The 56,008-nt window shown below is 62.6% G+C and carries 57 protein-coding genes (2 of these 57 running past the window's edge); 28 read left to right on the forward strand and 29 right to left on the reverse strand.

Going from position 1 to position 56,008, the window contains the following annotated elements; all coding sequences use genetic code 11:
- The 3 genes from GQA94_RS20170 to GQA94_RS20180 all read right to left on the reverse strand — a co-directional run.
- Nucleotides 1-538: the 5' portion of an amino acid ABC transporter permease gene (locus GQA94_RS20170; RefSeq protein WP_158189679.1), read on the reverse strand. It extends 560 nt beyond the left edge of the window; the window shows 538 of its 1,098 coding nt (coding positions 1-538); its start codon is at nt 536-538; the stop codon falls past the left edge of the window.
- Nucleotides 539-548: 10 nt separating this feature from the next.
- Complete coding sequence (locus tag GQA94_RS20175; RefSeq protein ID WP_158189680.1) at nt 549-1,733, reverse strand: amino acid ABC transporter permease; 1,185 nt, start codon at nt 1,731-1,733, stop codon at nt 549-551.
- 88 nt (nt 1,734-1,821) lie between these two features.
- Nucleotides 1,822-2,850: an amino acid ABC transporter substrate-binding protein gene (locus tag GQA94_RS20180; RefSeq protein WP_158189681.1), complete on the reverse strand. Its 1,029-nt coding sequence runs from the start codon at nt 2,848-2,850 to the stop codon at nt 1,822-1,824.
- Between the two features lie 345 nt (nt 2,851-3,195).
- Here GQA94_RS20180 and GQA94_RS20185 point away from each other — a divergent pair, with 345 nt between their 5' ends.
- The 4 genes from GQA94_RS20185 to GQA94_RS23300 all read left to right on the forward strand — a co-directional run bounded on the left by GQA94_RS20185 (nt 3,196) and on the right by GQA94_RS23300 (nt 6,843).
- Nucleotides 3,196-3,852 carry an alpha/beta hydrolase gene (locus GQA94_RS20185; RefSeq protein ID WP_158189682.1) on the forward strand — a complete coding sequence of 219 codons (657 nt, stop codon included), beginning with the start codon at nt 3,196-3,198 and terminating at the stop codon, nt 3,850-3,852.
- Between the two features lie 205 nt (nt 3,853-4,057).
- Nucleotides 4,058-4,993 (forward strand): GGDEF domain-containing protein, encoded by a 936-nt coding sequence (locus GQA94_RS20190; protein WP_158189683.1) that lies wholly within the window; start codon nt 4,058-4,060, stop codon nt 4,991-4,993.
- Between the two features lie 106 nt (nt 4,994-5,099).
- Nucleotides 5,100-6,518, forward strand: coding sequence for an ATP-dependent RNA helicase RhlB (rhlB, locus tag GQA94_RS20195; protein ID WP_158189684.1), 1,419 nt, complete (start codon nt 5,100-5,102; stop codon nt 6,516-6,518).
- Nucleotides 6,519-6,678: 160 nt separating this feature from the next.
- Nucleotides 6,679-6,843, forward strand: coding sequence for a hypothetical protein (locus GQA94_RS23300; protein ID WP_199270075.1), 165 nt, complete (start codon nt 6,679-6,681; stop codon nt 6,841-6,843).
- A gap of 5 nt (nt 6,844-6,848) precedes the next feature.
- Here the strand turns inward: GQA94_RS23300 and moaE are convergent, their stop codons facing one another.
- The 5 genes from moaE to dmeF form a co-directional block, all read right to left on the reverse strand.
- A complete protein-coding gene (gene moaE / locus GQA94_RS20200; protein WP_158189685.1) occupies nt 6,849-7,304 on the reverse strand; it encodes a molybdopterin synthase catalytic subunit MoaE in 456 nt (151 codons plus the stop codon).
- A gap of 1 nt (nt 7,305) precedes the next feature.
- Nucleotides 7,306-7,554, reverse strand: a complete 249-nt coding sequence (locus GQA94_RS20205) for a MoaD/ThiS family protein (RefSeq protein WP_158189686.1) — start codon at nt 7,552-7,554, stop codon at nt 7,306-7,308.
- Nucleotides 7,551-8,021 (reverse strand): cyclic pyranopterin monophosphate synthase MoaC, encoded by a 471-nt coding sequence (gene moaC / locus GQA94_RS20210; protein ID WP_158189687.1) that lies wholly within the window; start codon nt 8,019-8,021, stop codon nt 7,551-7,553. Before moaC ends, GQA94_RS20205 begins: the two co-directional genes overlap by 4 nt.
- Nucleotides 8,022-8,143: 122 nt before the next feature.
- On the reverse strand, nt 8,144-9,532 hold the full coding sequence (locus GQA94_RS20215; protein WP_158189688.1) for a PhoH family protein: 1,389 nt from the start codon (nt 9,530-9,532) through the stop codon (nt 8,144-8,146).
- A 263-nt stretch (nt 9,533-9,795) separates the two neighbouring features.
- On the reverse strand, nt 9,796-10,746 hold the full coding sequence (dmeF, locus tag GQA94_RS20220; protein ID WP_158189689.1) for a CDF family Co(II)/Ni(II) efflux transporter DmeF: 951 nt from the start codon (nt 10,744-10,746) through the stop codon (nt 9,796-9,798).
- A 137-nt stretch (nt 10,747-10,883) separates the two neighbouring features.
- Between dmeF and yaaA the strand changes: the two genes are divergently transcribed.
- The 3 genes from yaaA (at nt 10,884) to GQA94_RS20235 (ending at nt 14,419) form a co-directional block, all read left to right on the forward strand.
- The gene (gene yaaA, locus GQA94_RS20225; RefSeq protein WP_158189690.1) at nt 10,884-11,660 is read left to right on the forward strand and encodes a peroxide stress protein YaaA; all 777 of its coding nucleotides are present in this window, start codon (nt 10,884-10,886) and stop codon (nt 11,658-11,660) included.
- A gap of 720 nt (nt 11,661-12,380) precedes the next feature.
- Complete coding sequence (locus GQA94_RS20230; protein WP_158189691.1) at nt 12,381-13,826, forward strand: mannose-1-phosphate guanylyltransferase/mannose-6-phosphate isomerase; 1,446 nt, start codon at nt 12,381-12,383, stop codon at nt 13,824-13,826.
- A gap of 371 nt (nt 13,827-14,197) precedes the next feature.
- Nucleotides 14,198-14,419 (forward strand): hypothetical protein, encoded by a 222-nt coding sequence (locus tag GQA94_RS20235; RefSeq protein ID WP_158189692.1) that lies wholly within the window; start codon nt 14,198-14,200, stop codon nt 14,417-14,419.
- A gap of 51 nt (nt 14,420-14,470) precedes the next feature.
- On the opposite strand, the gene GQA94_RS20240 is transcribed toward GQA94_RS20235, so the two are convergent.
- The 3 genes from GQA94_RS20240 to purU all read right to left on the reverse strand — a co-directional run bounded on the left by GQA94_RS20240 (nt 14,471) and on the right by purU (nt 17,086).
- Nucleotides 14,471-15,937, reverse strand: coding sequence for a helicase HerA-like domain-containing protein (locus tag GQA94_RS20240; protein ID WP_158189693.1), 1,467 nt, complete (start codon nt 15,935-15,937; stop codon nt 14,471-14,473).
- A gap of 67 nt (nt 15,938-16,004) precedes the next feature.
- Nucleotides 16,005-16,205 (reverse strand): hypothetical protein, encoded by a 201-nt coding sequence (locus tag GQA94_RS20245; protein WP_158189694.1) that lies wholly within the window; start codon nt 16,203-16,205, stop codon nt 16,005-16,007.
- 29 nt (nt 16,206-16,234) lie between these two features.
- Entirely contained in the window at nt 16,235-17,086 is an 852-nt protein-coding gene (purU, locus tag GQA94_RS20250; RefSeq protein WP_158189695.1) for a formyltetrahydrofolate deformylase, read from the reverse strand.
- A gap of 449 nt (nt 17,087-17,535) precedes the next feature.
- Here purU and mvaT point away from each other — a divergent pair, with 449 nt between their 5' ends.
- Complete coding sequence (mvaT, locus tag GQA94_RS20255; protein WP_158189696.1) at nt 17,536-17,913, forward strand: histone-like nucleoid-structuring protein MvaT; 378 nt, start codon at nt 17,536-17,538, stop codon at nt 17,911-17,913.
- Nucleotides 17,914-17,999: 86 nt separating this feature from the next.
- Here mvaT and sbcB read toward each other — a convergent pair whose 3' ends face one another.
- On the reverse strand, nt 18,000-19,427 hold the full coding sequence (gene sbcB / locus GQA94_RS20260) for an exodeoxyribonuclease I (protein WP_158189697.1): 1,428 nt from the start codon (nt 19,425-19,427) through the stop codon (nt 18,000-18,002).
- A gap of 258 nt (nt 19,428-19,685) precedes the next feature.
- Between sbcB and GQA94_RS20265 the strand changes: the two genes are divergently transcribed.
- The 6 genes from GQA94_RS20265 to GQA94_RS20290 are packed head-to-tail and all read left to right on the forward strand — an operon-like array spanning nt 19,686 to nt 26,458.
- A complete protein-coding gene (locus GQA94_RS20265; RefSeq protein WP_233270193.1) occupies nt 19,686-20,387 on the forward strand; it encodes an RDD family protein in 702 nt (233 codons plus the stop codon).
- Nucleotides 20,384-21,367: a stage II sporulation protein M gene (locus tag GQA94_RS20270; RefSeq protein ID WP_158189698.1), complete on the forward strand. Its 984-nt coding sequence runs from the start codon at nt 20,384-20,386 to the stop codon at nt 21,365-21,367. The genes GQA94_RS20265 and GQA94_RS20270 overlap by 4 nt, the downstream gene beginning before the upstream one ends.
- On the forward strand, nt 21,354-22,925 hold the full coding sequence (locus GQA94_RS20275) for a DUF4129 domain-containing protein (protein WP_158189699.1): 1,572 nt from the start codon (nt 21,354-21,356) through the stop codon (nt 22,923-22,925). Before GQA94_RS20270 ends, GQA94_RS20275 begins: the two co-directional genes overlap by 14 nt.
- Nucleotides 22,922-24,091, forward strand: coding sequence for a DUF4350 domain-containing protein (locus tag GQA94_RS20280; protein WP_158189700.1), 1,170 nt, complete (start codon nt 22,922-22,924; stop codon nt 24,089-24,091). Before GQA94_RS20275 ends, GQA94_RS20280 begins: the two co-directional genes overlap by 4 nt.
- Complete coding sequence (locus GQA94_RS20285) at nt 24,088-25,101, forward strand: AAA family ATPase (RefSeq protein ID WP_158189701.1); 1,014 nt, start codon at nt 24,088-24,090, stop codon at nt 25,099-25,101. Before GQA94_RS20280 ends, GQA94_RS20285 begins: the two co-directional genes overlap by 4 nt.
- 25 nt (nt 25,102-25,126) lie before the next feature.
- Complete coding sequence (locus GQA94_RS20290; RefSeq protein WP_158189702.1) at nt 25,127-26,458, forward strand: DUF58 domain-containing protein; 1,332 nt, start codon at nt 25,127-25,129, stop codon at nt 26,456-26,458.
- A gap of 50 nt (nt 26,459-26,508) precedes the next feature.
- On the opposite strand, the gene GQA94_RS20295 is transcribed toward GQA94_RS20290, so the two are convergent.
- The 3 genes from GQA94_RS20295 to GQA94_RS20305 are packed head-to-tail and all read right to left on the reverse strand — an operon-like array spanning nt 26,509 to nt 27,838.
- Nucleotides 26,509-26,943: a PilZ domain-containing protein gene (locus GQA94_RS20295; RefSeq protein WP_158189703.1), complete on the reverse strand. Its 435-nt coding sequence runs from the start codon at nt 26,941-26,943 to the stop codon at nt 26,509-26,511.
- A gap of 50 nt (nt 26,944-26,993) precedes the next feature.
- On the reverse strand, nt 26,994-27,422 hold the full coding sequence (locus tag GQA94_RS20300; protein WP_158189704.1) for a DUF4124 domain-containing protein: 429 nt from the start codon (nt 27,420-27,422) through the stop codon (nt 26,994-26,996).
- A gap of 38 nt (nt 27,423-27,460) precedes the next feature.
- Nucleotides 27,461-27,838, reverse strand: a complete 378-nt coding sequence (locus tag GQA94_RS20305; protein WP_158189705.1) for a tetratricopeptide repeat protein — start codon at nt 27,836-27,838, stop codon at nt 27,461-27,463.
- A gap of 175 nt (nt 27,839-28,013) precedes the next feature.
- Between GQA94_RS20305 and pyk the strand changes: the two genes are divergently transcribed.
- Complete coding sequence (gene pyk, locus GQA94_RS20310) at nt 28,014-29,465, forward strand: pyruvate kinase (protein ID WP_158189706.1); 1,452 nt, start codon at nt 28,014-28,016, stop codon at nt 29,463-29,465.
- 98 nt (nt 29,466-29,563) lie between these two features.
- Here pyk and GQA94_RS20315 read toward each other — a convergent pair whose 3' ends face one another.
- Nucleotides 29,564-30,502, reverse strand: coding sequence for an iron-sulfur-binding ferredoxin reductase (locus tag GQA94_RS20315; RefSeq protein ID WP_158189707.1), 939 nt, complete (start codon nt 30,500-30,502; stop codon nt 29,564-29,566).
- Nucleotides 30,495-31,625 carry a GGDEF domain-containing protein gene (locus GQA94_RS20320; RefSeq protein ID WP_158189708.1) on the reverse strand — a complete coding sequence of 377 codons (1,131 nt, stop codon included), beginning with the start codon at nt 31,623-31,625 and terminating at the stop codon, nt 30,495-30,497. Before GQA94_RS20320 ends, GQA94_RS20315 begins: the two co-directional genes overlap by 8 nt.
- A 354-nt stretch (nt 31,626-31,979) precedes the next feature.
- Here GQA94_RS20320 and GQA94_RS20325 point away from each other — a divergent pair, with 354 nt between their 5' ends.
- Nucleotides 31,980-33,503 (forward strand): fumarate hydratase, encoded by a 1,524-nt coding sequence (locus GQA94_RS20325; protein ID WP_158189709.1) that lies wholly within the window; start codon nt 31,980-31,982, stop codon nt 33,501-33,503.
- Nucleotides 33,504-33,555: 52 nt separating this feature from the next.
- Here the strand turns inward: GQA94_RS20325 and GQA94_RS20330 are convergent, their stop codons facing one another.
- From GQA94_RS20330 to GQA94_RS20345, 4 genes are all read right to left on the reverse strand, one after another.
- Nucleotides 33,556-33,753, reverse strand: coding sequence for a VF530 family DNA-binding protein (locus GQA94_RS20330; RefSeq protein ID WP_233270276.1), 198 nt, complete (start codon nt 33,751-33,753; stop codon nt 33,556-33,558).
- 124 nt (nt 33,754-33,877) lie between these two features.
- On the reverse strand, nt 33,878-34,459 hold the full coding sequence (locus GQA94_RS20335) for a DJ-1/PfpI family protein (RefSeq protein ID WP_158189711.1): 582 nt from the start codon (nt 34,457-34,459) through the stop codon (nt 33,878-33,880).
- Nucleotides 34,460-34,510: 51 nt separating this feature from the next.
- Entirely contained in the window at nt 34,511-35,671 is a 1,161-nt protein-coding gene (locus GQA94_RS20340) for a phospholipase D-like domain-containing protein (RefSeq protein WP_199270173.1), read from the reverse strand.
- Between the two features lie 203 nt (nt 35,672-35,874).
- Nucleotides 35,875-36,777 carry an acyl-CoA dehydrogenase gene (locus GQA94_RS20345; RefSeq protein ID WP_158189713.1) on the reverse strand — a complete coding sequence of 301 codons (903 nt, stop codon included), beginning with the start codon at nt 36,775-36,777 and terminating at the stop codon, nt 35,875-35,877.
- A gap of 191 nt (nt 36,778-36,968) precedes the next feature.
- Here GQA94_RS20345 and olsB point away from each other — a divergent pair, with 191 nt between their 5' ends.
- From olsB to GQA94_RS20360, 3 genes are read left to right on the forward strand one after another with little or no spacing between them, the layout of a single operon-like run.
- Nucleotides 36,969-37,715 carry an L-ornithine N(alpha)-acyltransferase gene (olsB, locus tag GQA94_RS20350; RefSeq protein ID WP_158189714.1) on the forward strand — a complete coding sequence of 249 codons (747 nt, stop codon included), beginning with the start codon at nt 36,969-36,971 and terminating at the stop codon, nt 37,713-37,715.
- On the forward strand, nt 37,715-38,485 hold the full coding sequence (locus GQA94_RS20355; protein ID WP_158189715.1) for a lysophospholipid acyltransferase family protein: 771 nt from the start codon (nt 37,715-37,717) through the stop codon (nt 38,483-38,485). The genes olsB and GQA94_RS20355 overlap by 1 nt, the downstream gene beginning before the upstream one ends.
- Before the next feature lie 39 nt (nt 38,486-38,524).
- Entirely contained in the window at nt 38,525-39,124 is a 600-nt protein-coding gene (locus GQA94_RS20360) for an ACP phosphodiesterase (protein WP_158189716.1), read from the forward strand.
- 22 nt (nt 39,125-39,146) lie between these two features.
- Here GQA94_RS20360 and GQA94_RS20365 read toward each other — a convergent pair whose 3' ends face one another.
- Entirely contained in the window at nt 39,147-39,599 is a 453-nt protein-coding gene (locus tag GQA94_RS20365; protein ID WP_158189717.1) for a flavodoxin, read from the reverse strand.
- Nucleotides 39,600-39,838: 239 nt separating this feature from the next.
- Here GQA94_RS20365 and GQA94_RS20370 point away from each other — a divergent pair, with 239 nt between their 5' ends.
- The 3 genes from GQA94_RS20370 to folX all read left to right on the forward strand — a co-directional run bounded on the left by GQA94_RS20370 (nt 39,839) and on the right by folX (nt 41,733).
- Nucleotides 39,839-40,486: a PilZ domain-containing protein gene (locus GQA94_RS20370; RefSeq protein WP_158189718.1), complete on the forward strand. Its 648-nt coding sequence runs from the start codon at nt 39,839-39,841 to the stop codon at nt 40,484-40,486.
- Between the two features lie 146 nt (nt 40,487-40,632).
- Nucleotides 40,633-41,343, forward strand: coding sequence for a dihydromonapterin reductase (folM, locus tag GQA94_RS20375; protein WP_158190185.1), 711 nt, complete (start codon nt 40,633-40,635; stop codon nt 41,341-41,343).
- Nucleotides 41,344-41,358: 15 nt separating this feature from the next.
- The gene (folX, locus tag GQA94_RS20380; protein ID WP_158189719.1) at nt 41,359-41,733 is read left to right on the forward strand and encodes a dihydroneopterin triphosphate 2'-epimerase; all 375 of its coding nucleotides are present in this window, start codon (nt 41,359-41,361) and stop codon (nt 41,731-41,733) included.
- A 9-nt stretch (nt 41,734-41,742) separates the two neighbouring features.
- Here folX and GQA94_RS20385 read toward each other — a convergent pair whose 3' ends face one another.
- On the reverse strand, nt 41,743-42,114 hold the full coding sequence (locus GQA94_RS20385) for a sensory rhodopsin transducer (RefSeq protein WP_199270076.1): 372 nt from the start codon (nt 42,112-42,114) through the stop codon (nt 41,743-41,745).
- A gap of 150 nt (nt 42,115-42,264) precedes the next feature.
- Here GQA94_RS20385 and GQA94_RS20390 point away from each other — a divergent pair, with 150 nt between their 5' ends.
- The 3 genes from GQA94_RS20390 (at nt 42,265) to cysZ (ending at nt 43,894) form a co-directional block, all read left to right on the forward strand.
- A complete protein-coding gene (locus GQA94_RS20390; RefSeq protein ID WP_158189721.1) occupies nt 42,265-42,558 on the forward strand; it encodes a DUF1244 domain-containing protein in 294 nt (97 codons plus the stop codon).
- The gene (locus GQA94_RS20395; protein ID WP_158189722.1) at nt 42,555-42,914 is read left to right on the forward strand and encodes a HopJ type III effector protein; all 360 of its coding nucleotides are present in this window, start codon (nt 42,555-42,557) and stop codon (nt 42,912-42,914) included. The genes GQA94_RS20390 and GQA94_RS20395 overlap by 4 nt, the downstream gene beginning before the upstream one ends.
- Nucleotides 42,915-43,138: 224 nt before the next feature.
- A complete protein-coding gene (gene cysZ / locus GQA94_RS20400) occupies nt 43,139-43,894 on the forward strand; it encodes a sulfate transporter CysZ (protein WP_158189723.1) in 756 nt (251 codons plus the stop codon).
- A gap of 251 nt (nt 43,895-44,145) precedes the next feature.
- On the opposite strand, the gene GQA94_RS20405 is transcribed toward cysZ, so the two are convergent.
- From GQA94_RS20405 to GQA94_RS20420, 4 genes are all read right to left on the reverse strand, one after another.
- The gene (locus GQA94_RS20405) at nt 44,146-45,255 is read right to left on the reverse strand and encodes an NADH:flavin oxidoreductase (RefSeq protein WP_158189724.1); all 1,110 of its coding nucleotides are present in this window, start codon (nt 45,253-45,255) and stop codon (nt 44,146-44,148) included.
- 70 nt (nt 45,256-45,325) lie between these two features.
- Complete coding sequence (locus GQA94_RS20410; protein WP_158189725.1) at nt 45,326-45,922, reverse strand: TetR/AcrR family transcriptional regulator; 597 nt, start codon at nt 45,920-45,922, stop codon at nt 45,326-45,328.
- A gap of 158 nt (nt 45,923-46,080) precedes the next feature.
- On the reverse strand, nt 46,081-46,563 hold the full coding sequence (locus GQA94_RS20415; RefSeq protein WP_158189726.1) for a glutathione peroxidase: 483 nt from the start codon (nt 46,561-46,563) through the stop codon (nt 46,081-46,083).
- A gap of 103 nt (nt 46,564-46,666) precedes the next feature.
- Nucleotides 46,667-47,152 (reverse strand): FKBP-type peptidyl-prolyl cis-trans isomerase, encoded by a 486-nt coding sequence (locus GQA94_RS20420; RefSeq protein WP_158189727.1) that lies wholly within the window; start codon nt 47,150-47,152, stop codon nt 46,667-46,669.
- A 238-nt stretch (nt 47,153-47,390) separates the two neighbouring features.
- Here GQA94_RS20420 and GQA94_RS20425 point away from each other — a divergent pair, with 238 nt between their 5' ends.
- From GQA94_RS20425 to GQA94_RS20435, 3 genes are all read left to right on the forward strand, one after another.
- Nucleotides 47,391-48,578 carry an acetate kinase gene (locus GQA94_RS20425; RefSeq protein WP_158189728.1) on the forward strand — a complete coding sequence of 396 codons (1,188 nt, stop codon included), beginning with the start codon at nt 47,391-47,393 and terminating at the stop codon, nt 48,576-48,578.
- Between the two features lie 102 nt (nt 48,579-48,680).
- Complete coding sequence (gene pta, locus GQA94_RS20430; RefSeq protein ID WP_158189729.1) at nt 48,681-50,777, forward strand: phosphate acetyltransferase; 2,097 nt, start codon at nt 48,681-48,683, stop codon at nt 50,775-50,777.
- A 135-nt stretch (nt 50,778-50,912) separates the two neighbouring features.
- Complete coding sequence (locus GQA94_RS20435) at nt 50,913-51,821, forward strand: acyltransferase (protein WP_158189730.1); 909 nt, start codon at nt 50,913-50,915, stop codon at nt 51,819-51,821.
- Nucleotides 51,822-51,847: 26 nt separating this feature from the next.
- Here the strand turns inward: GQA94_RS20435 and GQA94_RS20440 are convergent, their stop codons facing one another.
- On the reverse strand, nt 51,848-53,989 hold the full coding sequence (locus GQA94_RS20440; RefSeq protein ID WP_158189731.1) for a putative bifunctional diguanylate cyclase/phosphodiesterase: 2,142 nt from the start codon (nt 53,987-53,989) through the stop codon (nt 51,848-51,850).
- A 96-nt stretch (nt 53,990-54,085) separates the two neighbouring features.
- On the reverse strand, nt 54,086-56,008 hold the 3' portion of the coding sequence (locus GQA94_RS20445; RefSeq protein ID WP_158189732.1) for a CHASE domain-containing protein. 1,788 nt of this gene lie beyond the right edge of the window; the window shows 1,923 of its 3,711 coding nt (coding positions 1,789-3,711); its start codon lies beyond the right edge, outside the window — the gene reads right to left on this strand; it ends in the stop codon at nt 54,086-54,088.

The following is a 56,008-nucleotide window of genomic DNA, read 5'->3' on the forward strand; positions in this document are numbered from 1 at the left end:
CCAGCAGGATACCGAGCGGCAGAGCGCCCGCGATGCCCACGGCCGCGATGACGATGGTCAGCATCAGGCCGCCCCAGCGGCTGGTCGGCACCGTTTCGAGACCGAAGAAACCACCGTGCAACAGCCAGTAGGCCAGCAGCGGATAAACCACCAGATAGACGATGCCGTAGCGCGCCTTGTGAGGCATCTGGCGAAGGAACAGCGGGGCGGCGCCGATGATCGCGAGCCAGGCCGTCAGGTCCACGCGCCAACGCAATTCTGCCGGATAGAAGCCGTACATGAACTGGCTGAAGCGCGTCTGGACGAACACCCAGCAGGCGCCCTCGCGCGTGCAATCGGCACGTGTCTCGCCGGTCCAGTCGGCCTTGATGATCGCCCACTCGATCACGGGCGGGACGATCAGCCAGATCAGGTACAACCCGACCAGCGTCAACAGGGTATTGATCCAGCTGGAGAACAGATTGGCCCGCATCCAGCCCAGCACACCGATGTTGGTGGAAGGCGCAGGCAGGTCCGGTTTGAAAGTATGGGTCGTCATGCGCTCGTCCTCACCGCTCGATCAGCGCAATGCGCTTGTTGTACAGATTCATCAACAGCGAAATGCTGATGCTGATGGCGAGGTACACGCTCATGGTGATGGCCATGGTCTCGATGGCCTGTCCGGTCTGGTTGAGCACCGTGCCGGCGAACAGCGACACCATGTCCGGATAGCCGATCGCGGCGGCCAGCGAGGAGTTTTTCGCCAGGTTCAGGTACTGGCTCGTCAGCGGCGGGATGATCACCCGTAGCGCCTGTGGAATGATGACCAGACGCAGTACCCGCCCCGGACGAAGTCCAAGCGAGGCCGCCGCTTCGGTCTGGCCGTGGCTGACCGACTGAATTCCCGCGCGAACGGTTTCGCCAATGAACGCCGCGGTATAGATCGACAGCGCCAGCACGATCGACACCAGCTCGGGAATAACGACCCAACCCCCGCGGATATTGAAGCGCTGGAGCTGTGGAACCTCCCAGATGAAAGGCGCACCGAGCAGCAGCGCGCACAGGGTCGGTATGGCAATGAACAACCCGAGACTGCCCCAGAACACCGGAAAGGTCTGCCCGGTGGCATCGCGCCGGGCCCGCGCCCAACGGTTGAGCATGACGATTGCTACCAGCGTCAGACCCATCGCGATCCAGAACGGCCAGAAGCCCTCTCCCGCACTCGGCGACGGCATCTGGACGCCGCGGTTGTTGATGAAGATGATGTCCCACAGGCTCAGGCTGTCTCGCGGCCCAGGCAGCGGGCTGAGCACGGCGAAGTAGACGAAGAAGATTTGCAGCAGCGGCGGAATGTTGCGGAAAACCTCTATGTAAACCGTTGCGATCTGGCGGATCAGCCAGTTCGGCGATAACCGCGCCACCCCCAGAATGAATCCGAGGATGGTCGCCAGAATGATGCCTATGACGCTGACCAGAAGGGTGTTGAGCAAGCCGACCCAGAACACTCGCCCGTAGGAGTCGCTTTCGCTGTAATCGATCAGGTGCTGGGGGATGCCGAAACCGGCGGCGTTATCGAGGAAACCGAAGCCTGACGTGATGCCCCGGTGAGCGAGATTGGTCTGGGTGTTGTGGAACAGAAACCAGCCGAACGCGACGACTGCGATGACGGCGATGACCTGAAACAACCAGGCACGCGCCTGCGGATCCGTGAGCAGCGAGCCGCGCGCTGCTCCCGTATTGGCGATGGTTCGCATCAAGAAACCTCATACGGCGCCGCCGGTGCAGACGCACCGGCGGCGCTCATCCTTGAAACAAGGCCAGCGTCCCGCTGGCCCGGCTCGGTCAACGCACCGGTGGTGCGTATTGCAGACCTCCATTGGTCCAGAGCGCATTCAGACCGCGTTCGATCTTCAACTCGCTGCCGGAGCCAATGTTGCGCTCGAACACCTCACCATAATTGCCGACCTGCTTGACGATCTGCACCGCCCAATCCTTCGGCAGTTTCAGGTCCTTGCCGTATTCGCCTTCCGCCCCGAGCAGACGCGCCACGTCAGGGTTCTTGGTGGTCCTGGCGGTTTCTTCGACATTGGAAGTCGTGACACCCAGCTCCTCGGCGTTGACCATCGCCAGCAGCGACCAGCGCACGATATCGAACCATTCTTCGTCACCCTGGCGCACGGCCGGGCCGAGCGGCTCCTTGGAGATGACTTCAGGTAATACGATGTAGTCGTCGGGATTGGCCAGCTTGATGCGCTGAGCGTAGAGCTGGGACTGGTCGGAAGTCAGCACGTCGCAACGACCGGATTCCAGCGACTTGGCGCTTTCGTCGGACGTGTCGTAGGTGATGGGGGTGTACTTGAGGTTGTTGGCGCGGAAATAATCGGAGAGGTTCAGTTCAGTGGTGGTCCCCGCCTGGATACAGACGGTGGCGCCGTCGAGTTCCTTGGCGCTGGAAACGCCGACCTCCTTGTTCACCAGGAATCCCTGGCCGTCATAATAGGTCACCCCCGTGAAGTTGAGCCCCATCGCCGCGTCCCGCGAGCTGGTCCATGTCGTGTTCCGCGAAAGCACATCGACCTCGCCCGATTGCAGGGCAGTGAAGCGCTCCTTGGCGGTCAACGGGCTGAACTTAACTTTGCTCGCGTCGCCAAATACCGCAGCCGCCACGGCGCGACAGACATCCACATCGATTCCCTTGTACTCGCCCTTGGCGTCGGTGTAGGAAAAGCCTGGCAGCCCGTCGCTGACGCCGCACTGCACAAAGCCCTTGCTCTTTACCGCATCCAGGGTCGCCCCTGCCTGCGCCAAGCCGCTGGTGCCCAAAAGTGTCGCGGCACCAAGCACGGCCAGTGTGGATTTAACCCTTATCATCGAAACCTCCAGTTTGCTTTTATTCTGTGGGGTCGGGGCCTTCGGCTGCGTCGCAGCCTGCCAGTCGGCACGCGTCGACCGTACGGCAGAAGAACCTGACCTGAGTCTAGCCGCCGATTGATTATCGGCAACTCCTCCCGATGCGCTCGTCTGCCGGGATGCAGAGGGCACCGGCACATGGGACGCGAGATACAAAGCAAGCGGCATACCAGATTCACCAATACGCGCGCCGAGCGCCTCCGGACCTTCATCGACGGCGTCAGTAGAGGTAACCTCGCCGCATATTGCCGCACCCACCCCCGCGTTCGCCCCATCATGAAGCGAGCGCCACTGACGGAGCCCGAGATGAGCGCCCCCCTGATCATCGAACCCGCGACAACCGCCGATTCATGCGTCATCTGGCTGCATGGCCTCGGCGCCGATCGCTACGACTTTCTGCCGGTGGCCGAGGCCCTGCAGCAGCGCCTGCTGCGCACACGCTTCGTTCTTCCCCAGGCACCGACCCAGGCGGTCACCATCAATGGCGGCTGGGCGATGCCAAGCTGGTACGACATCCTGGCCATGAGTCCGGCCCGGGCAATCGACCAGGCGCAGCTCGAACAGTCGACGCAGGCCGTGATATCGCTCATCGAAACGCAGCGCGACGGCGGCATCGATCCTCGACGCATTTTTCTCGCGGGCTTTTCACAGGGCGGCGCCGTGGTCTATCACACCGCCTTCATGCGATGGGCGGGGCCGCTCGGCGGGGTGATCGCCCTGTCCACTTATGCCCCTACCTTCGGCACCACCCTCGACCTGTCGCCAGAGCAGCAGACGCTTCCGGTCCTCTGCCTGCATGGCCGGGAGGACAATGTTGTCCTGCCCTCGATGGGACGTGCGGCTCATCAATGCCTGACGCAAAGCGGCGTTGCAGCCGAATGGAAGGAGTACCCGATGGCGCATGAAGTCATGCCGGAGGAAATCAGAGACATCGGCGACTGGCTCGCCGCGCGTCTCGATTGACCGACACGGCGCGGGCGTCTTCGAAAATGTGACGCCGCGCGCCTGCCCCACCTACCGATTAAGGCTACGCTTCACTTGGGTGGAAATAACTCGATGCACCTGCTGCTGTAGCGCGCATCGCGGCCAAGAGAAGCCGACCCAGCCAGCAATGACGGGGCCTAGCGAATGTCATGACGAAGAAGTCATCCGACTGGATGTTGCAGTCATGAAGCGTGCCGAGTGGCGAGTCGGGATGCAGCATCTCAGGCAGGCTCGCCTGCTGGATCATGTCGACGAACCCTGTCTTCGCCTGCTACAGGAAGTCTTCGAGGCATGCCTGATCGAGACGGGCGACATCCTGCTGTCGCCGCTTGAACACAACCACTACCTTTATCTGGTGCTCGACGGGGAGCTGGCCGTCCACCTCGATTCGATCGATGCCCTGCCGGTGCGCGCCATCGGCCCCGGCGATTGCGCCGGCGAGATCAGCTTCATGGATAATCTGCCGCCCTCGGCCTATGTCGTTGCGCTCGAACCCTCGCAACTGTTGCGGCTGCACCGCCGTTCACTGCCGCTGCTCACCCGCTCGCCCAGACTGATGCAGAACCTGGCCGAACTACTCTGCCAGCGGGTGCGCCTGAGCGACCGCCTGATCATCAACAGCGAACAGAACGCCAACGTCGACACCCTGACCGGTTCGTTCAACCGACGCTGGCTGGAACACATCTATGCCCGCGAGAGCACCCGGTGCGTCTTCAATGGCCAGCCCCTGTCGATCCTGATGCTCGATGTCGACCGATTCAAGGACTACAACGATGAACACGGACATCTGGCCGGCGACCATGCGCTTTGCCTGGTTGTCGATACCCTTGGCAAACTGCTCCGCCCGACCGACAGCCTGGTGCGCTACGGCGGCGAGGAGTTCGTGATCCTGCTGCCCGACATGGCCCTGGCCGATGCACGCAGTGTCGGCGAGCGCCTGCGCCAGAGCCTCGACGAGATCACCTCGTTCCGATCGCCGATCGGCATACTCCCCGGCGTGACGATTTCCATCGGCGTTGCACCGATGCAACCCCATGATGACTTGAAGGCGCTGATTCAGATTGCCGACCAGGCGCTTTATCAGGCCAAGGCACGAGGGCGAAACCGCGTATGCGGCTAAACAACGGCCTCACGCGCAACTGCTATGACGCCTCCGAGCAAGTCTTCGCCGTATCTGCTTCTTGCATTACACTGGCGGGCGAATCTTAATAAACAGAGACGAAACCGTGCTCAAAGCACTCAAGAAAATTTTCGGCAAAGGCCCGGCAGAGCGACCAGCCGCCCAGCCGGCCAGCGACACCTCGGCCCAGAGCGACATCGTTCACTCTGAGCAGCCCGCACCGACCGCCGTGGAATCGGCGCCTGCGACAGCGACAACCAAGCCTCGCCGTGAGCGATCCCGCAAGCCGACGCCACCGCCCGCGCCCGCCTGGAAGCTGGAGGACTTTCAAGTCGAGCCAGCCGAAGGCAAGACCCGTTTTCATGACTTCAAGCTTGCCCCGGAGCTGATGCATGCCATTCACGACCTGGGTTTTCCCTACTGCACGCCGATCCAGGCCCAGGTGCTGGGGTTCACTCTCAAGGGGCGCGATGCGATCGGACGCGCCCAGACGGGCACCGGCAAAACCGCGGCCTTCCTGATTTCCACCATCACGCAATTGCTCCAGACGCCGCCGCCCAGCGATCGCTACATGGGCGAGCCGCGCGCACTGATCATCGCGCCGACCCGAGAATTGGTCGTGCAGATTGCCAACGACGCGCTGGATCTGACCAAATACACTGGTCTTAACGTGATGAGCTTCGTCGGTGGCATGGACTTCGACAAGCAGCTCAAAGCACTGGAAAGCCGCTACTGCGACATTCTCGTTGCCACGCCGGGCCGGCTCCTGGATTTCAATCAACGCGGCGAAGTGCATCTGGACATGGTCGAGGTACTGGTGCTCGACGAGGCCGATCGCATGCTCGACATGGGCTTCATTCCTCAGGTCCGCCAGATCATTCGCCAGACCCCACCCAAGAGCGAACGCCAGACGCTGCTGTTCTCAGCCACCTTCACCGAAGACGTGATGAACCTGGCCAAGCAGTGGACCACCGACCCGGCAATCGTCGAAATCGAAGCGGAACACGTGGCCAGCGACACCGTCGAACAGCACGTCTACGCGGTCGCCGGCAGCGACAAATACAAACTGCTCTACAACCTGATTACCCAGAACGATTGGACCCGCGTCATGGTGTTCGCCAATCGCAAGGACGAGGTGCGTCGCATCGAGGAACGTCTCACCCGTGACGGCATCAGCGCCGTCCAGATGTCTGGCGATGTGCCCCAGCACAAGCGCATCCGCGCGCTGGAAGGCTTTCGCGAGGGCAAGATTCGCGTCATGGTGGCGACCGATGTCGCGGGCCGAGGCATTCATGTCGACGGAATAAGTCACGTGATCAACTTCACCCTGCCGGAAGTGCCCGATGACTATGTGCATCGCATCGGCCGTACCGGCCGGGCCGGTGCCACCGGGACGTCCATCAGCTTTGCTGGCGAGGACGACGCCTTCGCCCTGCCCGCGATCGAAACCTTGCTTGGCCGCAAGATCAGCTGCGAGATGCCCCCGGCCGAGCTGCTGGCACCGATCCCACCCAGGCAGCGCTGAGTTCGGCTGGCTGAAAAGGCGAAACCGGGGATGGCTTCGCTTTTTCAGAGCCGGATTTTCATCGCTGTCGCCAAACACCCCGTATCTGCTGACGCAGATCAGACACCGATCCATGAAAGCGCCTAGAGTGAAATGAAGTCATTCACAACAGGAGCCGCTCATGTTTCACCTGAATCTGATGGTGGTGCTGCTCATCCTGAGCTTTCTGCTGATGGGAACCGGTTTCAATTTTCGAGAGCAACCATGGGGCCTCGCCCTGCTGGGGCTGGGCATACTGACGATCGGCTCGGCCCTGCTCTACAAGCTGCAGATGACCTTCGGCTGAGCACGCTACGGCTGGCGCCAGCGTTGCGCCGCCGCCTGGTCGCTGCAACGACCCTCGACCCACCGCGGCCCCGACGGGGTATCTTCCTTCTTCCAGAACGGCGCCCGGGTTTTCAGGTAGTCCATGACGAAGCGGCAGCCATCGAAAGCGGCCTCCCGATGCGCACTGGCGGCGCCAACGAAGACGATCGGCTCCCCCGGCTCGAGCCGTCCGACCCGATGCAGGATTTCCAGCCTGAGCAACGGCCAACGCTGGGTGGCCTCCTCCACGATCCTTAGCAGCGCCTTCTCGGTCATTCCAGGCGCATGCTCGAGAAACATCCCTGCAACATCCTGCCCATCGTTGAAATCACGGACGTAACCGACGAAGCCAGTGACCGCACCGACACCGAGGTTGGCCGCGTGCAACGCGTTGAGTTCAGCGCCTGGATCGAACGGAGCCTGCTGTACACGCACACCCATATCAACCCCCGGTCACGGTGGGAAAGAACGCCACCTCGTCGCCATCAGCCAATGGCTCGTCCAGGTCGCACAGCTCCTGGTTGCGCGCGCACATCAGGTTCTGTTCACCCAGCACCGCCCACTCGTATCCACGGGCCAGCAGTCGCAGTCGAAGATCGTCGACCCGCCGAAGCGACGAATCCCACTCCAACGACTCGACCTCCAGCCCAAGGGTTTCACGGTAGCGCGCGAAATAATGCACCTGGATCATGCGGACACCTGCCAATGGCCGCTCTTGCCGCCCAGCTTTTCCAGCAACCGGACGGTTTCCACGACCATGCCTTTGTCTACGGCCTTGCACATGTCGTAGATCGTCAGCGCCGCGACGCTCGCCGCGGTCAGCGCTTCCATTTCCACGCCGGTCTGTCCAGCCAGCTTGCAGCGCGCCTCGATCCGTACGCAATCGTCACCTTCCGGCTGCAGCTCGACCTTGATACTGGTCAGCAGCAACGGGTGACACAGCGGTATCAGTTCATGGGTCCTCTTGGCCGCCTGGATGCCGGCGATGCGGGCAACGGCAAACACATCGCCCTTGGGGTGTCCGCCCTGCTGGATCATCTGCAGGGTTTCGGGCCGCATGCGGACCTTCGCCTCCGCGACCGCCTCTCGTGCCGTAACGGCCTTGGCCGTGACATCGACCATGTTGGCCCGCCCCTGGGAATCGAGGTGAGTGAGCATTTGCAATCCTGCTAAAACTGTGGGGTCCCGAGTTTAGCTCAGCTGGAAGCCTGCGTGCCTGGATGCACCCGCCCAGGACGTGCGTAGCCTTGCACGCGTGGCTTCCAGCTGGCCGCGGCCCGTTACATGTGCGCCTCGGCATACTCGGCCAGGATCGAGCGGGGTACGCCTTGCAGTGTGATGTGCATCCCGTGCGGAAAGTCCTTAAAACGCTCGGTGAGGTAGGTCAGGCCAGAGCTGGTCGCCGACAGGTAAGGCGTGTCGATCTGCGCGAGATTGCCGAGACAGACGACTTTCGACCCACTGCCGGCACGGGTGATGATGGTTTTCATCTGGTGCGGGGTGAGGTTCTGGCATTCATCAATCAGGATCAGGCTCTGCTGGAAGCTGCGGCCACGTATGTAATTGAGGGATTTGAACTGCAGCGGGACCTTTTGCAGGATGTAGTCGACGCTGCCGTGGGTGCTTTCGTCGTCCATATGCAGCGCTTCGAGGTTATCGGTGATGGCGCCGAGCCAGGGCTCCATCTTTTCCGCTTCGGTGCCAGGCAGGAAACCGATGTCCTCGTCCAGCCCCTGCACGCTGCGCGTCGCGATGATGCGGCGGTATCGCTTGCTCACCACCGTCTGTTCGATGGCGGCCGCCAGCGCCAGGATGGTCTTGCCGGACCCTGCCGCGCCCGACAGGTTGACCAGATGGATGTCCGGATCGAGCAGGGCGAACAGCGCCAGGGCCTGATGAATATCTCGTGGCCGAAGGCCCCAGGCTTCCTGGTGCAGCAGCGGTTCCTGATGCATGTCGAGCAGCAGCAACTCGTCGGCCTTGATGCCCTTGATCCAACCGACGAAGCCCTGCTCGTCGAGGATGAACTCATTGATGTGTACCGCTGGCAGGTTATCGATCAGCTGGACGCGATGCCAGGTTCGTCCATGCCCCTGATGCGTATCGACCTTGCTGACCCGATCCCAGAACGACCCGCTAAGACTGTGGTAGCCGCGCGACAGTTGGCCCACATCATCGACCAGCTTATCGGTGTGGTAATCCTCCGATGCGACGCCGCAGGCACGCGCCTTGAGCCGCATGTTGATGTCGTTGGTCACCAGCACCACCGGAACGCCGGCGGTACGCCGCTGCAGCTCCACGACCTGGTTGATGATCTTGTTGTCGTTGAGATCGTCCGGAAGGGCACTGGAGTCGGCGCCCTTGCTCATCAGGATGGACAGACTCCCACAGGGCCCGCTCTTCTCACGCTGGATCGGCACGCCGAGTTCGACTTCCTCGGGCGTGGCATTGCCCAGTACCTTGTCGATCAGGCGAATCGCCTGGCGGCACTCAGCGGCGACTGAGTGTTTACCGGTCTTGAGCTGGTCCAGCTCTTCCAGCACGGTCATGGGGATCGCGACCTGGTGCTCCTGGAAGTTCAATAATGCGTTGGGATCGTGAATCAGAACATTGGTATCAAGAACGTAGAGCGTGGGCTGAGTTGCGCGGGGTCTGCCGTAGTCATCCATACGCGATCACCTTTTCGGAGCCGGAACGACGGAGGGCCGAAGCGCTCCGCCGAAGAAAAACCACCGTGCGCAAGGTGAGCGGACTTGGGAGGCAGGGGCTTGGGGCCACCCAGAGGCCGCCACCTGTGAGTGCAGGTTTCGGCGGTCTTGATGAGGTAATACCGCAAAACAGATGACAGGAAAAAGTCTTTTTCCACCAATCGAGGTTTTTTTATCTAAACGACGAATTACCTTGGCCGGCCGATCGCAGGCGGCTAGGCTCACTAGTCGACCTGGCCGTTCGCGCCGCACCGATTGACCTCCGCCGTCACGTGGACCAATTCGGAGAAGACTGCCAGTTCGGCCTTGTAGCGATCCGCCGAGTACGCCTGGTGGGTGACGATGCTGACGATGCATCCGTACTGCACGCGGCCTACTCGCCACAGATGCAGGTCGGTCACTTCGGTATCGGGCACAGCCTCCAGTCTCGCTCTTACGCGCTGCACCAGCGGATCGTCCATTTCCCGGTCCAGCAGCGCCTTGGCGGTTTCGCGCAGCAAGCCTTTTGCCCAGATCAGAATGACGACCGCCCCGATGATGCCCATCAGTGGGTCCAGCCAGTTCAAGCCCAGATACTTGCCGCCCAGCAAAGCGACGATGGCGGCGACCGAGGTCAGCGCGTCGGTCAGCACGTGAAGGAAGGCGGCATGACGGTTGAGGTCCCGCCCTGGCGCGGCAGACGCTCGGTCATCGTGGGCGTGATGGTGATGATGATGATCGTGCCGGTCACGTAACAGCCAGGCCGAGAGCAGGTTCACCGACAACCCGATCACCGCCACCCACAGCGCTTCGTCGAAGCCGATCTGCGCGGGGGTCCAGAAGCGCGTCAGGGACTCGAGGATCATTACCACTGCCACGACCACCAGCAGCACCGCGCTGGCGAAGCCTGCCAGGACTTCGATCTTCCAGGTCCCGAATGCGAAGCGTCGGTCATGGGCATAGCGGCGCGCCAGCACATAGGCCATCGCCGCCATACCGATGGCGACCATGTGCGAGGCCATGTGCCAGCCGTCGGCAAGCAACGCCATGGAGTGGAACACATATCCCGCGACGATTTCCGCGACCATGGTCAGGCCGGTCAGTACCACGACTGCCCATGTCTGGCGCTCGGCGCTCTGCTCGAGAGGGCGATAGTGGTGCGATGGCACCCAATGCGAGTGATTACAGTCGGTCATAAGCGCTCCTTTATCCTTGCCGCCAGCTTGCCTGCCTACCCCATGGCAAAGTCAAACCTGCCGGTTAATCGAGGCCATAGGTGGAGCCCGGCCACGCTTAGCGCCTAAAATCGGCTCACCTTAAAGGAGACCGATGCATGCTGATGGTGATTTCCCCGGCAAAGACTCTGGATTACGACACCCCACCGACGACCGAACGCTTCACCCACCCCGAACATCTCGACCACGCTCAGCAGTTGATCGATCAATTGCGGGCGATGTCGCCGCAGCAGATCAGCGAACTGATGCACCTCTCGGACAAGCTCGCGGCGCTGAACGTCGCCCGCTATGGAAGCTGGACCGTACCCTTCACACCTGACAACGCCAAGCAAGCGCTGCTGGCGTTCAAGGGCGACGTCTACACGGGGCTGGATGCCGGCGATTTTTCGGTGCACGATTTCGATTTCGCGCAGCGCCACCTGAGGATGCTGTCAGGCCTTTATGGATTGCTGCGACCGCTCGATCTCATGCAACCCTACCGACTGGAGATGGGAACCAAGCTACCCAATGCCCGCGGCAAGGACCTGTATGCGTTCTGGGGCGAACGCATCAGCGACTGGCTGAACCAGGCATTGGAGGCCCAGGGCGACGATGTGCTGCTCAACCTGGCTTCGAACGAATACTTCGGGGCGGTCAAGCGCAGCGCTCTGAAAGCGCGGGTCATCAATGTCGACTTCAAGGACATGAAGAACGGTCAGTACAAGATCATCAGCTTCTACGCCAAGAAAGCGCGCGGTCTGATGAGCCGCTACGTGATCAAGGAGCGCATCGAGCAGCCCGAACAGTTGAAGGATTTCGCCTACGAGGGCTATTGCTACAGCGCGGCAGACTCCTCGGCCGATCGTTTGGTCTTCCTGCGCGATGCGCCTGTCTGAACCCAGACCCGCCCGCCCCCTCTCGTATCCGACCGAGGGGGCTTGCCGTTCGGCTCCCGCCTTCGATGGCGCCACCAGGGCGCCCTCCATCGCCTCATCGCCACGCCCATGACCCCCGCACGCCGCCTGCCTCGCGGGCCGGCGGGCCGCATGGCTGCACAGACAAAAACTCTCCGATCAGCGGCATTCGGCCGGGGAACTATCCGAAGGCCTCGGCAATCATAAGCGCGTACCGGCATTTCCAGATGGAAAAGGACGTCGCACATGAACGTGCTATGGAATTCACCACAAGGTTCTTTTGATTTCAGCCAGGGCGGCTCAGCAGCGTCGCCGGGCATGCTCCCTCGAGGTCAGGCATGTCGAATCCGGGCAATGTCGGCACCGACCGCACGTTGCCAAATTCATCAACCTCAAGCAGACGGAGCGCGGTCGAAGGCGCCGCAAGCCAATCTGCACGGGTTCGATAGAGGTTTTGCAGCCACTCATATCAGCACGACGACAGCGCCCCGAATGCATTTGGCGGCCATCGACCTATTGGCAATACCCCGAGTTCAGGCCCGGCGCATGCAATTCGCGCCGACGGCAGTTCCCTGTTGGAAAAACGGAGCTTGACGGCCCGCGGTGCCTAAGGCCCGACCCAGAAGCGCACGGCGAGCACGAATTCTGGCCGCCCAAATGGACAAGAAGAAATCCCCTTCTCAACGATTCAGGAGAAACAACATGATCCCGGTCATCCTTTCAGGCGGCAGCGGTTCCCGGCTCTGGCCTCTCTCTCGCAAGGCATTTCCCAAACAGTTCCTCGCACTGACAGCTGAACAGACCCTGTTCCAGCAGACCATCGAACGGCTCGCTTTCGAAGGCATGCAGCCGCCGCTGCTGGTCTGCAACAAAGAGCACCGCTTCATCGTCAAGGAACAGCTGGCTGCACGCAAACTGGTGATCCAGGGGCTCATGCTTGAACCCTTTGGCCGTAACACCGCCCCGGCCATCGCCATCGCTGCCATGAAGCTGCTCGAGGATGGCCGTGACGAATTGCTGCTGGTTCTACCCGCCGATCATGTGATCGAAGACCATAAAGCGTTCCAACGCTCCCTTGCCCTGGCCACCAACGCCGCGGAAAACGGTGAAATGGTACTGTTCGGCATCCCGGCGACCAGCCCGGAGACCGGTTACGGCTATATCAAGTGTGACCACAACGAGCGCAACGGCCTGCCGGAAGGCGTCAACCGTGTCACCAACTTTGTCGAGAAGCCCGATGAAGCGCGCGCGCAGCAGTACGTAGACTCCGGCGACTATTACTGGAACAGCGGTATGTTCCTGTTCCGCGCCAGCGTCTTTCTCGAAGAATTGAAAAAACACGACCCGGACATCTACGACACCTGCGCCGCCGCGCTGGAGCGCAGCGCCAAGAATGGCGACGAAGTACTGATCGATCCAGCGACCTTCGCCTGCTGCCCGGACAATTCCATTGACTACGCAGTAATGGAAAAGACCGAGCTTGCGTGCGTGGTGCCGATGTCGGCTGGCTGGAGCGACGTAGGCTCCTGGTCCTCGCTCTGGGACGTGCTGGAAAAGGACGAGAACGGCAACGTGTCCCGTGGCGACGTGATCGTCGAGGACAGCCGCAACTGCCTCGTTCATGGCAATGGCAAGCTGGTGACCGTCGTAGGGCTGGACAACATCGTCGTCGTCGAGACCAAGGATGCGACCATGATTGCCCACAAGGACAAGGTCCAGGACGTCAAGAAGCTCGTGAACAAGCTCGACGCCATGAAACGCTCGGAAACCCAGAATCACTGCGCGGTCTATCGCCCGTGGGGCTGGTATGACTCGGTCGACATGGGCGGTCGTTTCCAGGTCAAGCGGATCTGCGTCAATCCGGGAGCGCAGCTCTCCCTGCAGATGCATCATCATCGCGCCGAGCACTGGATTGTCGTCTCCGGTACCGCCCAGGTCACCTGCAACGACAAGACGTTCCTGCTCACTGAAAACCAGTCGACCTATATTCCGGTGACATCGATCCATCGCCTGGCCAACCCGGGCAAGATCCCGCTGGAAATCATCGAAGTACAATCAGGCAGTTATCTCGGCGAAGATGACATCGAGCGACTGGACGACGTATATGGTCGCGCGCAAGACTCGGTAGCGAGCCAATCGGCGCGCTAAATAGCACGCCGTTGAAAAACCGCGCCGGACTGTGGCGCGGTTTTTTTATGGAAACCAGAACGCGCTGGAACCAAGCGAGCCCCTAGCGCAATCTAACGGTCGGCCGTGAGACGGGATTACAACCGCCCGGTCCAGTGCGCTCGATATGCTCCGTAACCTGTATCCCAAACGTACAGCGATACCATCGCCCGGTCCGCCTGCATCAGCCGACTGTTAACGTGTGCATACACTTGTGCGCACCGCCGGCTTGCAATGGCGCCAGCCAGACCATTAAATAAGCAATCGCCAGACATTCTCCAACCGTGCTGCTTTCGGCATTGCCGTTTGCAAGCAACTGGCATCGGATTATTGAAAAAAGGAAACGATCAAGCGTGACGAAAGAAGAATTACGCGCCGAACTGGAAAGGCAAGCCAACCGGTTCAAGACGGTATATGGAGGTGAAGTTACCACCTATGCCGCGCAACCCGATCCCGAGCGCAAACCCTGGCGTAAAAAGCAGACGATCCACGACCAGGTTTTCCAGAAAGAATTGGAAAAGATTGAGCAAGAGATAGCGAAACAGGCGACCGGCGAGCAATTAACAGAGCGCTGATAATTCAACTCGTCCGCGCGTCGTATGGCCCGCCAGTATCGACAGTTTCGTTCAGCGCTTGCCACCCAGCAGGGACCCCATCAGCCCTCTCGCCAGTTGCCTGCCCAGTTGAGACGCCGCCTGGCGCATGGCGCTCTTCAATGCCCGCCCGGCAAGATCACCGAACGTATCACCTTGATCGCTTTTTGCGGGCCCCGCTTTCTGCTGGGGCTCGGCGTCCTTCGCGCGGTTCGCTCGCTCCAGCAGGATTTCGTAAGCGGACTCACGATCGACGGCCCTGTCGTAGCGTCCGCGCAACGACGAGCTGGCGATCAGCGCACGCCTTTCATCCTGGTCCAGCGGCCCCACCCGCGACCGTGGCGGGGCGACCGACACGCGCTGCACCATGGCGGGCGTTCCTTTGTCTTCGAGGCCACCGACCAGCGCTTCACCAATGCCCAGGTCAACCAGCGATTGGTGTGTAGAAAACGCCGGATTGGCCCTGAACCCCTCGGCCACCGCTCGTAACGCCTTCTGTTCCCTGGTCGTATAGGCCCGCAACCCGTGTTGGATGCGCAGGCCAAGCTGCGCCAGTACCTCATCGGGCAGATCGGACGGAGACTGGGTGACGAAATAGACGCCAACGCCTTTCGAGCGGATCAGCCGAACGACCTGTATCAGCCGATCCTGCAACGCTTTGGGGGTGTCGCTGAACAGCAGGTGCGCCTCGTCGAAGAACAACGCGAGCAGTGGACGATCCGCGTCGCCGCGCTCGGGAAGTTGCTCGAACAGTTCGGCCAGCAGCCACAGCAGGAAGGTCGCGTAGACTTTGGGCGCTTGGTGAACGAGCTGTGTGGCATCGAGCAGATGAATCCGGCCTCGGCCGTCGCCAGCCGGCTGCAGAATGTCTTCGAGCGCCAGCGCCGGCTCACCGAACAGCGCTTCGGCCCCCTGTTGCTCGAGGGTCGCCAGCCGCCGTAACAGTGCCTGCGAAGAGGCATGAGTCAGCAATGCCGCATCCTCGCCGAGTACCTCTGGGTTCTGTTTGAGATAGCCGAGCAGCGCCTTCAAGTCCTTGATATCCAGCAGCAGCAACCCTTCACGATCGGCCACCTTGAAGGCCGCGTAGAGTGCGGCCTGCTGGCTATCGGTCAGCTCAAGCAGGCTGCCCAACAGAAGTGGGCCCATTTCGGTGAGCGTGGTGCGCAACGGGTGCCCGCTCGCACCGTATACGTCCCACAGCGTAACGGGGTACGCCTGCGGAACATGGTCGAGCCAGGGCATGCTGGCGATGCGCTCGGCGATCTTGCCTTGGGGAACACCGGCCGCTCCCAGCCCGGACAGGTCACCCTTGATATCGGCTGCAAATACAGCGATACCCGCTTCGCTGAACGCCTCGGCAAGCCGCTGCAATGTAACCGTCTTGCCCGTCCCGGTCGCGCCAGCGATCAGGCCATGTCGATTGATCAGACGAAGCGGATGAGTATTGGGTTCGCCGTTGGCCTCCGCGCCAAGCACGAAGCGATCGTTATCTGTCATCAGGCCATCTCCAGTACGCGAGGTGCGGATGAACCGGCGGCACCCAGGGGGCTTCGTTGAAGGTGGATCAATCGCTATCCAAAGCCCTCTGGACAACGCCTTCGACTTTCTTCGCAACAGCGCCTTGCCGCTGCTTCCACAGCGCCTCGGCACCCGGGAAATCGGTACCAATCTCCGGACCGAGGTGCTCCGGATCGTAGCGCTGCGTACAGCCATTGCCAATGATTGGCGGCGCGGTTGCGCCGGCCTTTGCCAAGGGATCGCTCATGACGCTGCCCTCCCGCGCCGAAGCGACGGTCAGTTGAAGACCATCGTCTTGTTGCTGTGCACCAGTACACGGTCCTGCAAGTGATAGCGCAGACCGCGCGACAGCACCATCTTTTCCACGTCCTTGCCCAACCGAACCATGTCTTCGATGCTGTCGCGGTGGCTGACGCGCACTACGTCCTGCTCGATGATCGGACCGGCGTCCAGTTCCTCGGTAACGTAGTGGCAGGTCGCTCCGATCAGCTTGACGCCCCTCAGTGACGCCTGATGGTACGGCTTGGCGCCCGCGAAGGATGGCAGGAAGCTGTGGTGAATGTTGATCACTCGCTGGGCGAATTCCTCACACAGCTCGGCGGGGAGGATCTGCATGTAACGGGCAAGTACGATCACATCGGCGCCGTGTTCGCGCACCAGGCGTGACACTTCGGCAAACGCCTCATCCTTGCGCCCCGCCTCGACCGGCACGTGGAAATACGGGATGCCGTGCCACTCGACCATGCTGCGTAAATCGTCGTGGTTGGAAATGACGCAGGGAATATCGCAATCCAGCTCGCCGCTGTGCCACCGGTGCAGGAGATCGGCCAGGCAATGCGATTCCCGACTGGCCATCAGCACGACGCGCTTGCGCTCTTGCGAGTCGGTGATACGCCACTCCATGGAAAACTCGCGCGCAATGGGCGCGAATGCCTGGCGGAAGCCCGCAAGATCGAACGGCAGCGAGTCGGCACGAATCTCGTGCCGCATGAAGAACCACCCGCTTTGATGATCCGAATGGTGATTGGCTTCGGTAATCCAGCCGTTGTAAGTGGCCAGGAAATTGCTGACCTTGGCAACAATGCCAACGCCATCGGGGCACGCAATAACCAGCCTGAACGTGCGCATCAAAACTAACTCCAGCTTATAAAAAAGGTGGCGCATTCTAGCGCAGCGAAGAAAACGGCAACCAGATTATTGAGCCAGATCAGCGGCGGGCGCCGGATGGTTCCGATCGGCATAGGGTGGCGCGCGCCCCAACCGTGCAAACCCATAACGACGAGAGGGTTATTCAGGCGAGCAACATGACGCACACATCCGGTAATAGGCTCGTCCCGCAAAGCAGGCCTGACCAATGCTTACAGCAGAGCGGTCGGATTCGATATAAAAAGGCGGCATTCGGTACTAATTCCCGAGCGAGTTCTTCAGTGCCGGTTCATGGAACTAACTGAATGCAGTTTTTCAGACGAAGCAACCCTGCAAAGCGTGTTGATCTTTATTCGAGGCCATATTTACTTGTCCACTGTGTCTGTCTATGATTGCTGACACTTGCGTTCAACCTATACCAAGGAAGTGACATGTCGCTGATCAATGAATACCGCGCCACTGAAGAAGCTATCAAGGAACTCCAGGAACGCCTGAAGTCTCTTTCGGCAGACGACAAGCTGAAAAAAGAGCTTGAGTTCGAAGGCAAACTGCGTGAGCTGATGGGCGAATATCAGAAGTCGCTTCGCGATATCATTGCCCTGCTCGATCCGGATGCCCGAAACAGCAAGGCTCCGCGCACTGCAAAGGCGCCGGCGGCCACCAAACGCGCCCGCCGCGTAAAGCAGTACAAGAATCCGCATAACGGCGAAGTGATTGAAACCAAAGGTGGCAATCACAAGACTCTGAAAGAGTGGAAAGCGCAGTGGGGTTCGGACGAAGTTGAAAGCTGGGCCACCCTGCTCGGTTAAATACTCAGGCCTCACGCCGAGCCATCCGACGCTTCATGCCAGGCATGCTGCGTCGGATGGCTTTTTTGTAACCGTTGTTAAAGCGTTCAATGCATGTAGCGCTCACGCAAGCGTTCAGCATGCGCCGCCCATTGTCGTAACAACTCTGCCTGTTCCTGACTGGCCGAGGCGAGCAACGCCTGTAAATGGCCCTCGAACTGCTCCAGCGTATTGGGCGCACCACACGCTGGCGTGGTTAAACGTTGCCGGCAAAAGGCTTCCCACTGCTGCCGTTCGGCTGCAGAAAGGCACGCCGGAAAATTGCGCGCGCGGTAGCGAAAATGCAGCTCAGGTAGACGCGCATCATCGAACGGCGGCGGTGCGCTCGAACCTTGCAACGCCACGAGATCGCGGACCTGCTCGCACAGGCGCCGGTCACGCTCGCCAAGGAAGCCGTCATACAGCTGCTGCTCCGGGTCCGTCGAGCCGGCAAACGGCTGCTCCTGATAGATGTCCGCGAGTTTCGCACTCCACGCTGCCTGCCGGCTGCGCATATCCCGCGCCCTGGATTCGCAACGTTGCAGGTCCAATCCCAAGCGCTCGATATCCGACTTGCGCAAGACATTCATCGGTACGAGTACCGGGCAACGGTTCACATGCACCAGTTTGAGTGGCGTCGCCAGTCGCTCGCCGAGGTCCTCCCGGCGGGTATACAACCGTTCGCGCAGCTCCTCGGCCGTTTCACTCCACAACGGCGAGCACTCGGCGCTGAGGTCGCACACGATCAATGCATTGCGATTGCGGGGATGCCAGGCCAAGGGCAGAACCACCGATAAATAATGACGTTCGGCAGAGAAACGACCTGACACATGCACCATGGGCCTCAGTAACTCGACCTGCTCGACCACGGCACTCTTGCGCCGCAGCTTGTACAGATAGTCATAGAGCCTCGGCTGGCGGTCGCGAATCAGTCGAGCCAGGGCAATGGTCGCTCGCACGTCAGACAGGGCGTCGTGCGCCTGCAGATGCTCGAGGCCGTTGGCCACGCTGAGGCGTTCCAGCTTGAGCGACACACGCCCATCGACCTCCGGCCAGACCAACCCCTCCGGGCGCAGCGCGTAAGCCGTGCGAACCAGATCGATGAGATCCCAACGGCTGTTACCGCCCTGCCATTCACGCGCATACGGGTCGAAAAAATTACGGTACAGGCTGTAGCGCAGCACCTCGTCGTCGAATCGCAGGGTGTTGTAGCCAGCGCTACACGTGCCGGGGCGAGCCAGTTCCGCATGCAGACGGGTGATGAACTCGGCTTCACACAGCCCTTTTTCGGCCAGCGTAGCCGGGGTGATGCCTGTCACGAGGCAAGCGGCCGGATGCGGCAATATGTCGTCGCTGAGGCGGCAGTAGATGTTCAGTGGTTCACCGATCTCCTCCAACGCCTCGTTAGTGCGGATTCCGGCGACCTGCAGCGGCCTGTCGCAACGCGGGGAAATGCCGGTCGTTTCAAAGTCATACCAGAAGATGCTGGATGTCACTGGAGTCTCCCTCTCGTCGTCGCATCCAGTCTACCGCGCCCGGCCGATCCTTGACGCCATCGCCTGAGCACCGGCGCACCCCAGCGACGCGTCCGGGCCGGATGCCGGTATTTTCATCCGTTATGACGAGCGGGTTCTGGTCGAGGGGCAGATTCGATGCTTTCATAGCCGCCATGGCAGTCCGCCCGGCGCAGGCCGACGCGGATCAGTCACGAATATGGGCCCCAGCCCACCGGAAACGATCGTCGAGCACAGCCCTTGTCAGCCACCTCGTCTGCACCATTGGACAATACGTACCGCGTCGAGACGCCGGAGGGCATCGATCTGCTGCTTCGCCCAGCCGGCCTGGTGCCCCGCGCCCTGGCGTTTGCCGTGGACCTGTTGATTCGAATGGCACTTTTGCTGGTCCTGGCGCTGGGCCTCGGCTCATTGGGCACCTTCGGCATGGGCGCAGGCGCCCTGCTGCTGTTCGTTGTTCAATGGTGGTACATGGTGCTGTTCGAAGTGCTCAATGAGGGTAGGACGCCCGGAAAATATTGGCTGGGGCTCAAGGTGATTCACGACGACGGCACGCCGATCGGTTGGGCGTCGTCGCTGACCCGCAACCTGCTGCGCTTCGTCGACATGCTGCCGTTCGGCTATTTCCTGGGGGCCCTTTGCTGCCTGTGGCAGCCTTCCTTCAAACGCCTGGGCGATCTGGCCGCCGGCACGCAGGTTGTGTACCGCGAGCGCGGCAGTGCACCGGCCACCCTGGTGGTCTGTGATCCCATAGCGTCGCCGTTCGCGCTGGAGCTGGCCGAGCAACGCGCACTGATTGGCTTCGCTGAACGAAGCTCGAGCCTGTCGCCTGAACGTCGGCAAGAGCTTGCGGCAATCCTGGCAGCCCCCTTGCAGGTCGCCCCTGACCAGGCCGAAGCACAGCTGCACGGGATTGCCCGCGGCCTGGTGGGTCCCGCATGAAGCAGAGCCAATTCGAGCGCCATCATCAGCCCGAATGGCAGGCGTTCGAGAAAACACTCGAGGCCCTCGAGCACCGAAAAAAACCGCCTGCCTCTGTGATCCGCGAATTCCCTGCAGCCTATCGCCGCATCTGCCAGTGCCTCGCGTTGGCCCAGGCACGCGGCTATAGCACACAGGCGACCGATTATCTGCAACGGCTAGTACAGCGTGGGCACCAGCAGTTCTATCGCCACCGCAGCCCCCTGGCGGGTCGTTTGCTCGGCTTCATGCTTGGCGGTTTTGGACGTCTGGTTCGCGAACAATGGCGGTACGTGCTGGCCGCCAGCCTGCTGTTCTATATCAGCCTGCTAGGCATGGCGGCGCTGGTGCTGATCGTTCCGGAGTTGGTCTACAGCCTGATCAGCCCGGAGCAGGTCGGGCAGATGGAGGCGATGTACGACCCCGATGCCAGCCGCCTCGGCCGCTTCGGCGAGCGAGGGTCTGGCGATGACTGGGTGATGTTCGGGTACTACGTAATGAACAACATCGGCATTGCCTTCCAGACGTTTGCCGGCGGCCTGCTGTTCGGCCTGGGCACCCTCTTCTATCTACTGTTCAACGGCCTGACCATCGGTGCGATCGCCGGACACCTGACCGCGATTGGCTACCACCAGCCGTTCTGGTCGTTCGTCGTCGGCCACGGAGCCTTCGAGCTGACGGCGATCACGCTGGCCGGAGCGGCTGGATTGAAGCTCGGCGGCGCACTCGTCGCGCCCGGTCGCCTTACCCGTGCAGAGGCCTTGCGGCTGGCGGCCACCAAGGCGGTGCGACTGATTGCCGGCGCAACCTTGATGTTACTGATCGCCGCCTTCATCGAAGCCTACTGGTCATCGATGAGCTATCCCTCCGCGTCGGTCAAATACGCTGTCGGCGCGCTGCTCTGGGTGCTGGTCGTGCTTTATTTCCTGCTGAGCGGCAGGGACATCCATGCGCCTGAGTGATGCGAGCCTGGCGATTCGACCGCGCAGCGCCTGGGAATCGCTGGATCTGGGCATCCTCCTGGCACGCCGGCACGCTCGCTTGTTGATGGCCAGTTGGGCGCTGCTGACCCTGCCGATGTTCGCGCTGCTCAGCCTGGTATTCTGGCAGCACCCGACGCTTTCGCTGTTGCTGTTCTGGTGGCTCAAGCCGCTCTACGAGCGCCTGCCGCTGTTCATCCTTTCCCATTCCTTGTTTGGCGATACGCCGACCCTGGGCCGCAGTCTCAGGGCGCTGCCGGGCCTGCTGCGCTCCCAATGGCTCGCCAGCCTGACCTGGCGCCGTTTCAGTCTGACGCGCAGCTTCGACCTGCCAGTGCTGCAACTGGAGGCGCTCTCAGGCTCAGCCAGACGTCAGCGCCTGATGGTCCTGAAACGACGCGACACGGGCGCGGCACGCTGGCTGACCGTTGTCGGCATACACCTGGAAAGCGCCTTGTGGATGGGCGCGCTGGCATTGCTCTACCTGTTGATCCCGCCACAGCTGCTCGCCGACTGGACCTGGCACGACCTGCTGAAACTGGAGGGTGAATGGCTCTGGTTCGACCATCTGACCAACCTGCTCTACGCCCTGGTGCTGGTGGTCTGGGAGCCGATCTACGTCGCCAGTGGCTTCAGCCTTTATCTCAACCGACGCACCATCCTCGAGGCCTGGGACATCGAACTGAGCTTTCGTCGATTGCAGGAACGCCTGACCGCTTCCTTGCCGGCGGTGTTGCTTGGCATCAGCCTGTTGCTGACTTGGCCGGTGGAGGACGCGCGGGCGGCCCTTCCGGCATCACTGCCCGTCGAGCAGCCGGCTGCTACCGAACCCAGCCCGGAAAGCGAACGCCTGCGCAATCAACCCCTGACCAGCCGGGCCGCCAGCGAACGAATTCGCGCACTGCTGGATCAACCGCCGTTCCGAAACCGCGAAACGGTGACTCGCTGGCGCCTCGGCGGTGAACAGGACGATGCCCAACCCGGTTGGCTGGAACGCCTGTTCGACGCACTGTTTCGCGGCGCAAGCCTGCAACGCAGCTTCGAGCAGATCGTCACCGCTATCGAAGTCATCCTCTGGGCACTGATGTTTGGCCTGATCGCGCTCGTGTTCTGGCGCTATCGCGAGTGGCTGGCCGTTCATGTCGGGCGATCTGGAACGCGTTCCGCCATCGCGCGCCACGATGCGCCAGCCGCCCTGTTCGGCTTCGACAGGCTTCCCGAACGCCTCCCGCTGGATGTCGCCGGCGACGTGGAACGGCTATGGGACAGTCAGCCGCGCGAAGCGCTCGGGCTACTCTACCGAGCCTTCCTCAGCCGGCTGTTGCACGAATCCAGGCTGCCGCTGGGAACGGCCGATACAGAAGGCGAAATCCTCACGATGCTGCGTCGGCAAGGAAGTCCGGAACTGGTCCGCTATGCCGAAACCCTGACCGCGTACTGGCAGAATCTCGCGTACGGCCACCAACTGCCTCCGAGCGCCGCGCGAAACGAGCTGTGCGATGGCTGGCGTGCGCTGTTCGACGCGAAGGCGAGCGCATGAGTCGCCGACGCATAGCCGGCCTGACCGTCGCGGGCATCGTGCTCGTCGCGCTACTGGCGTTCGCCGCGAGCACGCTAACGCCGTACCAGGAGGTCATCGAGCAGGGTCCCGCCCCGCAGGTTCGCGGCAATCCTTATCTGGCGGCCGAGCGTTTTCTACTGGACCAGGGCAGAGAGGTCACCCACGCGCAAGGCTTTGCAGGGCTTGGCGATGAGCCATCCGACGATCAGATCCTGCTTCTGCTGGGCGAGCGTGCACACATGACGCCGAGCCAATCTGTTCGCCTGCTTGAGTGGGTCGCCGAAGGCGGCCATCTGGTGTTCGTCGCCGAGCGACTCTGGGACGAACGCACCGGCAAGAGCGGCGATCTGCTGCTCGACGCCCTCAATCTGCAACAGTACGAAACCACCGACAACGAAACCGGTACGCCCGCCGAGCCAACCGCCACCACCGACGCGCGCACGCCCCTGACCCGGTTGTTTCTGGAGAACGAAGACGCACCTGCGTATTTCGCTTTCGACACCGCGTATCATCTCTATGACGCCGGCAAACGGGCCCACGCCTGGGCCAACAGTGATGGCGCGACCCACATGCTGCAATTGCGCCACGGCAACGGCCTGATCACAGCGCTCACCGACAGTTGGATCTGGCACAACGATTCGATCGGCCAGTACGACCATGCCTGGCTGCTCTGGTATCTCACCCAGGATCGCGACGTGACGCTCGCCTACCGCACCGATCACGACAGTCTGCTGCGACAGCTGTTGCGCTATTTCCCCGAAGCACTGGCCGCACTGTCGTGCATGCTGCTGTTCGCCGCCTGGCATCTGGCTGCCCGCCAAGGTCCGACCGTCGAGGCGGCAGCGCGCGACCGTCGGCAACTGCAGGAACACCTGCGGGCAAGCGCGGACTTTCTCTACCGTCACGCCGGGCAACGTCATCTGCTGCTGGGCCTGCAGCGAGACATACAGCGCCAGGCGAGCCGACGTCACCCGACATTCGACACGCAGGCCTTCGCCGAACAGTGCCAGGTGCTGGCGAAGCTCAGCCACCTGCCGCCCGAACACATCGACCAGGCCATGCGCCCGCCGGGCGAAAAGCCTGCCAGGGCCGCTGAATTCACCCGCCAGATCGCCCGTCTGCAAAGCCTCAGGAATGCCCTATGAGCGAGACCACCCGCGAACAGAACGACGCCGCGCCCATGACCGACGCAAGCGTCCAACGCCAGCGCGCCAGCCAGCTCGCCCTAGCGTTACGCCAGGAACTGCACAAGGCCGTCATCGGCCAGCAGGAGGTGGTCGACGGCGTCCTCACCGCCCTGATTGCAGGCGGTCATGTGCTGGTCGAGGGCGTGCCGGGTCTCGGCAAGACCCTGCTGGTGCGCGCCCTGGCGCGCTGCTTCGGCGGTGAGTTCTCGCGCATCCAGTTCACACCCGACCTGATGCCCAGCGATGTCACCGGCCACGCGGTCTACGATCTGGCGAGCGAACAGTTCAAGCTGCGCAAGGGACCGGTGTTCACCAATCTGCTGCTCGCCGACGAGATTAACCGAGCGCCAGCGAAGACCCAGGCGGCGCTGCTGGAGGTCATGCAAGAACGCCAGGTCACGCTCGAGGGCCGTGCGCTGGCCGCGCCGCAACCCTTCCTGGTGATGGCCACGCAGAACCCCATCGAGCAGGAAGGCACTTATCCGCTGCCGGAAGCCGAGCTGGACCGCTTCATGCTGATGCTGCGTATGGATTATCCGCAGCTCGACGAGGAACGGGCGCTGGTCCGCCAGGTTACGCGGTCGGCGCGTACCGATACTCTCGACATCAGCGGGTTGCGCGTGCTGTTGCAGGCAAAGGATGTCCAGGCCTTGCAGAAGATCGCCAGCGAAGTGCCGCTGGACGACCAGGTCCTCGACTACGCGGTACGCCTGGCCCGTGCCACACGCGACTGGCCGGGCCTGTCGCTGGGCGCCGGCCCGCGCGCCTCGATCGCCCTGGTTCGCTGCGGCCGAGCGCGCGCCCTGCTGCGCGGCGGAGCGTTCGTCATTCCGGACGATATAAAAGGCTGCGCGCTCGCCGTGCTGCGGCACCGGGTCAGGCTCTCTCCCGAACTGGACATCGAAGGCATTTCGGTGGATCGGTTGCTGCAGCAGTTGCTCGACCAGGTGGCGGCACCGCGACTGTGACGCCGCTTATCTCACGAGGCCCGCGATGAGCCCGTCACGGCGACACATCCACCTGTGGGCCACGCTGTTCGGCCTTGCACTGCCAATGGGCCTGCTGTCGGCGCTGGGCCATCCGCTGCCGGCCGCTGCGCAGCCGGCCTGGTGGGGATTGTCGCTGTGCCTGGGCCTGATCTCGATCCTGGACGCTGTGCGCCTGCGCCGGCTACCCTCGCCCAGCGTGCAGCGCCACATGCCTGGCAACCTGGCATTGGGCCGCTGGCACGACGTCCAGCTTCGACTTCACGCCTCGCTGGCCCGCCCCGTGCGCCTGGAGGTCTTCGACCACGTGCCAGCCGGGATCGCCGTTGAACACCTGCCGCAGCCCCTGGCGCTCCCGCCGGGTCAACATTGCGAACTCGGCTATCGAATCTGCCCGGAACGCCGGGGCCATTTCCGCTTCGAGCAATGTGAAATTCGCCTGTACAGCCCGCTGGGGCTATGGCGCGAACGCCGCCTGCTGCCGCTGCCAGCGCAGACACGCGTCTATCCAGACTTCGCGCGCCTGCACGGCGCCCCACTGATGGCGGTGGAACGCTGGCTGAGTCGCCTGGGCGTGCGTCAACAGCCGCGCCGGGGACTGGGCCTGGATTTCCATCAGTTGCGTGACTTCCGTGAAGGCGACACGCTGCGGCAGATCGACTGGAAGGCCACCGCGCGCAAACGCACGCCCATCGCTCGCGAATACCAGGATGAGCGCGATCAGCAGATCCTGCTGATGCTCGATTGCGGAAGACGAATGCGCAGCAAGGACGACGCACGCTCGCACTTCGATCACGCGCTTGAGGCCAGCCTGCTGCTGGCATACGTCGCGCTGCGCCAGGGCGATGCGCTGGGACTCTACAGCTTTGCCACGCAGCAACGCCGCTTCCTGGCGCCCGCCAAGGGCCAGTTGCAGCTCAACGCCTTGCTCAACGGTGTCTACGACTTGGTCGAAAGCCGCCAGCCGGCCGATTTCATGCGGGCGGCGAACGAGGTCCTGGCGTTGCAGAAGCGACGCGCACTGGTGGTGATTCTCAGCAACCTGCGTGACGAGGACGACGAGGATCTGCTCGGCGCGGTCCGCCAGCTCTCGCGCCGACACAGGGTTCTGGTAGTGAGCGTGCGCGAACCGGTTCTCGATCGGTTGATCCATCAACCGGTCAGCAGCCTCCACGACGCGCTGGGCTATTGCGGTACGCTCGATTACCTCAACGCCCGCACGCGCCTGCACGAACGCCTGCAGGCCAATGGCGTACCGGTTCTCGATGCGCCTGTGCACGCGTTGGGCCCCGCACTGATCAGCCGTTATCTCGCATGGAAAAAAGGCGGAACGCTGTAACGCACCGGCCGCTTTCGTCACCCGGCGCGAAACGCATCGTGCAGGTTCGATCAGGTTCCGTGGCAACGATCCTGGTCGATGGCCCTGCTGGGCGGGTTATCGCTTTGTGGCAGGCGCGCCGGCGGGATGCCGAGCATCGGCCGAAAACTGAAATAGTGATGCAGCGCATCGATCATGTGACGAATCTCGCTCGGAGGCGTGATCAGTACGAAACCGGAATCGTAGCTGCCGGGGGTAACGTCCTCGCGGGACCAGCGGCAGGTCGCGCTGAAATCGATGTAACGCAGTTGACCATGCTGGCCAGGGATTTTCAGGCGCATCTCGAAGCGCGCATGGGTCATCATCGGATACGGGCTGATGAGCATCAGTCCCGTTTCCGAAAGATTGCCGATGAAGCCCAATGGCTTGTCGGTGAAACGATTGAAAACATTGAGGTAATACGGCAAGTGGTGCCGCTGGATGCTGCGCTGATTGAGCATGTTCATGGGTTTCCGGGCCTGCTGCCAAGGGAGTCGCTGCTGCCGTGACCGGCTACTCAGCTGCAGTTTTGACTGATACGACTGGCCAACTGCCGCCGCGCCGCCCCTATCTCTTCATCACTGTAGTAGACCCGCCCGTCATTTGCATCGGCGCTGAAGTAACGGCCACCGTGCGACAGACGCGACAGCCGCTGACGCCATTCGCGGCACGCCTGCTCACGCCTGGACCGCGCTTCGGATGCGGCTTGCTCGGCGGCCTGTTGCTCCTCTCGACGCGCCTCGAAGAAGCGCTCGGTACGCGCTTCGCGTGCCCGTGTCGCGTCGTCGCGCTCGATGACCTGCGGCCGAACCTCGACCGACTCGGCCCCAGGGCGCGGCTGCGCGTCGAAATGAACGTTACCCTCGGGGTCTACCCAGCGGTAGATCGCTGCCGTGGCCAACGGCGATGCCAACAAGACCACGAATAATATCGGTGCGACGCGCATGGGCTCCTTCCCTGCCGGTTTCGAACAACCGGCTTCGCTCAGGGTTTGACGGCGTGGGTGACCACCTGTTCCTCCGGCTGATAGTGCCCCAACTGGCGCAACGTCTCCAGTCTGGCGCGTCCACGAAAGGCATATTCGCTGGCTGGATAACGGGCCTGGATGAACCGATAGGTCTGCGCCGCATCGACGTACAACCCCTGGCGCTCCAGGCACTGCCCGCGTAGCAGCGAAACTTCGGGCTGAAGATGATCTCGCGGGCGAATACGGCGTTCGGCCTGCGACAGAGCGAGCATGGCCCTGTCGCAGTCGCCGGCGTGGTAATGCTGGTAGGCGGCGTCAAGGTAGCGATCGACTGCGGTTGTGCTGCTGCAGCCTATGCTGAGTGCGGCCAGGCCAAGAATGATAAGGGTACGCATGGGTTGATCCTCCGATGCCCGTTTATCGACCACGCCTGGAAAAACTCCAGCCCGCTCGACGGTTGCACGGCAGCCCCGGCTCGCTCGCGACCCGGCCAAAGAGTAGTGCAAGCCAACGATGACTACAGCCGCCCGGCATAGTAGCCTCCCGGGCATTCTGAAAAAGGAGCATTGAATGATCTCGCGCCGTACCAAAATCGTCGCCACGCTGGGCCCGGCCAGCAGCGCACCGGACGTACTGGAAAAAATGATCCTGGCGGGCCTCGATGTCGCCCGCCTGAACTTTTCCCACGGCGCTCCGGATGAGCATCGTGCCCGCGCCCAGCTGGTACGCGATATCGCCGCGCGCCATGGCCGTTTCGTTGCCCTGCTCGGCGATCTGCAAGGACCGAAGATCCGCATCGCCAAGTTCACCGGCAAGCGCATCGAATTGGCCGAAGGAGACAGCTTCCGCTTTTCGGTGACGCATCCGCGCGATGCCGGCACGCAGGAGGTGGTGGGTATCGACTATCCGGACCTGGTCAAGGATTGCCGCGTGGGTGACGAGCTGCTGCTCGACGATGGTCGTGTGGTCATGCGCGTCGACAGCGCCACGGCCGATGAACTGCATTGCACAGTGCTGATCGGCGGCCCGCTGTCGGACAACAAGGGCATCAACCGCCGTGGCGGCGGACTCACCGCGCCTGCGTTGACCGCCAAGGACAAGGCCGACATCAAGCTGGCCGCCGAGATGGACCTGGACTACCTCGCCGTGTCCTTCCCGCGCGATGCCGCGGACATGGAACTGGCCCGGCGCCTTCGCGACGAAGCCGGCTCCAGCGCCTGGCTAATCGCCAAGATCGAGCGTGCCGAAGCGGTCGCCGATGACGAGGCGCTCGACGGTCTGATCCGCGCCAGCGACGGCGTGATGGTCGCGCGGGGCGACCTGGGCGTTGAAATCGGCGATGCCGAACTGGTGGGCATCCAGAAGAAAATCATTCTTCACGCGCGCCGCAACAACAAGGTGGTGATCACCGCGACCCAGATGATGGAGTCGATGATCCAGAACCCGATGCCCACCCGCGCCGAGGTTTCCGATGTAGCCAACGCGGTCCTGGACTACACCGACGCGGTCATGCTGTCGGCCGAAAGCGCCGCGGGTGAATATCCGGTCGAGGCCATCAAGGCGATGGCGCGTGTCTGTGTCGGCGCCGAGAAGCATCCCACCAGTATCAAATCCGGCCACCGCCTCGGCCAGCGCTTCGAGCGCAGCGACGAGAGCACGGCGCTGGCGGCGATGTACACCGCCAATCATTTCCCCGGTGTGAAGGCCATCATCAGCCTGACGGAAAGCGGCTACACACCGCTGATCATGTCGCGCATTCGCTCCTCCGTACCGATTTTCGCGTACTCGCCCCACCGCGAAACCCAGGCCCGCGTGGCCATGTTCCGCGGCGTGCAGACCATCCCGTTCGACCCCGCCGCACTGCCGGCGGACAAGGTCAGCCAGGCGGCAGTGGACGAGCTGCTCAAGCGCAACATCGTCAACGTCGGTGACTGGGTGATCCTGACAAAGGGTGATACCTACCACGGTACGGGTGGCACCAATACGATGAAGATCCTGCGTGTCGGCGACTCGTTGACCTGACCCTTGTGGGAGGCGCCAGGTGACGACCTACTGGTCTCGTACCTGGCGCTTGCGTCACACGTCCCCGCCTCTCGACGCGCCTGGCGTGTCACTCCCTTTCAGGTGCCCGGCTGGCGCACCACAAAGGTATCGCTCAGTACTTGCCCACGCGGCAGGCCCGCCAGAAACATGCGCTTGGCGCTATCCTCGACAAATTCGGCCCCACCGCAGATCAGTGCTATTTCCTGGCGCGACGTAATGCGTATGGATCGAACACGGCTGCGTGCCAGCTGCGAATCGACCCATTCGACGTTCAGGTTGTGATGCCGGTCCACGAGTCGCTCCAACGGAGCGCGCAGATAGGCGTCACCTCGACAGAAATGCAGCAACCGTATCGTCCCGGAATGTCCTTGGCGCAGTGCTTCGCGCAGCAGGCCCCAGAGCGGCGCGAGCCCCGTACCGGCTGCCAGCAACAGCAACGGCCTCGCCTGCCATTCGGGGTCGTAGTGCAGCGCGCCTGCGTGCTGTTGGCCAAGGCGCAGATGGTCTCCGACGTCCAGCGCGCGCGCCGCATCGCAGAATGCGCCAGGCGCACGGCAGTCGATGTGGAATTCGAGCCAGGGATCTTCGCCGGGTATGCTTGCCAGCGAGTAGGGTCGGGCAACGCCGTGGCCGTTCCACAGCAGCACGTGTTCGCCGGCGCGGTAGCGCCAGGGCCGCTCGGGTAACAGCCGCACCCGCAATACCTCGCCCAGCCAATCGAGTCCTGCGACTTGCGCGGATACGCCGTCCTGCGCCGGGTCGTACGGCGCGACGCTGAGGTCTTCGGTGACGCTGCATTGGCAGGCGAGTCGCCAGCCCTGTAACCGTTGCCCGCTGTTGAGCGCCTCCGGGCGGGCATCCTGCGGTTCGCCTTTCTCGCAGCGCACCAGACAGGCATGACAGCTGCCCGCCCGGCAACTGTAAGGCACCTGCAACCCGGCGCGGTTGAGCGCATCGAGCAGGTTGGTGCCGGCGGGCACGGTCCAGCTCAGCGTCCCGTGGCGGATCTCAGGCATCGGCGGTCGCCCAGCTTGCCTCGCAACGATTGCGACCGTTGTCCTTGGCCCGATACAGCGCGGTGTCGGCGCGCAGCAGCGACTCGTCCAGGTCGTCGCCGGCGTTGAGCAGCGTAAGCCCTACCGACAGGCTGAGGTGCCCCGCCTGCAGTTGCACATCCAATGGTTGAGCATTGGCGAACGCCTCGCGCAGGCGTTCGCAGCAGGCACTGAACTGCTCGGCATCGGTATCCGGCAACAGCAGCACGAACTCCTCGCCACCGTATCGGGCAAGAATATCGCCGTCGCGCAGGCAGGAACGCGCCACAGAGGCGAAGGTCTGCAACACGCGATCGCCGGTGGCATGTCCGTGGAGATCGTTGATCCGCTTGAAATGATCGAGGTCGATCAGGGCAAGCCCCGACTGGTGCCCCACCCGCAATCGGCTCAGTTCCGCCTCGGCGCGGCGAATGAAATGTCGACGGTTATACAACCCGGTCAGCTCATCCGTGGATGCCAGGTCCTCCAGCTGTCGCATCATGCCGCGCAGCGTCTCCTGGTGCGCCTGCAAGGCAAAACGGCGTTGGCGCATCCGCTGGCGCAACCGGTAGACGTAACCGACGAACAGGCACATCCAGATCAGCGTCACCAGCAATACGCCGGCCTCCAGCAACGCGGCCTGCGGATCACCGAGACGCCCCAGGTGCGCATCGCACAGCGAGAGGCCGACGAAGCTGACGAAGGCCAGCACCGCGTAGCGGATGAATACTTTCGGTGGCAGAAACACCGCGAACATCAACACCAGCACGTAGAGCACCAGCAACGAGCCGCGATTATCCCCGAGGTTGAACAGGAAGAACGTCAGCCAGGCCAACGCCACCAGCACCTGCGGCTCGGTCAGGCTGGGGTCGCGAAAACGCAGGTTGTAGCCTCGGTAGAACACCCAGAAGAACGCCAGCTGGCTGGCCAGAATCATCGCCGAGCTGGCTATCGCCGTATCCACGGGGGCCTGGTAGAAGCCACCCGCCACGGTGACCCACGTCAGCAGCAAGGCGAGCCCATAGGTTCCGGCCGCCATGCCGAAGCGCCTGATGACCAACTGCTGAAGCGCCTGCTGATCGCTCTCGTCACGACTCACGCGCATGGAATCCTTCCCATAGTAGCAATCTGGCATACTTTACGCGGGCCACCTGCAAAAGCCCACACGTCTCACGCCGCTCGTCGGATCGAGCCACGTTCAGTCCCGACCGTGGCGCTTCTGCCGCTTTCTGGCCGCTCATCGTAAGCGCCATCGGCTTGCGCAACGCAGCTGCTCCATCGACAGCGGGCTTTTGATGGCCGGCTTCGGCACGCCAGTTTCGAAGTGCATCCCTTCACCTTTAGTCCGTCTGTGTACCCTGCGGCGCCGCAGGTTATACTGCCGCGCATTTTTTTAACTTGAGCGCGTCGGCGACTTCTCCGCGCGCCTTGTCTCCGCCCCGCCAAGAGGACGCGCTGCATGACCGTGATCAAGCAAGACGACCTGATACAAAGCGTTGCCGACGCTTTGCAGTTCATTTCCTATTACCACCCCGTCGACTTCATCCAGGCGATGCATGAAGCCTACCTGCGCGAAGAATCGCCCGCGGCTCGCGACTCCATGGCCCAGATTCTGATCAACTCACGGATGTGCGCAACCGGCCATCGGCCGATCTGCCAGGACACCGGCATCGTTACCGTCTTTGTCCGCGTAGGCATGGACGTGCGCTGGGATGGCGCCACCATGAGCCTGGACGACATGATCAACGAGGGCGTTCGCCGCGCCTACAACCTGCCAGAAAATGTCCTGCGTGCTTCGATCCTCGCCGACCCGGCTGGTTCCCGCAAGAACACCAAGGACAACACCCCGGCGGTCATCCACTATTCCATCGTTCCCGGCGACAAGGTCGAAGTCGACGTCGCTGCCAAGGGCGGTGGCTCGGAAAACAAGTCGAAGATGGCCATGCTCAACCCATCGGACTCCATCGTCGACTGGGTCCTGAAGACCGTTCCGACCATGGGCGCCGGCTGGTGCCCACCGGGCATGCTCGGCATCGGCATCGGCGGTACCGCCGAGAAGGCCGCGGTAATGGCCAAGGAAGTGCTGATGGAATCCATCGACATCCACGAACTCAAGGCCCGCGGCCCGCAGAACCGCATCGAAGAGCTGCGCCTGGAGCTGTTCGAGAAGGTCAACCAGCTCGGTATCGGTGCTCAAGGCCTGGGCGGCCTGACCACGGTGCTCGACGTGAAGATCATGGACTATCCGACCCACGCGGCCTCGCTGCCGGTGTGCATGATCCCCAACTGCGCTGCCACCCGTCACGCGCATTTCGTGCTCGACGGCTCGGGGCCTGCCGAGCTGACGCCGCCGCCGCTGGACGCCTATCCGGAGATCGTCTGGGAAGCTGGCCCGAGCGCGCGCCGTGTCGACCTCGACAGCATCACACCCGAAGAGGTGCAGAGCTGGAAGCCGGGCGAAACCGTGCTGCTCAACGGCAAGATGCTCACCGGCCGCGACGCCGCGCACAAGCGCATCGTCGACATGCTGAACAAGGGTGAAGAGCTGCCCGTTGACCTCAAGGGTCGCTTCATCTACTACGTCGGCCCGGTCGATCCGGTCGGTGACGAAGTGGTGGGTCCAGCCGGCCCGACCACCGCGACGCGCATGGACAAGTTCACTCGCCAGATCCTGGAAAGCACCGGTCTGCTGGGCATGATCGGCAAGTCCGAGCGCGGCCCGATCGCCATCGAGGCGATCAAGGACAACAAGGCCGTCTACCTGATGGCTGTCGGCGGCGCCGCCTATCTGGTCGCCCAGGCGATCAAGAAGTCCAAGGTGCTGGCCTTCGCCGAACTCGGCATGGAGGCCATCTACGAGTTCGAGGTCAAGGACATGCCGGTCACCGTGGCCGTGGATACCAACGGTGAATCGGTACACATCACGGGACCTGCGATCTGGCAGAAGAAGATCGCCGAGAACCTGGCGGTGGAAGTGCAGTAACCGACCGCGACACGAAAAAGCCCGGCTCTTGCCGGGCTTTTTTATGCGTCCTTCATGCCTGGCGTGACGATCGACGCATCTGGACGAACAGCGCCTCGACTTTGGCACGCGCCCAGGGCGTCTTGCGCAAAAAGGTCAGGCTCGACTTGATACTGGGATCGCTCCGGAAGCAGCGAATATCGATCCGCTGCGCCAGCCCGTCCCAGCCATACTGCGCGTGCAGCTCGACAAGTATGGCTTCGAGCGTCATGCCATGGAGCGGGTCTTTGGTGGATTCCTGCACAGCGGGCCTCTGGGTTCGCAACGCCGTCAGCCAGGACGGCTGACAGCGAAAGGCCGGGGGAAACGACCGGGCCTTTCATCCTGCCGCCATCTTACAGGGTGATTCGCGTGCCAAGCAGTTCGAGAAACGCCGCCAGCCAGGCCGGATGCGCCGGCCACGCCGGCGCGGATACCAGGTTACCCTGGGTGTGCGCCTGATCGACCGGAATATCGACGAATTCACCACCCGCCAGTTTCACCTCCGGCGCGCAGGCGGGATAAGCGCTGCAAGCCTTTCCCTTGAGCACGTCGGCGGCGGCAAGCAACTGCGCCCCGTGGCACACCGCCGCGATGGGCTTGCGCGCCTCATCGAAGGCACGAACAAGGGCACGCACCCGGTCATTGAGCCGTAGATACTCGGGCGAACGCCCGCCAGGCACCACCAGCGCATCGTAGTCTTCGGCGCGCACCGCGTCGAAGTCGAAGTTCAGGGCGAAGTTGTGGCCCGGTTTTTCGCTGTAGGTCTGGTCGCCTTCGAAGTCATGGATCGCCGTGCGTACCGTGTCGCCGGCCTTCTTGTCCGGGCAGACCGCATGCACGGTGTGACCGACCATCTGCAGCGCCTGAAACGGCACCATGGTTTCGTAATCTTCGACGTAATCGCCCACCAGCATCAGGATCTTTTTCGCAGCCATTGGAACACCCTCCCAGTCGGGTAGAACATGCGGCCGTATCAGCCAGAGCCGTCAGCCACTTCGGTTGAAGATATTGATCATGAGCCGGTCGAGCAGGCCCCACATACGCTGATAGATGCGCTGGCTCAGCGGACGGGAATGCCACTGCTGTAAATCGATTTCGAGGCTGCGGGAAAAATCGTGTTCGAAGCTTCGCGCCACGGACGCACTGAACTGCGTGTCTACCGCTTCGAGGTTGGCCTCCAGATTCCAGCGCAGATTCCAGTGGTCGAAATTACAGGAGCCGACACTGACCCAGTCATCGACCAGTACCATCTTGAGATGAAGGAAGTGTGGCTGATATTCGTGAATTCGCACGCCCGCGCGGAGCAGCCGAGGGTAATAGCGCTGGCCTGCATAGCGCACCGAAGGGTGGTCGGTATTACGGCTGGTCAGTAGCAGTTGCACATCGACACCGCGTCTCGCCGCGTGCATCAACTCACGACGAACACGGCCGGTGGGCAGGAAATACGGGGTGGCCAGCCAGATCCGACGTTCCGCACGCTGCAGGTTTCGCAGCAGGCTATGAAGGATGTCGCGATGCTGTCGCGCAGCCGAATAGGCCACTCGACCCATGCCATCATCGAAGGTAGGGTTGGCCGGAACCCTGGGAAGTCGTTGCGGTAATGGCAGTTGCCAGATTCTGCGTTTCAGGCATGACGCCCACTGCACGTCGAACAGGCGCCGCCAGTCCTCCATCAACGGACCGCTGATTTCGACCATTGCCTCGTGCCAGTGCTCTTCAGGGTTTTCCGGGTTCCAGAACTCGTCGGTGGCCCCGGTCCCGCCCACGAAACAGTGGCTGTCGTCGATCAGGATCAGCTTGCGATGGTCGCGATGAAGATTGCGGAACTTCAACCGCAGTTTCAGCGGGTTGTACTGGCGCAGATCGACACCGGCGTCAGCCAGCCGCTGCCGCGCCCTCTGGCCCAGCTTGAGGCAGCCGAAACCATCGAACAGGCAACGCACCCGCACGCCGCGCCCAGCGGCAGCCACCAGGCTCTCGATCAGGCGCTCCGCACAGTGACCGTCCTCGACGAGGTAGAGCTCGATATCGACCCGGCGCTCGGCGGCGTCGATGCTCGCCAGCATCCTCGGAAAGAAATGCGGCCCGTCGATCAACAACTGGAAGCGGTTGCCTGCTCGCCAGGAGAAGACTTCCCCGGCCAGCATCATGGCTGGGCACTCCTCACGGATTCGGCATGCTTGGCGAAACTGGCGATACAGCTATAAGACATTGATATCCCTGTCCGGGTGAATACTGAATGTCGCCCCATCATGAGCGCCGCTGAACCTGCAGGTGAACCGCGCCTTGCGGCACGCCTGTATAGGTCCGCACTGCAACAAGGAGTTCCCAGGATGCCGCCGCGACATCATTACGCCGGATGTCGACCGGGGGCCAGCCCAAACACTGCCGCTGCCTGCTCCAGGCGCCTGGCTTGAGCGCCCCGCGCCAGTTGCAGCACGCCGCGGTCGCGCCGCCAGAGCTGCAGCCACTGTTGCGGACCGAGCGCCAACGCGTCGTCCACCTCATCGCCCAGCGACGCCAGTTGCAGATTCAGCGAGGCCAGTAGCAGATGCGTCGCCGACTCGGCAGGCGATAGCCGTGAAACTTCGGCCGCGCCAGCCAGCAGTCCCAACAACCGCAATTGCAGTGGCTGCGGCCAGCCACATTCCAGTCCTATTCCGTACAGCCAGCTCGTGAGCGCCGCCAGCACATGCACATCTTCGAGCGTGCGGAACGGCTTGACGTAATCGTCCCAGCCATCGCCCGCGAGCCGGCGACAGCTTGCATCCTCAAGCCTCAGGCGACCATGTGGGATGTCTTGCAGCAAGGGTAACGGCGGGCCCGCCTCGATGATCACACCCCGCTCACCGCAGCCCACCACACACAGGCTCAGCCGCGGCGGTTGACCCGGCGCCTCGTCGCGCGCGGGCACCAGCAGCCAGCTCGCAGCCGGACCGGCGATGACGAAATCCTTGCGCCCCGTCAGCGACAGCCCGTCCAAGCGGGTTTGCATATCGGCCGGGCGCAGCGCTCGATTCTCTGTAGCGCACATGGCGCCCAGCCCTTGCGGAGCGGCCGGCCACAGCCGTCGAAGCGCCGCCTGGTACCCGGCCAGAAACGCCAATCCGGGCGTGGCCGCCAACCGCCCGCCCAGTACCGCCAACCTGAAGCCGCTTTGCGCGCCATGCGCTTGCAGGCCAGCGAACCAGTCATCCAGCGCCGTCGGTTGCGGTAAACGGTGCATCGGGCCGAGCAGTTCATGCCAGGACATTGAAGTCACTCCATAGGGTCAGCGAAGCGATAGCCATTGGCGATCACCGTCATCCAAGCATCATCGATCCGTAACCGTCGTGACACTGCCTCTGCCTAGCCTGAGCCGGCATCACCGATTGACGGAACGCAACCATAACAATCAAGCGCTCCGATTGCATTGCCACGCCAAGGCCGACCAGGAGACAAGGCATGACCACCATCGCTTTTCCTCGCACTACACGGCGCCTGCAGGCAGAGCGCTTGCACGGGCAGGCTGCGCTGCACGAAGCCCAGGCCCTGCGCTACAGGGTCTTCAGCAGCGAGTTCGGCGCGCGACTGCAAGGCGCCGAAGCCGGACTGGATCGCGACGATTTCGACGCGCATTGCAGCCACATCGGGGTACGTGATCTGGACAGCGGGGAGCTGGTCGCCACCACGCGGCTGCTCGATAACCTGACGGCACGCGGGCTCGGGCGCTTCTACAGCGAAGAGGAGTTCAACCTCCAGGGCCTGGCGGAACTGGACGCGCCGATTCTGGAGATCGGCCGCACCTGCGTGCACCCTGCCTACCGTAACGGCGCAACCATAGCCGTGCTCTGGGGTGCGCTGGCAGACGCGCTGAACCAGGGCGGCTACCGCTACCTAATGGGCTGCGCCAGCATTCCGATGCGCGACGGCGGTGTCCAGGCCCGAGCGATCATGCAGCGCCTGCGCGAGCGCTACCTGTGTACCGAACTGCTGCATGCCAATCCGCGAAACCCGCTGCCGGCGCTCGAACTGCCGGACAACGTGATTGCCGAAACCCCTCCGTTGCTCAAGGCCTATCTGCGGCTGGGGGCGAAAATCTGCGGCGAGCCCTGCTGGGACCCGGATTTCCAGGTGGCCGACGTCTTCATCCTGCTCAAGCGTGACGAGCTGTGCCCGCGCTACGCACGTCATTTCAAGGCGGCCGTCTGATGGCCAGGCTGCGCTTCTACCTGCGCCTGGGCCGGCTATGCGCGGTCGTCGCGGCCGGCCTTTCGCTTGCGAGCGGGCTCAAGCTCGTGACCCTGCTCGGGGCGAGGCCATCGCCCATAACGCGCCAACGGCTCTGCCGCTGGTTTCTGGCCCGACTGGCCTCTGCCCTGCCATACGAAATTCGAGTGACGGGCACCCGCCCCGAACAGCCCATGCTGTGGCTCGCCAACCACCTGTCCTGGACTGACATACCGCTGCTCGGGATGCTGCTGCCCATGACCTTCCTGGCGAAATCGGAGGTACGCCAGTGGCCTCTCCTCGGCTGGCTCGCCGCCGAGGCCGGCACGCAGTTCATCCAGCGTGGACGCGGCGACAGCAACGCGCTCAGCCAACTGTTGGGCGCCGAACTGCTGCAGGGTCGCCATGTCCTGATCTTTCCAGAGGGCACCACGACCGACGGCACAGCGTTGCGTGCCTTTCACTCGCGCTTGTTGGGCTGCGCGATCGAAACCGGTACGCCGATCCAGCCAGTGGCCATCCGTTATCGGCGCGACGAACAGGCCGATCCCATCGCGCCATTCATCGGTGACGACGATCTGCTTTCGCACCTGTTCAGGCTGCTGGCCGCCGACACCGCAATCGTGGAGATTCAGTTGTTAAAGCCGATCGCGAGCGGCGCCATGGATCGCAACCGGCTTGGCCGCACCTGCCACACCGCCATTGCCGAAGCGTTGCGCGGACGCGCCGCGCCGTTGGTCCTGGCCGCCTGATGCGAGCCGAACGAGCGCAAGCACTGCTAGACTCGCCGCATGAACTATCTCGCTCATCTGCACCTCGGCGGCACTCGGCCCGGCGAACTGCTTGGCAGTCTCTACGGAGATTTCGTCAAGGGCATTTTGCAAGGGCGCTGGCCCACCGACATCGAGGCCGGAATCCGCCTGCACCGCCAGATCGATGCCTACACCGACAGCCATCCGCTGGTGCTACAAGCCAAGCAGCGTTTCCCCAGCGAGCGGCGGCGCTACGCGGGCATACTGGTCGACCTGTTTTTCGATCACTGCCTGGCCGCACGCTGGCACGACTATGCCGACGAACCGCTGCCGGTTTTCACCGCGCGGGTCTATCAGGTGCTACGTGACGAAGCCGCGCTCCCTCCCAAGCTGGCGCTGATCGCGCCACGCATGGCCGCTCAGGACTGGCTCGGCAGCTATCGGCATTTCGAGGTGATGGAGCAGGTGGTCGCCGGCATGAGTCGACGCCTGTCGCGCCCGGAAGGGCTGGCCGGCGGCGTCGCCGAACTGGAACGGCTGTATGCACCGCTCCAACAGGATTTCAGCGAGTTCTATCCACAGTTGCAGGCCTTCGCCCGTCGTCATGCCGTCGATCCGAGGCGGGCCGACCAGACATGACCGGCGCCCGCCATTCGGGCGGTCAGTCGCGCAGCGCGGCCGCGAAGCGTTCCAGCCAGGGTTCGGCGTCGCTCTGCGGCGTGACCGTTTCGCTGGCATCCAGACGCAGCATCTCCTGAACCTCACGCACCCCCAGCTCGGCGTACAGTTCCCGGACCTGCTCACCCGCGCCGCAAAACGTATCGCCATAGCTTGCATCGCCTAGCGCGATGACGCCGCCCGGCAAGCCTTGCCAGGCTGGGAACTGATCCCGGATCGCCGAATACAGCGGAACCAGATTGTCGGGCAGCTCCCCCATGCCGGTGGTCGCCGTCACGACCAACAGGGCCTGCGGCCCGAAATCGAGTACCTGCGAGAGCTGCGCACGTGGGTCATGCCAGGCCTCGAATCCCGCCGCTTTCAAAACAGCGGCCGCATGGCGGGCAACGTCTTCGGCGGTGCCGTAGACCGTACCGGAGAGAATCGCGACTTTCATGGTGGGCTCCGTGACAGATGAAGCCGGGCATTATGCCGCATTCGGCCCACGCGCCCACGTGCACGGTTCTACACTGACAACAGGCACGGGCGGGCTTGAAGGGAATTAACAGGCCAGAACGGTGTCGCAAGGCGGTCCTGCATAGGATATTGGGGGCGCCCCCGCCTGAACGCGTCGGCGCACCGGAGCATTGAAGGCATGGATGGACCTGTCCTGCTGCCCTTGAGAGGGAAATCGAAATGCCGAAGAAGACCGTTCTCACCAGCGCCGAGCTGGAATATATCAACGAGCTGGTGACCGGCTCGCCGGTGGACCCGGGCGAAACGCGGGCCAGCTTCCGTGTGGACGGCGGGGAAAAGTCCAACAACCTGCTGTTGCAGTTGGCCGCAAAAGCCAACCTGACCCTGGAAGCCGAGTTCGAAGATTACTGCATGTCGTTCCCGCTGCGGTTGACTCAGGACGAGTTCCACGCGATCCAGTTGCGACTCGCACCGCCAACCATCTACGAGCGCGGGCCGGTGCTCCGCGCCTGGCGCCTGCACCTGGATGAGCCGTTGCCTTTGCTGTCCGACGACGGACACGAGACCGCGCTGAGCGTCCACGAACTCTCGCCCAATGGCCTCTTGGTTGACGTTGGGCCGGAGCAGCACGCGCCCAAGCATCTCCACCTTCACCTGGCGCTGCCGGGTGAGCAATCGCTGGAAGTCGATGGGCACCGGATCCGCAAGGCCGAGGGTGGAATGATCGCCTATGAGGTGGACTACCCACAGGACAAGGACGCCGAGCGGATCCGCTCGTATCTGTACGAGCAGCACCAGCGCTTGCACCCCGAGCTGCAACCCGAACTCCCGCCCGAAGCCCTTGCCGAGATGCCTGAACACTCCTGAGCCCGGCGCAGGATTCGGGCCTGGCGGACGTCCAGTGCCGGATACGACCGCGTGCGCCCTGGTGTAAGCTGCCGCTACAGAACGGCGCGCTCGGTATGGCCACCCGCCGACCCGAAATCCTCGATTACCGATTCCCTATGATGACCATGACCCCGCCAGCGGCTCCGATCCTGATCACCGGTGCCAGCCAACGCATCGGCCTGTATTGTGCCGAACGGCTACTCGATGAAGGGCAACCGGTGATCGTCACCTACCGGACACCCCGAGCGAGCCTCGCTCGCCTGCGCGAGCGCGGGGCCGTGACGCTGCCCGCGGATTTCTCCGGCGCGCAAGGTATCCACGCGTTCATCGCGGCGTTGAAGCAGCACACCGGAGCGTTGCGAGCAATCGTCCATAACGCATCGGACTGGGACGTCGAGGCCGAGGGCGAGGAAGCCGAGGTGTTCCAGCGCATGTTCGAAGTCCACATGCTCGCGCCTTACCTGATCAATCTCCATTGCGCCGCGCTGTTGCAACACGGCGGGGCGGCGGACATCATCCACATCGGCGATGATGTCACCCGGACAGGCAGCAAAAAGCACATTGCCTATGCGGCCAGCAAAGCCGGGCTGGACAATCTCACGCTTTCGTTTGCCGCAAGCCTCGCCCCGGCCATCAAGGTCAATGGCATCGCCCCGGCCCTGATACAGTTCAACGAAGGCGATGACGACGAATATCGGCGTAAAGCGCTGGCGAAATCGGCGCTGGGCATCGAGCCCGGTGCACAGGTGATCTACCAGAGCCTGCGGTATCTGCTCGATAATCCCTATGTCACCGGCACCACCCTGACCGTCAATGGCGGCCGCCACCTGATCTGATTGCGAAGGAGTCCCATGCCTAGACTGGAACCTGCCATGGCGCGAATCCGCGTCAAAGACCTGCGACTGCGTACGTTCATCGGCATCAAGGAAGAGGAAATCCTCAACAAGCAGGATGTACTGATCAACCTGACGATGCTGTATCGCGCCGCTGATGCCGTACGCGACAACGACATCGAACACGCGTTGAACTACCGCACCATCACCAAGGCCATCATCCAGCACGTCGAGGACAACCGTTTCGCGCTCCTCGAACGGCTCACCCAGGAGATTCTCGACCTCGTCATGCAGCACCCGCAGGTGCGTTACGCCGAGGTCGAAGTCGACAAACCACACGCCCTGCGCTTCGCCGAATCGGTATCGATCACCCTGGCCCAGCATCGCGACTGAACCGTCGCATCAGTCGCTGCCGTAAGCCAGGGTGGTCATCAACGCCCGGTCACCGCTACGGGCATCCATGCGGGTGTGCTGGATCACCACCGGCACGCTGGAGACGAACACGCTGGCATAATCGGTTTCCCGGGGCACGGCCTCGGGCGTTTGCAGATCATCGAAACGAAGGTGCAGCGTCCGCTGTGCCGGTACCCGTATCGAGTACGGACCGACCGGCTCGCGATCGGAAAAATAAAGCGTCAGCTCGATCTCCGCATCCTGCGGGCCGGTATTGAGGATGCAGGCCGTCTCGTGGCTGCGAAGTGCAGGTTCATCGGGTTTTGGCCCCAGCGCTGGCAGGTAGCCTTCGGCAATGACCCAGTGTGTTTTTCCAATCACGTTCGCGTTCCTCGGCAACGGGGACAGCCGGCTGGCCATCCTCTTCAGCGGAGGCGGATCGGCACGCTAAAGTTCCCTGCCGGTATCTGGCCCAGGGCAACCGTCAAGGTTATGATCCCGCCCACGTCTGCAACGCCGAGACCCATGAAAATGAATGACCAAGAACGTACCGAACTCGAAGCCGCCGCCTTCCGACGCCTGGTTCAGCACCTGCGCAGCCGCCCGGACGCGCAGAACATCGACCTGATGAACCTGGCCGGCTTCTGCCGCAACTGCCTGTCGAAGTGGTACAAGGCCGCCGCCGATGACCTGGAGATCGCCGTCAGCATCGACGAGGCACGCGAAGAGGTCTATGGCATGCCCTACGCCGAATGGAAGAAGCGCTACCAGAAAGACGCGACGCCCGAACAGCAGGCCGCTTTCGACAAGAGCCAGAAGCCATGAACAGCCTCAGAGATTTTCGCGCCAGCCTGCGCAACCGCAACCATCCCTTCAGCGAGACGCTGGCGTTCATCGCCAATACCTATGATTACCAGCCAAGCCGCTTCTTCAACGGCAGCGTTGAAAATGCCGCCGGGGAAAACGAAGGTTCGTGCAAGACGCTCGGACTGGCGGTGCTGGAAGGGTTCACCACCGAGGAAGCATTGCTGGCATTCGGTGAGCATTATCAATCGGTGCTGGAAAACCCCAGCGGAACCGATCACCGCAACATCCGTGTCCTGATGGAAACCGGGCTGCCGGGGGTACGCTTCGACCAGCAGCCGCTGACACGCAAACCTGTCAGCTTCGAGGGCAAATAAAAAAGGGCCGTCCAGGCACTTGGGGAAGGCTTGATAACGGACGGCCCTGGAAACCAACGAGGTATTTTCGAGGCCAAGTGTGACGGCCACGCGCCACGCAGGCCAGTGAGTCAGGTTGATCGCCCGGATAGGCTTGGACTATCGGCAAACGAGCGAACCGTCAGGCTTTTCCCACTCCCGTAAAGCCGGTAAGGTCCGGATCGATCCCATCCGGAGTACGCCCTATGCCCATCGCCGCCCTTTCCGGCCCGCAATACCTGCGTGAAGGTCTGAAATTGATCTTGAGTCCGGGGCTACGGCTGTTCGTCATCCTGCCACTGACGGTCAATCTGTTGCTGTTCGGCGGGCTCATCTACCTTGCCCTGCGGCAGTTCAGTGGCTGGGTCGATGCCTTCATGCCAAGCCTGCCCGAGTGGCTGATGTTCCTCGAGTACATCCTCTGGCCGCTGTTCGTGATTCTCGTGGTGTTGATGGTGTTTTTCACCTTCACCATGCTCGCCAATATCATCGCCGCCCCGTTCAATGGCTTTCTCGCCGAGAAGGTCGAAACGGTCGCCCGTGGTGAGGACAGCTCGCCGCCGTTCAGTTGGACCGAGCTGGTAGCGATGCTGCCCCGCACCGTTGGCCGCGAAGCGCGCAAGCTGGCCTATTTCGCACCGCGCGCACTGGCCCTGTTGATTCTCTCGTTCATCCCGGTGGTCAACCTGATCGCCGCTCCCCTGTGGCTGCTGTTCGGTGTTTGGATGATGGCTGTGCAATACATCGACTATCCGGCGGACAACAACAAGCTGAGCTGGGCTGAAATGATGGTCTGGCTACGCCAGCGGCGCTGGAAAAGCCTGAGCTTCGGCGCCGTGACGTACGCCGCGCTGCTGGTACCGGTGCTGAATCTGCTGATCATGCCGGCGGCGGTCGCGGGCGCGACCCTGTTCTGGGTTCGCGAAGGCGGTGTGAATCGGCAGCTCGCCGAAAAGAGCTGACGGTCGCAGCGGCGCGCCGTGTTACCACGCCGGAATCAGGGCCGGTGCGCTTCGCGCCGACCCTGCGACCGCCAACGTCCCGCCAACATGGCGCGATCATCGCGCACGGCTGAGCGTCACGGATGTGGCAAGGGCCCGACGAGCGCAGTCGTCTTCGAGCCCCTGAGGCAAGACAACGCTAACGAGCGCAGGACCAAGCGCAAGGCTCGACCATGGGGGTCAGCCCACCGCCAGCCTTGGATTGCGCCCTGTCACGCCAGGCTTTTGAGCGCTTCACGGCTGAACGGCAGAATGTCCTGCATGCGCCCTTCGCGCACTTTCAGCGCCCAGTCGGGATCGCAGATCAGCGCGCGCCCCACGGCAACCAAATCGAACTCCTGCTTGTTCAAGCGCTCCAGCAGTCCTTCGATATTGGCCGGCTGCGCGACCTTATCCGTCTTGACCATGAATTGGAGAAACTCACCGTCGAGCCCCACGCTGCCCACCGTAATGGTCGGCTTGTCGGTGAGCTGACGGGTCCATCCTGCGAGGTTGAGGTCCGAGCCGTCGAACTCCGGTTCCCAGAAACGCCGCGTCGAGCAGTGGAAAATGTCCACGCCGGCTGCCGACAGCGGCGCCAGGAAGTCGCCGAGCGCTTCGGGCGTCGTGACCAGACGTGCGGTGTAGTCCTGCTGTTTCCATTGCGAGAAGCGGAAAATGATCGGGAAATCCGCGCCCACCGCCGCGCGAACGGCTTCGATCAGCTCGATGGCGAAGCGTGAGCGATTGACCAGGCTGCCACCGTACTCATCCGTGCGCTGATTGCTGCCCTCCCAGAAAAACTGGTCGATCAGGTAGCCATGTGCCCCGTGGATTTCCACGCCGTCCATGCCTATTGCCTTGGCGTCAGCGGCGGCTTGCGCGAATGCCGCAATGACCTCCTGGATGTCCTGGCGGGTCATACCATGGACGATGATCTGTCCGTCCTTGAGCTTTTCCATTGGCCCGTAGCCCGGCACGTCCGCTTCTGGCTCGGTGCCTTTGCGGCGGACATTACCGACGTGCCAGAGCTGGGGAACGATCTTGCCCCCGGCAGCATGGACGGCCTCGACCACCGCCTTCCAGCCACCGAGCGCATCTTCGCCGTAAAAGCGCGGCACCTGCGGGTACCCGTTGGCGGCCTTATGGCCAACCGTGGTGCCCTCGGTGATGATCAGCCCGACACCCGACGCAGCGCGGCGGCGGTAATACTCGACGACATCAGCGGTCGGCACCCCATTGGGCGAAAAGGAGCGGGTCATCGGCGCCATCACCACACGGGTCGGCAATTGTAGTTTGCCGAGCTGGAACGGCTCGAACAGGGCATTCACGGCTGCTGTCATTGTGATCTCCTCGTTGATGCATCAATAGAAGCTGAAAGCGACCGGTCGTCTCGCCGAGCGCTACAAAAAATCAGCGAAACGTCAGCAGACGCTCCAGCTGTGCCAGAAAAATCGTCAGCGGCGCCACGGAGCGCCCGACCTTCATGCGTAACAGGGCACCTTCCCAGGCGTTGCCAATGAATTCCGCCAGTGACTGGCAATCGGTATTGGCATCGATTTCGCCGATCCGCCGTGCCTCCTCGAGGCAACCGGCCAGAATTTCCACGCTACGCAGCAGAACCGTTTCCACTCGCTGCCCGATGGGCTGGGAAAGCTCGGCCATCTCGAAGCTCAGGCTGCCGATGAAGCAGTGATATTCAGGGCATTGCTGGCGGGCAAAATGCGCGACCACATCGGCGTAATAGCTCAGGATCCGCTCACAGGGGCTCAGCGCCGTATGGGTGAGCGCAGCCTGGTAGCGTTCGAGGCGAGGCTGATAAAGATGGTCCAGCGCCTGCAAGGCGAAATCTTCCTTGCTGGCGAAGTAGTGATAAAACGAGCCTTTGGGGATTCCAGCCGCCTGGACAATTTCCAGCACGCCTGTGCCGTGATAACCCCGCCGGGTCATCACTTGGGCGCCCTTGGCCAGGATCAGTTCGCGTTTGTCGGTTCGGGCTCGGTTGCTCATCGGCCGAGCATATGACCGGTCGTCTCGCGCGAACACCATCATCCACAGCGCTTATTGCGCCGCCACGATCGCAACGATGGGATGACGCAAGAGGCCGGCGCCGCACAGCGAGTTAATGCGCGCAGCGGCAGGCGCCGCTGCGCGAGGGGAGGCGTTGGTCAGGCCAGCGCGCTTTCGACCGCCTGGATCAAGGCCGGATCGTCCGGAGCCGTCCGGGGAGAGAAGCGCGCCAGTACACGGCCGTCCTTGTCGACGAGAAATTTTTCGAAGTTCCAGCTGATGTCACCTGGAAAGTCGGCGCCCTCGCCCGCCAGCAGACGGTACAGCGGGTGACGCTGCGGGCCGTTGACCTCGAGCTTGCTGCTCAATGGAAAGCTGATGCCATAGGTCTCGCTGCAGAACTGCAGGATTTGCGCATCGCTGCCCGGCTCCTGCGCCGCGAACTGATTGCAAGGAATGCCGAGCACGCCGAAGCCACGGTCCTGGTAACGCTCATGCAGGGCTTGCAGGCCCGCATACTGGGGGGTCAGACCGCACTCGGAGGCCACGTTGACCACCAGTGTCAGCTGGTTTTTCAGCGGCGCAAGGGGCAGCTCCTGGCCAGCGAGGCCGGGTAGGACCAACTCGTGGAACGCGCTCATTCTCTCTTCTCCAGAGGGTAAAAAAGCGCTCCGGCATTACCGAAGCGCTTCCATCGCTCGACCGTGATCGAGCCTTGTCGCCACCCGCCTCGCAGCGAGGGGATCAGTGCTGGTGACCGCCTTCGCCGTGGACGTGGCCATGGGCAATTTCTTCTTCGCTGGCGTCGCGTACATCGACGATCTTGACCTCGAAATTCAGGCGCTGACCGGCCAGCGGGTGGTTGCCGTCAACGATCACGTCGTCGCCTTCGACATCACGGATCGTGACGATCTGCATGCCGCCATCCGGACCGGACGCATGAAACTGCATGCCGACTTCCAGCTCGTCGACACCTTCGAACATGGCGCGATTGAGCGTGGCGACCAATTCGGGGCTGTACTCGCCATAGGCATCCTGCGGTTCGATGGCGACCTTGACCTCGTCACCGCCCTGCTTGCCTTCCAGCGCTTTTTCCAGGCCGGAGATGATGTTGCCTGCGCCATGCAGGTAGACCAGCGGCGCACCGCCGGCAGAGCTGTCGATCACCTCACCGGCGTCGTTGGTGAGTGTGTAGTCGATTGACACAGCCTTGTTAGCGGCAATCTGCATGGGACGAAACCTTTGCTGGGGAGTGTGATGCCAAAGTTTAACCGCGAGCTGCGTCGATTGCGAACCGAGCCCGGATAAACGGGGCCAACGGATGCCTTGACAAACGTCGGCAGCCTCCTGCAATCGAGGGTGTCGCATACAACCTTTGGAGAGCATCGGTTCGTCGGCGCCTATGCCAGAATCCGCGCCACACGCTAGGCGATGCCTTTAACAATTACTACGCATGCAAGGAGCACCGATGCTCGCTCGAAATATCCTGGTGATTAACTGCGGCAGCTCGTCGATCAAGTTCGCGCTGGTCAACGAAACGCAGGCGACCTTCCCGCTGCAAGGCCTGGCCGAGCGTCTCGGCAGCCCGGAAGCGGTGCTTCATTGGCAATTGGGGGACGCCAAGCAGAGCCTGGACATACCGGGTGCCGATCATCGCGCAGCGCTGGAACGACTGCTGCCGCTGGCCCAGGACGCCGCGGGTGGCAAGCTCGACGGCATCGGGCATCGGGTGGTCCATGGCGGCGAGCACTTCACCGGCTCCAGCCTGATCGACGAGGATGTGCTCAAGGCGATCCGCGACAGCGCACAACTGGCACCGCTGCATAATCCCGCCAACCTAGTGGGCATCGACGCCGCCATCGCGCTTTTCCCGGGCCTGCCGCAGGTGAGCGTGTTCGACACGGCCTTCCACCAGACCATGCCCGAACATGCGTTCCGCTATGCCGTGCCGGAGTTTCTCTACAAGGAGCACAGTGTTCGGCGCTACGGCTTCCACGGCACCAGCCACCACTATGTCAGCAAGCGCGCCGCCGAGATGACCGGCCTGCCCGTGAACGATAGCTGCTGGTTGACCGCGCACCTGGGTAATGGCTGCTCGACCTGCGCGATCGTCAACGGCGAAAGCCGCGACACCAGCATGGGACTGACCCCGCTCGAAGGCCTTGTGATGGGCACCCGCAGCGGCGACGTCGACCCCAATCTGCACAGCTACCTGCACCGAACGCTGGGTTGGAGCCTCGAACAGATCGATCGCGTACTCAACCACGACAGCGGACTGAAGGGGCTGTCAGGGCTGTCCAATGACATGCGCACCCTCTACGAAGCACGTGTTGCCGGCCATCCAGGCGCGACGCTGGCCTTCGAGGTGTTCTGCTACCGCCTGGCCAAGTCGCTGGCGAGCATGGCCTGTGCGCTGCCAAAGCTGGACGGCCTGATCTTCACCGGCGGCATCGGCGAGAATTCGGCCGCTGTGCGCAGCCGCACGCTCGAACACCTCAAGCTGTTCAATTTCACGCTGGACGAAGAAGCCAACGCACGCTGCACCCGCGGCGTCGGCGGAGAGATCCAGGCGGCGGGTAGCCCGCGCGTGCTCGTAGTACCTACCAACGAGGAACGACAGATCGCGCTGGACACCCTGGCGTTGCTTGACGCCTGACAACGCGCCGACACGCACCGCACTGCAGAATCCGGGCGACCTCGAGCCTCCGGATTCGTCGACTCGACAACGCCATCGCCCCTCGCTCGACAGGAGATCTACATGCATACGCTCTTCCTCGCCCCCTGTGGTTTCGGTGGCGGCCTCAACTCAGTCAGCCTCGGCCTGATCCGGGCGCTCGAACGTGCCGGGTTGAAGGTCGGCTTCTTCAAGCCGATCGCCCAACCCTTTCCGCTCGACCAGGGCCGTGAGCGTTCCTGTGTACTGGTGGAAAAGACGCTCGACATCGCTTCGCCCGAGCCATTGCCGCTGGAACAGGTGGAACGTCAACTGGCCGACGGCGAACTCGACCTGCTGCTCGAAGACGTCGTCAGCCGCTATCAGGAAGTGGCCACTGGCAAGGATGTGGTCATCGTCGAGGGCATGGTGCCGACGCGCGAGTTCAACCACACCTCGCGGATCAACACGCATCTGGCCAAAAGCCTCGACGCGGAGGTCATCCTGATCGCTGCACAGGGCAGCGACACACTCAAGCGCATGGCTGAGCGCATCGAGATCCAGGCCCAACTGTTCGGTGGCGCGCGAGACCCGAAGGTACTCGGCCTGGTGCTCAACAAGGTCAAGAGCGATGATGGCGTGCCTGCGTTCGTCGAGCGCCTGAAGGAGCAGCTTCCCCTGCTTGGCACGGCGGATTTCCAGCTGATCGGCGCCATCCCCTATGCAGAGCAACTGAACGCGCTACGCACCCGCGACATTGCCCAGCTGCTCGACGCCAAGGTGCTTCACGCCGGCGAAGCCGAGCGTCGACGGATCAACAAGATCGTCCTGTGCGCCCGGGCCGTACCCAACACCGTGCAACTGCTCCAGCCAGGCGTGCTGGTGGTCACTCCGGGCGACCGCGACGACATCATTCTCGCCGCGAGCCTGGCGTCGCTCAACGGGGTCGAGCTGGCGGGGCTTTTGCTGTGTAGCGATTTCGCCCCGGACCCGCGAATTCTGGAGCTGTGCAAGGCAGCGCTCGACGGCGGTCTGCCGGTCATGACCGTGCAGACCGGCTCGTACGACACCGCCACCAATCTGTTCGCGCTGAACAAGGAAACACCTGCCGACGATATCGAGCGCGCCAGCCAGGTGACCGATTTCATCGCCCAGCACCTGCAACCCGAACTGCTGCATACGCGCCTGAGCGTACCGCGCAGCGAGCTGCGCCTGTCACCCCCTGCATTCCGCTACCAATTGGTCAAACGCGCCCAGCAGGCGAACAAGCGCATCGTCCTGCCGGAAGGCAATGAACCGCGCACCATTCGCGCCGCCGCCATCTGCCAGGATCGCGGAATCGCTCGTTGCGTCCTGTTGGCCAAACCCGAAGAGGTCCAGGCAATCGCTCGCGAGCAGGGCATCAATCTGCCGTCGAGCCTGGAGATCCTCGATCCCGAGTCGATCGTCAACCACTACGTCGAGCCCATGTGCGAAATGCGCAAGGCAAAGGGCCTGACGCCCGACGATGCCCGCGAGCAACTCAAGGACACCGTCGTGCTCGGCACCATGATGCTGGCGCTCGACGAGGTGGACGGTCTGGTGTCCGGTGCCGTGCACACCACCGCCAACACGATCCGCCCTGCACTGCAGCTGATCAAGACCGCGCCGGGCTATAGCCTGGTGTCGTCGGTGTTCTTCATGCTGCTGCCCGACCAGGTACTGGTCTATGGCGATTGCGCGGTGAATCCCAACCCGAGCGCCACCGAACTCGCCGAGATTGCGTTGCAGAGCGCCGAGTCCGCCGTCGCCCTGGGCGTCAACCCGCGGGTGGCGATGATCAGCTATTCGACCGGCACATCCGGCAGCGGCGCCGAGGTGGAAAAAGTGGCCGAGGCGACACGCATTGCCCAGGAGCGGGCGCCCCACCTGCCCATCGACGGCCCGCTGCAGTACGACGCCGCGTCGGTCGCCAGCGTCGGTAAGCAGAAGGCTCCGAACAGCCTCGTCGCCGGTCAGGCGACCGTGTTCATCTTCCCAGACCTGAACACCGGCAACACCACCTACAAGGCGGTGCAGCGCAGCGCCAACGTGATCAGCGTCGGCCCCATGCTGCAAGGCCTGCGCAAGCCGGTCAACGACCTGTCACGCGGCGCGCTGGTGGACGATATCGTGTTCACCATCGCCCTCACGGCCCTGCAGGCCGACAGCCAGAAGGCCTGATGGGGAAACCGACAGGCCCGATCTTCTGGGGCCGGGCCTGTCGCCGACCCGCTTCGCTCAGCGCACTCGCCACTTGCAGTTCGGCGCGCAATCGGTACGCTTGCCGCCTCAATTGACGAGTATACGAGCCAATCGATGCTGAGTGTCCTTCCTGCTCCACTGCGCGGCGTGCTTGCCGGCTTGACCCTGGCGCTGAACACGCTGTTCTGGTGCTGGCCCCTGTTTGCCCTTTCCCTGCTCAAATTGGCGCTGCCAATCCCCGGTATCCAGCGCGCGCTTCGTTTCGGCATGCATTGGGTGGCTGAATCCTGGATGGCTGTGAACGGCTTCTGGATGGATCAGGTCCGCCGAACGAAATGGGACGTGCAGGGGCTGGAGAAGGTCGACCTGCATCATTCCTACCTCGTGACCAGCAACCACCAGAGCTGGGCCGACATCCTGATGTTGCAGTATCAGTTCAACCGACGCATGCCGATCCTGAAGTTTTTCCTCAAACAGGAGCTGATCTGGGTGCCGGTCATTGGCCTGTGCTGGTGGGCGCTGGAGTTTCCCTTCATGAAACGCTTCAGCAAGGAGTATCTGGCCAAGTACCCGGAAAAGCGCGGCCAGGACCTGGCCACCACTCGCAAGGCCTGCGAGCGTTACCGGACCAACCCGGTGTCGGTCTTCAATTTCCTCGAGGGCACGCGCTTCACCCAGGACAAGCACGACGAGCAAGCCTCGCCCTATCGCTACTTGCTGAAACCGAGAGCCGGTGGCATCGCCTTCGTGATCGATGCAATGGGCGAGCAATTGACGTCGCTGATCAATGTCACCATCCATTACCCGGACGGCAATCCCAGCTTCTGGGACCTGCTGTGCGGGCGCATCGGGCAGGTCGTGATGCGTATCGATTCACAGCCGATCCCGGCCGAATTCCTGCATCGCAGTTACGATCAGGACGAGCGCTATCGGCTGAGCTTCCAGGAGTGGGTCAATGCGCTCTGGACCGAGAAGGATGCTCAGCTCGAGGCGCTGCATCGCCAGTATCCACCGAGCCGCTAGCGCCGGTACCGGTTGGATGACCGTCGCTAGCGGACGTCCTGCTCGCCCAGGCCCTGCCAGTCGATTCTGCGAGGAAACGCCAAGGCGTCGTGGACCGATAATCCGGGCGCCACGAGGAAACCCTGCATCACCTGGCAGTCATGGGCGATCAGCCAATCGCGCTGGGCCAGGGTCTCGACCCCCTCGGCGATGACTTCCAGCCCCAGGTTCCGCCCCAGATCGATGATGGTGCTGACCACGGCCGCGTCACGAGGCGAGTCGAGCATGTTGGCGATGAACAGTCGGTCGATTTTCAGCGTATCCAGGTCGAAATGCCGCAGGTAGGCCAGCGATGAGTAACCCGTGCCGAAGTCATCCACCGCCACCCGTACGCCCAGGTCGCGCAGTTGCCGAAGCTTGTCGCAACTCTGCTCGAGGTCCTGCATCAGCGCGCCTTCGGTCACTTCCAGCTCGAGCTGACGAGGATCGAGTTGAGATTCGTCGAGCAAGCGGCGCAATTCATCGATCAGCCCGGCCCGCCCGAACTGAACCGGGCTGATATTGAAGCTCAGGATCATCTTGTCGCCGAATCGCTCACGCCAGTCACGACACTGCGCCAGGCCCTCGCGCAGGGCCCACTTGCCGACCCGATCGATCAGCCTCGTTTCCTCCAGCAAGGGGATGAAGACGTTGGGCTCGACCACGCCGCGTCCGCTGTAATCCCACCGCAGCAGGGCTTCGAACCCGCGCACCTCGCCGGTTTCGAGCACAACCTGAGGCTGATAGACCAAGGCGAAACCGTTGCGCTCGATGGTGCTGCGCAAGTTTTCCTCCATCATCAGGCGCGCATGCGCTCGACCGTTCATTTCGCTGGAGAAAAAACGGTACTGCTGCCGCCCGTTGCGTTTGGCTTCATACATCGCCATGTCCGCCGAGCGCAGCAACTCTTCGACGCTCTGGCCGCAGTCGGGGAAGTGCGCGATGCCGATACTGGCGCCGAGCGTAACGTCGGTTCCGCCGATGGTGTGTCGCACTGAGATCAGTTCGATCAGTTTCTCGGCCACCTTGGCGGCATCTTCCGGGTGATCCAGCGAATCCAGCAAAGCGGTGAATTCGTCGCCGCCCATGCGCGCAATGATGTCGTACGGGCGCATGCAGGTCTCCAGCACCCGCGCCACACGACAGAGAATCTCGTCCCCGGCGTCATGGCCCAGCGAATCGTTGATGCGCTTGAAGCCATCGAGGTCGATGTAAAGGATGGCCATGCGCTTGCCGTTCCGGTCGACCCTCGCCAGCGCCGAATCCAGCGCCTGATGGAAGCCCCGCCGATTCAACAGCCCGGTCAGTGAATCGGTGACCGCCTGGGTTTCGAGCTGTACGTGAAGGTTGCGAACCACCGACATGTCGAGGGCGATAACCACCATGGATCGCTGCTGACGAGGCAAGGGCGACGACGACAAGGCCACCGGCAGCGTGCCGCCACTGGCGGTGTACAGCTGCGCTTCATGCAATCGATAGGTGTTGCCATTGCGCCACTGCTTGTAGAAATCCGTGTCCCGCCAGGCGTCGGGCATCTGCGGCGCGGCGAGATGGTCGGTTAACGCCGTGCCCTGCAGGTCGTCGATATGGGTGTGCAACATCTGGGCAATCGCCGGGTTGGCGAAGCTGATATAGCCGTCCTCGCCCACCACGAGAATGCCTTCGGCGGCGTTGTTCAACACCGAGGCGTTGAAGGCGCGCGCGCTGTCGAGTTGCTGCGTCAGCAATTGCAGGTCGCGCCGGTTGTGTTCGTGGCTGAGCAACGTGTTGATCTTGTGCTTGAGCACCTGCGGGTCGAAGGGTTTGAGGATGAAATCAACCGCACCCGTGGCGTAACCCCGCAACACCGATTCCCTGGTATGCGCGATGGCCGAGACGAAAATGATCGGCGTGTAGCGGGTATGCGGGCTGCCGCGCATCAGGCGGGCCACTTCGAAACCGTCCATACCTGGCATCTGCACGTCCAGCAGCACCAGCTCCACGTCCAGGTCGAGCAACGCCTGCAGCGCTGCTTCGCCGGAATTGACGGTATGCACCTGCCAGTCGCCATCGCCGAGCAACGCTTCCATGGCGACCAGATTGGCCTCGCGATCGTCGACGACCAACAGCGTCCGGGTACGCGGTTGCGGTTTGGCTTGTACCCGCCCCATCACCTGGCGCTCCCGCGCGGCGTACGGTTGAGTCCGACAGCGACGGCGTCGGCAGGGACGCCAGTCCGGCATGAACGATGCGTCACAAACTTCTCCTTATGGGCTCTCGCGAGGGCCATCGGCGCGCTCCAGGCAACGCCGCAGCAACTCGACCAACCTGGCACTCTCGACCGGTTTGGACAAGACGTCGTCCGCGCCTGCGGCCATGCTTCGATCGCGGATCGCCGGGTCGTCGCCGACGGCCAGCGCGACGATCGGCACCTGACAACCATAGTCGTTTCTCAGCTGCCGGATCAGTGCGGACCCACCGTCATCCGCCATAGCCATGTCCACCATCGCCAGATCGAACGCATCCTCATCGAACCGTTCAAGCGCTTCGGAGCGGCTGGTGGCGGGAACCACCTGCAACCCCTGCTCGTCCAGCAACGCACTGATCGCGTAAATGGACCGTACATCCGAATCCACCAATAGCACTCGCTGTCCCAGCAAAGGATGCTCCATTTCATCCACGCCCAGCACCACAGGCTCATCTGCGGCTGGCTTCAATGCATCGTCCATATGCTCCAATTCCCCTGTTTTCGACAACGCAACCGATGAATAACGCCGAAGCCGCTGCAGATTCTTTTCAGACAGCGGTTCACGGCTGTTCAATACCACACGTACATCCTTCAACGAGCGCAGCCGATCCAGCGCTTCGAGCAGATCCAGTCCATCTTCGCCAGGCAGATCGAAATCGATGATCAGCACGCTGAACGCATGCTCCGCATACGCCAGCCTCGCTTCCTCGCTGCGCCCGCATTCGGTGACCCGATAGCCAAGGCGCTCGAAATGTTCCCGCAACTGCCGGCGCCTTTGTGGGTCCGTCTCGACCAGCAGCAACCGCGTCGAATTGGCCTCCTGGCGCGCCAGGTCGATGAACAGGCGTTCCAGTTCAGACTGGGCCACGGGCTTGAGCAGATAGCGCGAACCGTCATCCGACCAGCCTTGCGGCTGCGGCACGCAGGAGATGATGTAGACCGGCGTATCCTGGTGGCGAGGATCGGCGCGCAGCATCCGGTGAACCTGCCAGCCGCTGATATCCGGCAGCAGAATGTCGAGGATCACCGCTGCGAAACGGTCGTGGCCCAATGCTTCCAGCCCCTCCTGCCCGGTGCCGCAGACCACACTCGGGAAGCCGTGAGACTGCCCGACCTCGGCTACCACGGAGGCGAAATCGGCATCATCCTCGATGATCAGCAGACCGCCACCCTGGCCGCGTCGTTGTGACGGTCGCAGCGTCCGGACCTCCGTGGTCGTGGCCAGCTTCAGCGGCAACTGGACGGTGAAGCTGGAGCCCTGGCCTGGCGCACTGACCAGATGGATACCGCCGCCCAGCACTTCGGCCAACTGCCGCGCGATCGCCAGACCAAGGCCCGTGCCACCGTATTGTCGACTGATGGAGCCATCGATCTGCTGGAACGCCTGGAAGATTCGCTCATGCTGATCTTCCGGGATGCCGATGCCGGTGTCGGTCACGCAGATGTGCAGCGTGTCGTCGTCGCCCGGACTCTCGGCCGGCTGGCGCGCGACATGGATGTCCACGGAACCCTGTTCGGTGAACTTCAAGGCATTGGTCACGAGGTTACGCAGGATCTGCTGTAAACGGGCGCGGTCGCTGATGATCGATACCGGGACATCCGGATCGATCCGGGAGGTGAGGGTCAGGCCGTTCTGCTCGGCCATTGGCTCGAGCCCGGCCACCAGTTCCACCAGCAGTTCCGCCAGGTCGAGAGGCTCCGGCTTGATCTGCATGTGCCCAGCCTCGATCTTGGCGAGATCGAGCACATCGTTGATCAGTTGCAGCAGATCGTGTCCGGCACGATGGATGATATCGGCGTGCCGAACCTGCTTTTCGGTCAGGTTGCTGGCGGCGTTCTGCCTCAACTGATCGCTCAGAATCAGAATGCTGTTGAGCGGCGTGCGCAGCTCGTGGGACATATTGGCGAGGAATTCGGATTTGTAGCGGTTGGCGACAATCAG

It is taken from the genome of Stutzerimonas stutzeri (genome assembly GCF_009789555.1).
GTDB lineage: Bacteria > Pseudomonadota > Gammaproteobacteria > Pseudomonadales > Pseudomonadaceae > Stutzerimonas > Stutzerimonas stutzeri_R.

Coding starts and splice junctions, on each gene's coding strand:
- GQA94_RS20185 (WP_158189682.1), top strand. CDS start 3,196: ATGAGCGCCCCCCTGATCATCGAACCCGCGACAACCGCCGATTCATGC.
- GQA94_RS20245 (WP_158189694.1), bottom strand. CDS start 16,205: ATGAGCGATCCCTTGGCAAAGGCCGGCGCAACCGCGCCGCCAATCATT.
- GQA94_RS20415 (WP_158189726.1), bottom strand. CDS start 46,563: ATGAGCGCGTTCCACGAGTTGGTCCTACCCGGCCTCGCTGGCCAGGAG.
- GQA94_RS20320 (WP_158189708.1), bottom strand. CDS start 31,625: ATGCGCGTGAGTCGTGACGAGAGCGATCAGCAGGCGCTTCAGCAGTTG.
- GQA94_RS23300 (WP_199270075.1), top strand. CDS start 6,679: ATGTTTCACCTGAATCTGATGGTGGTGCTGCTCATCCTGAGCTTTCTG.
- GQA94_RS20190 (WP_158189683.1), top strand. CDS start 4,058: ATGAAGCGTGCCGAGTGGCGAGTCGGGATGCAGCATCTCAGGCAGGCT.
- GQA94_RS20355 (WP_158189715.1), top strand. CDS start 37,715: ATGGCCAGGCTGCGCTTCTACCTGCGCCTGGGCCGGCTATGCGCGGTC.
- GQA94_RS20315 (WP_158189707.1), bottom strand. CDS start 30,502: ATGCCTGAGATCCGCCACGGGACGCTGAGCTGGACCGTGCCCGCCGGC.
- GQA94_RS20230 (WP_158189691.1), top strand. CDS start 12,381: ATGATCCCGGTCATCCTTTCAGGCGGCAGCGGTTCCCGGCTCTGGCCT.
- GQA94_RS20270 (WP_158189698.1), top strand. CDS start 20,384: ATGAAGCAGAGCCAATTCGAGCGCCATCATCAGCCCGAATGGCAGGCG.
- mvaT (WP_158189696.1), top strand. CDS start 17,536: ATGTCGCTGATCAATGAATACCGCGCCACTGAAGAAGCTATCAAGGAA.
- pyk (WP_158189706.1), top strand. CDS start 28,014: ATGATCTCGCGCCGTACCAAAATCGTCGCCACGCTGGGCCCGGCCAGC.
- GQA94_RS20335 (WP_158189711.1), bottom strand. CDS start 34,459: ATGGCTGCGAAAAAGATCCTGATGCTGGTGGGCGATTACGTCGAAGAT.
- dmeF (WP_158189689.1), bottom strand. CDS start 10,746: ATGACCGACTGTAATCACTCGCATTGGGTGCCATCGCACCACTATCGC.
- moaC (WP_158189687.1), bottom strand. CDS start 8,021: ATGCTCACTCACCTCGATTCCCAGGGGCGGGCCAACATGGTCGATGTC.
- pta (WP_158189729.1), top strand. CDS start 48,681: ATGCATACGCTCTTCCTCGCCCCCTGTGGTTTCGGTGGCGGCCTCAAC.
- GQA94_RS20395 (WP_158189722.1), top strand. CDS start 42,555: ATGAACAGCCTCAGAGATTTTCGCGCCAGCCTGCGCAACCGCAACCAT.
- GQA94_RS20360 (WP_158189716.1), top strand. CDS start 38,525: ATGAACTATCTCGCTCATCTGCACCTCGGCGGCACTCGGCCCGGCGAA.
- GQA94_RS20205 (WP_158189686.1), bottom strand. CDS start 7,554: ATGATCCAGGTGCATTATTTCGCGCGCTACCGTGAAACCCTTGGGCTG.
- GQA94_RS20300 (WP_158189704.1), bottom strand. CDS start 27,422: ATGCGCGTCGCACCGATATTATTCGTGGTCTTGTTGGCATCGCCGTTG.
- GQA94_RS20305 (WP_158189705.1), bottom strand. CDS start 27,838: ATGCGTACCCTTATCATTCTTGGCCTGGCCGCACTCAGCATAGGCTGC.
- GQA94_RS20370 (WP_158189718.1), top strand. CDS start 39,839: ATGCCGAAGAAGACCGTTCTCACCAGCGCCGAGCTGGAATATATCAAC.
- GQA94_RS20440 (WP_158189731.1), bottom strand. CDS start 53,989: ATGGGGCGGGTACAAGCCAAACCGCAACCGCGTACCCGGACGCTGTTG.
- GQA94_RS20410 (WP_158189725.1), bottom strand. CDS start 45,922: ATGAGCAACCGAGCCCGAACCGACAAACGCGAACTGATCCTGGCCAAG.
- GQA94_RS20435 (WP_158189730.1), top strand. CDS start 50,913: ATGCTGAGTGTCCTTCCTGCTCCACTGCGCGGCGTGCTTGCCGGCTTG.
- GQA94_RS20405 (WP_158189724.1), bottom strand. CDS start 45,255: ATGACAGCAGCCGTGAATGCCCTGTTCGAGCCGTTCCAGCTCGGCAAA.
- GQA94_RS20240 (WP_158189693.1), bottom strand. CDS start 15,937: ATGACAGATAACGATCGCTTCGTGCTTGGCGCGGAGGCCAACGGCGAA.
- purU (WP_158189695.1), bottom strand. CDS start 17,086: ATGCGCACGTTCAGGCTGGTTATTGCGTGCCCCGATGGCGTTGGCATT.
- cysZ (WP_158189723.1), top strand. CDS start 43,139: ATGCCCATCGCCGCCCTTTCCGGCCCGCAATACCTGCGTGAAGGTCTG.
- moaE (WP_158189685.1), bottom strand. CDS start 7,304: ATGGGTGTGCGTGTACAGCAGGCTCCGTTCGATCCAGGCGCTGAACTC.
- GQA94_RS20420 (WP_158189727.1), bottom strand. CDS start 47,152: ATGCAGATTGCCGCTAACAAGGCTGTGTCAATCGACTACACACTCACC.
- folM (WP_158190185.1), top strand. CDS start 40,633: ATGACCCCGCCAGCGGCTCCGATCCTGATCACCGGTGCCAGCCAACGC.
- GQA94_RS20280 (WP_158189700.1), top strand. CDS start 22,922: ATGAGTCGCCGACGCATAGCCGGCCTGACCGTCGCGGGCATCGTGCTC.
- GQA94_RS20285 (WP_158189701.1), top strand. CDS start 24,088: ATGAGCGAGACCACCCGCGAACAGAACGACGCCGCGCCCATGACCGAC.
- GQA94_RS20295 (WP_158189703.1), bottom strand. CDS start 26,943: ATGAACATGCTCAATCAGCGCAGCATCCAGCGGCACCACTTGCCGTAT.
- GQA94_RS20330 (WP_233270276.1), bottom strand. CDS start 33,753: ATGACGCTCGAAGCCATACTTGTCGAGCTGCACGCGCAGTATGGCTGG.
- GQA94_RS20325 (WP_158189709.1), top strand. CDS start 31,980: ATGACCGTGATCAAGCAAGACGACCTGATACAAAGCGTTGCCGACGCT.
- GQA94_RS20290 (WP_158189702.1), top strand. CDS start 25,127: ATGAGCCCGTCACGGCGACACATCCACCTGTGGGCCACGCTGTTCGGC.
- GQA94_RS20365 (WP_158189717.1), bottom strand. CDS start 39,599: ATGAAAGTCGCGATTCTCTCCGGTACGGTCTACGGCACCGCCGAAGAC.
- GQA94_RS20175 (WP_158189680.1), bottom strand. CDS start 1,733: ATGCGAACCATCGCCAATACGGGAGCAGCGCGCGGCTCGCTGCTCACG.
- olsB (WP_158189714.1), top strand. CDS start 36,969: ATGACCACCATCGCTTTTCCTCGCACTACACGGCGCCTGCAGGCAGAG.
- yaaA (WP_158189690.1), top strand. CDS start 10,884: ATGCTGATGGTGATTTCCCCGGCAAAGACTCTGGATTACGACACCCCA.
- GQA94_RS20425 (WP_158189728.1), top strand. CDS start 47,391: ATGCTCGCTCGAAATATCCTGGTGATTAACTGCGGCAGCTCGTCGATC.
- GQA94_RS20340 (WP_199270173.1), bottom strand. CDS start 35,671: ATGCTGGCCGGGGAAGTCTTCTCCTGGCGAGCAGGCAACCGCTTCCAG.
- GQA94_RS20215 (WP_158189688.1), bottom strand. CDS start 9,532: ATGGATGACTACGGCAGACCCCGCGCAACTCAGCCCACGCTCTACGTT.
- GQA94_RS20390 (WP_158189721.1), top strand. CDS start 42,265: ATGAATGACCAAGAACGTACCGAACTCGAAGCCGCCGCCTTCCGACGC.
- folX (WP_158189719.1), top strand. CDS start 41,359: ATGCCTAGACTGGAACCTGCCATGGCGCGAATCCGCGTCAAAGACCTG.
- GQA94_RS20275 (WP_158189699.1), top strand. CDS start 21,354: ATGCGCCTGAGTGATGCGAGCCTGGCGATTCGACCGCGCAGCGCCTGG.
- GQA94_RS20345 (WP_158189713.1), bottom strand. CDS start 36,777: ATGTCCTGGCATGAACTGCTCGGCCCGATGCACCGTTTACCGCAACCG.
- GQA94_RS20180 (WP_158189681.1), bottom strand. CDS start 2,850: ATGATAAGGGTTAAATCCACACTGGCCGTGCTTGGTGCCGCGACACTT.